This window comes from Thermoplasmatales archaeon, from assembly GCA_014361195.1.
Classification (GTDB): Archaea; Thermoplasmatota; E2; order UBA202; family JdFR-43; genus JACIWB01.
The window spans coordinates 1-55,903 of sequence record JACIWA010000006.1; the positions used below are offsets into that span (position 1 = coordinate 1).

Below are 55,903 nucleotides of genomic sequence, written 5' to 3' on the forward strand. Positions count from 1 at the left end.
GAGTCCATCTCCGGGCTCCCTCTCTCAAGGCCCGTACCCGTCGTAGGCTAGTGAGGCAGTTACCCTCACTACTACCTGATAGGCCGCAGACTCATCCTCGGGCTCCTTTCGGAATTTCAACCATGAAGCCTTCCAGCATCCATGGTCTATGGGGGTTTATTCCCAGTTTCCCGGGGTTATCCCCCTCCCGAGGGCAGATTGTCCACGTGTTACTGAGCAGTCCGCCAGTGCCGAAGCACTTGGACTCGCATGGCTTAGTCGGACTCCGATAGCAGTGACCTCCGGCAGGATCAACCGGTGTTAGCAAGGCTTTTTTTCATCGAGCTTTTCTTTGGCTAATGCTTCCTTGTGTCGGATTTGAGATAACCTACCCTACTACGGGTAGTTTTCTCAAATCCTCATCAATTTAGACCCGAATGGAATAAACCCCTTCATTAATCAGGGGCTTGGCCGGTTATTCGGGTCTCTAACATATAATAGCGAAGGTATTTATAAAAATTTTGGTCAAGATTGGCAAGAGAATGCAATATAAAGAGGATAAGGTATTTAATCTTTGTTAAGGTTATGAGGAAGAAGGTTGGTGGAATGAGAGCGAATGAAAAGGAAATAGTAGTATAAACGATAGAAACAAATTCACCCTCAATTTTTGTATCCAAAGCGCCATTAATACTCATTATCTTTAGTATTTCTTTCCTGGCATTCTTCATTTCAACTTCAGAGTATTATCTTTATCAGGGAAGACAAAGAATAGAATATCATAGTCTTGCAAACGAAAATCTATTTCAAACTTGATTCTTTTGCATCAGAAAAAAATAAATTCCTGAGAATATTTCATATCATGAAGCTAAAGGTTTTTCTGATTTTTGCTGTAATTCTTTCTCCATTGCTTATTCCTCCTGCATTTCCTGGGAATGGATGCGATGGGTTAGGCGGATATGAGGAGATAAATGAGGAGATGGTTGCATACTATCTTACGAAAATTTGTGAGTTTGGGCCACGCTATACAGGGAGGGATGCATGCGCGGATGCTGAGGAATGGGTTTATAACGAATTTCTATCTATGGGGCTAAAAGTGGAGAAATTTAAATGGAAGATGGGTGGATTTGAGGATAGCAATATAGTTGCCACTCTTACAGGAGATGAATATTCAGTAATTATAGGGGCTCATATCGATACCACTGAAACTTCTCCAGGGGCGAATGATGATGCTTCTGGCGTTGCTTCTGTTCTTGCAATTGCAAAGGTGATGAGCAAGTATAAGCCAATTCATACAACTCATTTTGTGGTTTATACTGGGGAAGAGGTTGGGGCTTATGGAAGCTATTTGCATGCAAGGCATTTATATGAAAACGGGGAAAAGATAATAGCAATAATTAATGTTGATATGGTAGGATATGCAAATACAAGCAAGGGAGGAAATTATATAAGATGCTTTACTCCAGAAAGAGCAATTTGGATTGCCCAACTGGCAAATGAGGTTGCGGAAAAATATTATGGAAAGATAAAGATAGGAGTAGAGATGGTCCCAAATTATCCAGGAGCGGACCATCAAGCATATGTTGATTATGGTTATGATGGCCTTTTCTTTGCCCATTACGATAGCTACCCTTACGGGCACTCTCCTAATGATAGCATAGATAAAATAAATTTCACATACCTTGCAAAAGCAACAAAATTTCTTTATTGCTTATTAGAAGAGATTGCAAATAAAAAAATTAGCAATTATGTTTTCATAAGAGAGCCAAGAGAAGGCTATTTTTATTTTTTTGGTAGGGCTTTATTTCCGATAGTAGCTAAAAACTGGTTTTCAAGGGCGAGAGGAATAACAATTGCAATAGGAAGAGTTGATGTTGTTGCGGAAGTTGATGGAAATGTTGAAAAAGTAATATTTGCGGTTGATGGAAGGATGTGGTATTGGGATTATTCTCCACCTTATGAATGGAAATTAAATGTTTTGCTATTTGGAAAGCATGAAATAGAAGTATATGCTTATGGAGAAGAAATTGCAAGAGATGAAATGGATATAATAATATTTTCTCCCTATATTAGGAGATAAAAAATTTTTTATAAAATACAGGAAGATTTCGCTTTGTATTTGATAATTTGCATTCCTATTGAAGAACCAGAAAATATGATCAAATGGTTTTATCCAAAAAAATCAATAAACTCATCTCATCTTTCTAATTTTGCATGCTCTGGAACATTTATCTTTCCTCTTTCCAAAAAATTTTTATTCTATAAATCACTTATCAGCAATGGATAATCTCAGAAAAATCCTTGATTATATGCCCTGTTCAATATGCGAAAAAGAAACAACTGAGGAGGAGCGAAAATATTTATGCACGGTTTGCGCTCGCTTGAAAAGAGTTGTGGCGGTTGAGAGGCTATCACCCGCATGGAAAGTGGAGAAAAATAAAATTATTCCATTATATGGTGGATCGAAGGAGTTGAGACCAAAAATAAGGATAATTCAGAAAGAAGTTGTTCCAGATGAGGAATATGAAGTTCTTGAAATAGAGGAGCCTTACAGACATGGGGAATATACTCTATACACGAAGGTAGTGAAGCTGAGAGGAGGAGAAAGGCAAATATATTTCTTTAGCAAGAAAAAAGAAGAGGATGCAAAACCATCTCCTCTACCAGAAGGTTATAGAGTAAAAATAAATAAAAGAGGGTTGCCATTCATAGAAAAGCAATAATGTCATTCTATTATAATTTACCAAAGGAAAGGATAGCACAATTTCCAAAATTGCCAAGAGATGAATGCAAGCTTTTAGTGGTTAAAAAAGATAAGATAGAGCATAGGATTTTCAAAGATATAGTGAATTATGTGGAAAAAGGAGATGTAATTGTTTTGAATAATTCAAAGGTTATAAAAGCAAAATTGCATGGGAAAAAGGATAGCGGTGGAAAAGTTGAGGTGCTTATAATAAAAAAAGTTCAGGATGGCTATGAATGCCTGATAAAAGGAAAAATTTCAGAAGGCAAAAGAATTTACATAAATGAGAAGGAATGCAGGATAATCAGAAAAAATGGTAGCAAATGTGTAATTGATTTGGAAATGGACACGGAAGAAATAAACAGGATAGGAAAAATCCCGCTCCCTCCATATATAAAGAGTGAGGTTGACGAAAACCTTTACCAAACAGTTTTTGCAACTGAATATGGCTCGATTGCGGCGCCTACTGCGTCCCTCCATTTTACCGAGGGTTTGCTTAAAAAATTGGAAGAGAAAGGAGTGAAAATATGCTATATAACTCTTCATTCCAGCATTTCAACTTTTATGAATGTGCTTGAAGAAGAGTATTATTCTATTAGCCCACATTCTGCGGAGCTTATAAATAATGCGACAAGGGTTTTTGCGGTTGGGACAACAACAATGAAAGCTCTTGAAAGCTCTTCAAAAAATGGAAAAGTTTTTCCTTCCTCTGGCTGGAGCAATTTGATAATAGATGAGGGCTATAATTTTTGTTCACCCGTGCGCTATTTAATAACAAATTTTCATATGCCAGATTCACCACCTCTTAAATTAACCACTGCTTTTTGCGGAAAGGAAAGATTGATGAGAGCATATGAGGAAGCTTTAGCAAATGGCTATCGCTTTTTGAGTTTTGGAGATGCGATGTTAATATGTTCAGAATAGTTGAAGAAAATGGAATGGCAAGAATAGGCCTGATAAAAGTTGGAAGCAATACTTTAGAAACTCCCGCTTTTCTTCCTGTTGCTACAAAAGGAGCAATAAAAACTTTAACCCCTGAAGAAGCTAAAGAAGCAGGTTGCAAGGCAATAATTGTAAACTCCCTCCATATTTATAGAAGGGCTTTTGAAATTGTCTGCGAGAAAGGTATTCATTCTTTCATGAAATGGGATGGTATAATATTTACTGATAGCGGTGGTTTCCAATCAATCAAAAAATTTCCATCTCGCACAATAGATGAGGGAATAATATTCAGCATGCCAGATGGTTCAAAAGAAATTTTTACTCCTGAAAAGTGCATAGAAATTCAAAAGAAGATGGGAAGCGATTTTATTTTTATGCTGGATGATTGTCCCTCGTATCCATATAGCAAGAAGAGAGTTGAAAAATCCGTAGAGAGAACAATTTCATGGGCTAAAAGAAGTTATGGAGAAAATGTTTTTTCAATTGTTCAAGGAGGGATACATGAAGATTTGAGGGAGAGATGTGCAAAGGAGCTCGCTAAAATGGATTTTTATGGGTATGCTATTGGAGGACTTTGCATAGGGGAAGAAAAGAAAGATATGATAAGAACAGTTGAATTCACAACTCGCTATCTTCCTTATGAAAAAGCACGCCATCTAATGGGAGTTGGAGCACCCGAAGATATAGAAGCTTGTGTTAGATATGGAATAGATATATTTGATAGCGCATTTCCAACAAGAAATGCAAGACATGGAACAATTTTTACAAGCAAAGGAAAATTAACGCTTGGAAAGAAAAAAATAAGAGGTGATGAAATTGATGAAAATTGCAATTGCTACACATGCAGAAATTTCTCTCTCGATTATCTAAATTACTTATTTATGGAAAATGAAATGCTTGCTCAGAGGCTCGCAACAATCCATAATATATATCTTATGAACAAATTTATGGAGAATTTAAGAGAAAAAATAAAAGAGGGAAAAATTTGATTACAGCTTGTATACAATGTCTCCTTCTCTAACTCTGTCAATAACTTTTATACCTATATCATCTCCTGGCTTTGCTTCATTTATTTTTTGCCTGTTTATCTCCATTGATTCAACAATTTGCTCAAAATCTGTTGTTTGGCCTTTTATGCGTATTCTATCTCCCACTTTTAAATTCTCACTCTTTATTTTTATCGCTGCAACGCCTATCTTAGAAAAGAAGTGCTCAACAACTCCAATTTCTTCCATGAATTGAAATAAGTAAAGGTTAAAAAACTTTTTCAATTTCTAAGGAAAAGTCCTTGCTTTTCACAGAATGAGTTAGGCATCCGAGGGAAATTATGTCCGCAAATGAATAATTTACAATATTTTCAGGATTTATACCTCCAGATACCTCCACTTTTATTTCAGGGTTTATTTCTTTAATTTTTTTCATCGCGATTTTTCCTTTAACAGGAGGCATGTTATCAAGCATTATTATATCCGCTCCTTCTTCAGCAGCGATTACCGCATCCTCGACTCTGCTTACTTCTATTTCCACTTTCATTCCACTTCTCTTTGCCTTCCTCACCGCCTCTCTTATAGGTATGCAAGCAAGATGATTGTCCTTTATAAGGATGCCATCATAAAGCCCCATGCGATGCGGTTCGCCTCCTCCTATTTTTACCGCCTTCTTTTCATATTTCCTGAAGCCTGGTGTTGTTTTTCTTGTCGCAGCTATTACTATTTTCGGATTTTTTTTCCTGCATTTATCCACCAGCTCACGGGTAAGGGTTGCAATTCCACTCATCCTGCATATGAAATTTAAGGCAAGTCTTTCTCCCGCAAGAATATCTTTCATCTTTCCCTTTATTTCAATTATTTTTTCATTGCATCTTACAATTTCACCGTCTTTTTTTAAAGGAATCGCCTCGCATCTCAATCTCTTGAAAATCTCAATTGCCTCGTCGATGCCTGCAACAACGCATTTTTCATTTGCTTTTATATATGCTGTTGCCTCCTCATCTTTAAGCAAGAGGTCTGATGTTATATCTCCTTTCTCACCTAAATCTTCTTTCAGGAAAGCGTCTATATCATCCACGTCGCTAATAGAAAAGGTATTTATAAATTTCTTGGATTTGTATTTTTACAAATGATGTGCTCTTTTATTTCAGCTGGTTTAGAAATTTTATTCATTTTTTTCACACAATAGCTTTAAATATATTGTAGATTATTCCATCAATGGAAAGGGCGGAAAAAATTGTTGTTTCAATAGCAATTCTGCTTTTAGCAATTGGTATTTTATCAAATGCATTTTTTGTTGAAAAAAAATCGGATTATATAGGGGTTAACGGAAAAAGATTTACCATGGAAATTTTTGAAAAATGCGAGTTAAAAGAAATAGAGGCAAAAAATAAAAGTTATTATGGCCTGCCCTTTGTTTGTTTAATAGAAATAGCGGGCGTGGAAAATCCGGAAACGCATAACTATATAATAATAGGGGCGGACAGCTATCAAAAAACAGTTTCGTGGGAAGATATGGAGAAAGGTATATTAACGAGGGAAAGGAGGGCAATCTTTCCTCATTTATCAGGGGCTTTTTGGGTCCAGAATGTTATAAAGATTGAGGTGATATAAATGAAGAAAATTATTACCGCAACAATTTTGTTTGGCTCTATATGGGGACTAATTGAATGTTCTCTAGGCGACTGGCTACATGGCTACAACATGAGCTTCCTTACTGCAAGCATCGCAATCTTTATAATGGCGCTGACCCGCAACCGCTTCCATCAGCCCGGCATGCAGGCGGGCATGGCCTTAATCGCGGGCTTGCTGAGATATTTCAACCCTTTTGGGGCCTGTTTGCTCTGTGCATCGATTGCAATAATTGTTGAAGGAATTGTTTTTGAAGGGATATGGGTGCTTCCCTGGAAGAAATACGAAAGCTTGACGATGAGGATCGGAATGGGAATAATTTCATTCTATACAATTTATTTCTCTGGCTATTTTGCAACTCAAATTCTTACACCCCTTATTGCGGGAAAATTTTACCTGCATGATATTATTCCAGTTATTCCAAAAATATTATCAACTTCTACTTTTGCTGGGCTAATTGGTTCGTTTGCACTGCCTCTTGCTTACTTGCCAGTTAAAATTGAAATGGGAGAGAAGGTGTATTATGCGAGTGCATACTCACTTATAGTAGTTTGTTGGCTTGCGGTAATTTTTGGTATATGAAAATATTGATGGTGGGGGCTAAAAATAGCGGAAAAAGCAATCTGGCGTATAATATTTTCAGGCAATCAGATTGTGGTGGAATTGTCTGCTTACCTGTTTTTAAAGATGGAAGAAAAATTGGAAGTGATGCGATAAGGATGGATAATAAAGAAAGGATTAAATTTTCAAGAATCAAAGATTATGCGGATTTTGATGGAATGAAGGTGGGAAAATATGTTATAAGCAAGGAAGGAATAGATTTCTGCATTAATGCAATAGATGAGGGAATAAAAAGAGGAAAGATGGTTGTTATTGATGAATTTGGAATCTTAGAAAAAAATAAAAAAGGGTTATATGGAGCAATTAAAAGAGCGATTGAAAGCGAAAATGATATATTTTTGATTTTGAGGAAAAGCTTGGAAAAATATTTTTTGAAGATTTTTCCATATGATTTTGAGATAATATATAAGGAATAAGGAGGAAGAAAAAAATAGAAAAAAATCATTTGAAATGCTCATAACCGATATTTTCAATTTCTTTTCTTTTCTTGCCAGAAGCCAAGTATATTTTATTTTCCTCTATAACATTTCCGATCTTTTTTATATCTATTTTCCTTTCAAAAGTTTTTCCATAAGGAGGAGGGATTGTAAACAACAATTCATAGTCTCCTCCAAGATATAGTGCTTTATTTACATCATTTCCAGCAATTTCTGCGATTGGTAATTTTTCCTCATATATTTCAAACCCAACATTATTTATTTTCATTAGCTGGTAAAGAGAGCTTGCGAGTCCATCTGATATATCCATACAGCATGAAACTTTTTTTGATTTTGCAAGAAATCTTCCCTCCTTTATCCTTGGCTTTACTTTCAAAATTTTCTCTTTCTCTTCGCTTAATATAAATGCCCCTTTTCCTAACTCACCTGTTACATAAACATCATCCCCTACTTTTGCTCCTTTCCTTAACATAGCTTCCTCTTTTTTTACTTTTCCAATCGCGGTAACTGATATTAAAATTCTATCCGCCTCCTTAGTATCTCCTCCTAAAATTTTTCCTCCAAAATTAAGAATACAATCTTCCATTCCTTCAATAATTTCATCAAAAAATTTTGAGTCCGTTTCTTTTGGCATTGCAAGCCCGACAAGCATTCCTATTGGCTCCGCCCCCTTGGACGCGATATCACTTAAATTAACCGCAATACTAAACCATCCAATATCATAAGGTTTTGAATTTTCTGGGAAATGTGTCTTTTCATATACTATATCTGTTGTCAGCACTAAGTAATGATCATTTATTTCTATAAAAGCGCAGTCATCAAAAGGAATTGAAAATCTCTTGAGCAAGCTATCAACAATTTTTCTCTCACCAATTTCAGACAATTTCATGAAAATATATCAAGAAGATATATAAATTTGTGAGGCGTTGATATCATTTTTGGTGGAAACATTTAGATAATTATAACTTCTCCGCGTCTTAATGAGTTTTTCAAAATTATATCTTTTAATATACCATATTACCACTCTTTCATCCAAAATCTTTATTATTGTTATTTTTTTGTAGAATGGTGTTTGAATTAAATGCGGAAGAAATAAAGCAAATTGTTGAGAGATATTTTAGAGTATATGATGTAAAGCAGGAAGAGGATTTTTTTGCATTTTATGTTGAAATATTTGAAGAAAATTTCAAGGAAAAATTTGAAATGCTTTTAAATGAATTGAAGAATAGAAATTTGATACCGTTTATAAGAGAAGAAAGAGGAGAACATATAATTTTCATAACCCAAAAACCTCCTGTAAAGAAAAAATCAAATTTAATAAATCTCGCTCTTTTCATAGCCACTGTTATTACAACTACTTTCATGGGTTCGCTTCTTTATGCTTCTTTTGAAAATTTGAAATTTTCTTTTGGTTTCTATGAAATAGTAAATGGCTTTTTATTCTTCTCAATTCCCCTCCTCCTAATAATCGGAATCCATGAATCCGCACACTATATCGCATCTAAAAGGCATGGTATTGAAGCAACCCTTCCTTACTTCATCCCGATGCCTTTCCCTCCTCTTGGCACATTAGGGGCGGTTATATCAATAAAAGAACCAATTCCAGATAGGAATGCATTGCTTGATATAGGAATTGCTGGCCCCCTCGCGGGCTTTATAGTTGCAATCCCGATTCTTTTCCTCGGTTTAACCTATTCAAAATTCTCTCCAATTGAAGAAATGAAGGATGCAATTTTCCTAGGTGAGCCTCTTCTATTCAAAATCCTCTCCATAGCAATCAATGTTCCGGAGGGTTCTGTAATAAATATGCATCCGACTGCATTTGCTGGCTGGGTCGGCCTGCTTGTCACCGCCATAAATCTTTTGCCCGCTGGCCAGCTCGATGGCGGGCACATAGCGAGGGCGGTTTTGAAAAGGAGGCACAGATATGCAAGCATTATAACTGTTTTTGTCCTTCTTGCTCTTACAATGTTTGGCTTGGGCAACTGGCTTCTTATGATTCTTCTCCTTGTTTTTTTGATAGGAACAGAGCATCCTCCCCCTCTTAATGAAATAACACCTCTTGATAGAAAAAGGAAAATTCTAGCAATTGTTGCCTTAATAATATTCATTCTGAGCTTTTCTCCAATGCCAATGAGATAAAAACAATGACGAGATAAAAAAATAACAAATATATATGCTCTTTTGATTAAAGGTTGAAATGAAAAGTATAATTGCATTGGTAGTCATGGCTATCCTACTAATTCCTTCAAATTATTCAAGCAATATTAAACCAGGCAATGAGTTGCCATCCGCTGAAGATATATTTTCTTTTTTCTACTTATTTAGAAACAAATTGAGGGAAGAAAATTTTTTTACTGATATAGATGAGATACCAGAAATAATAGTTGAAAAAAATGATATTCAGCTTCTGGAGAATAGTTCCCTTTGCTTAGTTGAGGCAATAAAAGAATTTTATGAAACTATTGGAGTAGAATATGAGGAAAGCAAAATAGAGGAATTTGCAAATAGTTTGCATTTTAAAGATATAGAAAATTTTGCAATCTCTTCAATATTGTATTCATATACAAAAACAATAAAATCAAAAAATAATGAAGAAAGAAATCAAAATATTTTTTCAACAATAGAGGAAGTTAGAAAATACTCCTTCCTGCTTATGAACACAAATTTTCAGGAAACAAAATTTGATTGCTATGGAAAAATAGCTTTTGGTGGGGTCAAAGATGATTACTACAAAAATTATATCTTTATAATTGACTTTGGAGGAAATGACTTTTATGATGAAGGAAATTCTTCTTTTATTCTTGATTTAAAAGGGAGTGATCACTATAAAAAAAGAGATTCAGAAAACAGCTATACCTTTATATTTGATATGGAAGGAGATGATTATCATAATAATGCTTGCTACTCCAGCAAAAGTTTTTCATTTTTATTTGACTTAAAGGGAAACGATTCTTACTATGATCAAACGTGCGTAGCATATGAAAATGGAACATCTCTCCTTATTGATTTCTCGGGAAATGATTTATACGAAGGAAAAAATTTTACCCAGGCATTTTCTTCAAATGGTGTGGCTGTTCTAATTGATATTTTTGGGGATGATACATATATCTCTTCTTCTCATTCTCAGTCTTCCTCAATATATGGCTTTTCTTCTCTCATTGATTTATATGGAAACGATGTTTTCTATTCATCTGATGCTTCTCAATCCTATTCAGATGGCATAACCTCCTTTTCTTTCTTATTAAATCTTTTTGGAGATGATTTTTATAAATCAGGAAATTACTCTCAAGGGTATGCAAATGGTGGCTATGCAATTTTCTTTGATTTTAGTGGAGAGGATGGATATGAAGTAAACCATTATAGTCAAAGTTGCTCAATTTTTGGCTTATCAATTTTTGCGGATACGGGAGGAAAAAATAGCTTTTCTCACGGGCTGTTTTGTCAGGGGAAAAAATTGGGAGGAATTGCCCTATTTTTAGATAAATTTGAAATAAATGATGATCTAATCAATATAATTCAGAATTTAAAGAGCAATGTCTGGAAATTCCTTTCTTATTTTCTCTAATGTAATTTCAACCAATCTCTCCGCATGTCCATAATATTCTCCTATTTCATCAATTATTTCCGCTATTTCCTTGCTGACAACTTCCCTGAGGGCAACATTTCTGTTTTTTGCTTCCATTGAATATTTTCTCATCAGCTCATGCGCCTCTTGCCTGCCTATGCCCCTCTTTACCAGCTTAAGCATCACCGCCTCGCTTAGTATTGCTCCCTTGCTTATTTCCATATTTTCCTTCATTTTTGATGTATTTACCCTGAGTTTGGAAAAAACCTCTCTCATTTTATATACTATCCAGTCGGTTAGAATAAGGGAATGGGGAATTATGAATCTTTCAGATGAGGAATTGCATAAGTCTCTTTCATGCCATTGAATAGCATTTTCCCAAGCGGGTAGGAGATTACTCTTTATCACTCTTGCCAGCCCGCATATTTGCTCACAAGTTACTGGATTTCTTTTATGTGGCATTGTTGATGAGCCAACCTGTTTTTCTTCAAAAAATTCTTCTACTTCCGCTATCTCACTTCTCTGCAAATTTCTTATTTCTGTTGCAAACTTCTCTATTGATGTGGATAAATTTGCAAGGAATGATATTAGCTCAATATATCTATCTCTTCCAACAATTTGGGTAGATGGAATCTCAGCCTTTAAACCCAGTTCTTTCATAACAAATTCCTGTATCTCAAAAAATTTTTCTCCAAATGATGCCCCTGTTCCAACCGCTCCCGACATCTTCCCGTAAGAAATTTCTTCTCTCACCCTTCTCAATCTTTTTATGTGGCGAAATATTTCGTCCGCATAAATCGCCATCTTTAAGCCAAATGTTATTGGCAGTGCATGCTGGCCATGTGTTCGACCGATCATAACCGCTTTCTTATATTTAAATGCCATTTCTGAAAGAACCTCAAGCAATTTTATCATTTCCTTTTCAATTATATCCAGTGCATCCCTTATCTGCAATGCATTCGCGGTATCAACTATATCATAGGAGGTGGCGCCGAGATGTACATATTTTTCATATCTACATTTTTCAGCTAAAGCCTTTACCATTGCCATGACATCATGCCCTATTTCCTTCTCTATTTCCTTAACCCTTTCAACTTTGACATATTTGGTACTTGCCTTCTTCTCTATTTCTTCTCCTGCTTCTTTTGGTATATTTCCTACAAAAGCATGGGCTTTTGCAAGCTTTCCTTCAACTTTTAGCCAATATGAAAGTCTGTTTTCCTCGCTAAAAATATTTTTGATTTCTTCTCTTCCATACCTGAATTCAATCGGGCAAATCATAGCATTATATCAACAAATATTATTTTATTTTTTACTTTTAAAAAATAGACAAGATTTTAAACCCAATTTTTATACAGAAATAAATTGAATATGGCAATAAGAAAAGACCATTTAGAAATGCTTGATAAGCTCGATGAAATTTTTATCTTACTGGATAGAGACGCAAAAATATTATTTGCAAACAGAGCTATCGAAAAAATATCAAAAGGAAAAATAAGGAAGAAAGAAATAATAGGAAAAAATTTTTTTAATTTATTTCCTTCATTGGAAGAAAAGTTAAAGGGGGAGAAAATAAAAATTAGAGAATTTATTTTGCTGAATGGAAAGGAGATATTTGCGGAAATAAATAAAATTCCTATTAAAGAAAAGCGGGATATTAAGCAATTTTTGGTAATAATAAAAGATATCAGCGATTTTAAAAATAACGAGGAAAAATTGAAAGAAACACTTGAAAAATATTCGAGGATTGTTGAAATTGCGAGAGAAGGAATATGTATAGATGATGAGAATGAAAAAATGATATTTGTGAATAAGGCCTTTGCAGATATTTTGGGATATAAAAAGAATGAGTTAATCGGGAAAGATATTTCAGATTTTGTTGATGAGGAAGGAAAGAAAATTTTGGAGAAGCAAACAAGGCTTAGGAGAAGAGGAAAGTCGAGCAGATATGAATTGAAAATTTATAGGAAAGATGGTGAGCCAAGATATCTTTTAATATCCGCTTCTCCCTTAATCATAAATGGAAAATATAAAGGAAGCATAAGTGTGAATTTGGATATAACAGAAAGAAAAAATATGGAGGAGAAGTTAAGAGCGGAAAGAGAACAGCTTTTCTCACTATTGGGGGGAATTGATGAGCCAATTTACATATCCGATCCAAATACATATGAAATACTTTTTGTTAATAAAGTTATAAAAGATTTGTTTGGTAAGGATATTATCGGTAAAAAATGCTATGAAGTATTTCAAAATTTAGAAAAGCCTTGTGATTTTTGTACAAATGAAAAAATTTTTGGGGAAAATTTTGGAAATACATATGTTTGGGAATGGAAAAATTTGATTAACAGCAGATGGTATAAGTGCATTGATAAAGGAATAAAATGGATTGATGGGAGAGAAGCAAGATTGGAAATCGCGATAGATATAACAGAAAGAAAACTTGCGGAAGAGGTTTTAAGAGAAGCTCTTGAGAAAGAAAGGGAATTTAAGTTAAAAACTGCACACTATTTCTTCAATCCGACAACAATAGCAAAAGGATACATAAGCCTGGTAATTGAAGAAATTGAAAATGAAAAGAAGGAAAAACTTGAAAAAGCTCTATATGCTATTGATAGAATAGAAAAAGTTATCAAGAATATAATAACTACTGGAGAAGTAAAGGAATAAAAATTATTTTTCCTCTTTTCTTTTTTCTTCATTTGCCTTTACATGTGCTAAATGAACTAAATTTAAATTTTTCTCAATAAGTTTTTCAAAAATTTCTTTACTACTTTCGATATCTATTTTATTTCCAGGAGATACAAAAAATTTTTTAATCTTTATCCCAACTTTCCTCTCATCGATGAATATGTATCCATTTCTTTCCTCCCCAACAAGCAATTTTTTTGCAATTCCTATAGTTGGAATCTTATTTATAACTCCAAAATGGCATGCTATACCAAAGAATCTTGTATGAAGCAATCCATTTCCATCTATCAACACTACATCCGGTTTTTCGTTTTTTATCAATTCTTGCAGAACAGGCAATTCTCGATATGTAAGATACGTGGGTATATATGGGAAATCTATCTTTTTTCTTACGACTTTAATCTTTTTAATTTTATAATTTTCGCATTCAACATATGCTCCATATGCATATTTTCCATATGCAACATCCATCCCCGCTATCTTCGCTGGTTCATCAACTTCCTCAAAAATAATTTTATTCCTCAATTTTTCCTGCTCCTCCCTCAATTTTTTTAAAGGATAATCTGTTTCAAAATCATCAAATAAATATTTCTCAAGCTCTATTTTTCCATCTTTAATTTCAATTCCATCTCTCCTTAGCATTTCAATTTTTTTCTCAATTCCATGAGCATATCCACCAATGCTTCCATCGCTTTGAATTACTCTGTAGCAAGGAACATTTTTGTAAGGATTTTCATTGAGCATTTTTCCAACCGCTCTACAGGCAATTATGTCCCCGAGAGCAATTGCTACTTTTCCATATGTAGAAACCTTTCCCCTTGGAATTTGCTTTACAATCTCATATGTTTTTTTATATAGATTCATAAATTTTTTTGGCCTCCTCTTTCCCTCTCCTAAATGCTTCTAAATTTTTTTCTAAATGCTTCTCTGAAAAAGTCTCCTTTATTGTTTCGACTATACTTTCTTCTTTTAATGGAAATATGTGAAGGGCATAAAAGGAGCCGAGCATTACAATATTTTTTGTAAGTAGGCTTCCAACACTATTTGCAATTCTATTTGCATCTATTTTAATTAATCTACAATGTGAAGATATTTTTTCAAATATCTCATCAACTTCTGGATACTTTCCAATTCCAAGTGAAGTTAAAGGTGGAACAATCGGATTTATATCTGTTATTACGATTCCATTCTTCCCAACTTTCTTTAGATTCCTCAAAGCTTCGAGTGGTTCAAATGAAAGAATTGCATCTGCTGAAAAACCTTTTAGAATAGGAGAAAAAACATTTCCTATCCTTACCACGCATTCAACATTTCCTCCTCTCTGTGCCATCCCATGCAATTCAGACATTACAACATTATAGCCTTCCTTAAGAGCGGATTTTGCAATTATTTTTGCGGTTGTTATTATTCCTTGCCCACCAACTCCACATATAACTATACTTTTTTTCATTTTCTCACTATCGCTCCAAATGGACATATTTGTGTGCAAACTCCACATGAAGTGCAGATTTCCTCATTTATTTTTATTTTATCTCCTTCAAAATAGAATGCGGGGCATGCAAATTTTGTTATGCATATCTTACATTTTTTGCATTTTTCCTCATCTATTAAATATTTTCCTTCCCTTCTTTTTTCAATCAATATGCAAGGTGAACGAGAAATTATTACAGAAAGCTCATCTCTTTCCAAAGCTCTTTTTATAGCGTTCTTTGTATCTTCAATATTTTTTGGATTTACTACTTCAACATTTTTAATACCCATTCCCTTTACAAGCCTTTCAATATCTATTCTCAATGCATCTTCTCCCATCCCATTTTTTTCACTGCCTGGGTGGGGCTGGTGCCCTGTCATTGCGGTTGTAAAGTTATCCAGAATTATCAAGATAAAGTTATGCTTGTGGTGGATGGCATTTATCAGGGCGGGCAAGCCAGCGTGATAAAATGTTGAATCCCCAATGAAAGCTATAACCTTTTGCTCTGTTGCCTTTGAAAACCCGCACGCGGAGCCGACGCTCGAGCCCATGCACAGCAGAAAATCAGCGGTCTTGTAAGGAGGTAAAATGCCGAGTGTGTAGCAACCTATATCAGTTGGATAGATTGCATCTTTTGGAGCAACTTGCTTAACCGCATAATATGTCGCCCTGTGAGGGCAACCAGGGCATAGAATAGGTGGACGGGGTACAACTTCTATATCGAGGCTTTCCTCCTCATATGGTATTTTGTAAAAATCGCATAATGCCTTATAAACTATATCAGGAGTATATTCATAATATCTTTTAAGCGAGCTGAAACCTTTTCCATATATCTCTGTTTTTATTTCATTCTCTTTTGCAATTGCTTTTATTTGCTCCTCCATAAATGGCTCGAGCTCTTCAATAACAAACACTCTTTTACATTCGTTCAAAAAATCAATTATTTTTTTTCTTGGTAAAGGATTGCTCATTCCTATTTTCAAAATTTTGCATTTTATATCTAAGTCATCAATTGCCTCCCTTACATAATTATAGCTTGCTCCACTTGTTATTATTCCATCCTCACCTCCACAATATTCGATTACATTAAATTTGCTCTCATTTGAAATATTTTCCGCTTCTTCCATTTTTTTAATCAATATTGGATGGAGCTTTCTTGCAACTTCTGGAACAGTTACCATCATATCTTCCTTAACAAAGGCTCCATATTTCTTTTTGTAAGAAAATTCATTGCATTCCACTACTCCTCGCATATGGCTGATTCTTGTTGTTGTCCTCAAAAACACCGGAATTGATAGCTTTTCTGAAATATCGAATGCTTCGATTGTCATATCTTTTGCTTCCTGCGGGCTACTTGGCTCAAACATTGGCAAACAAGCAAATCTGGCAAAAATTCTGTTATCTTGCTCATTCTGGCTTGAATGGCAACTTGGGTCATCCGCACTTACAATTACATGTCCTCCTTTGCAACCAACATATGCATATGTCATTATTGCATCACTGGCTACATTAATCCCAACATGCTTCATACAGGTTAAGCTCCTCAGCCCGCTTACAGAACATGCGGAGGCAAATTCAATCGCAACTTTCTCATTCACAGAATACTGAAAATAGAAAGGTGCCTCCATTCCATTTTTTTTCATGTATATTACAATTTCAGAAAAGGCATCCGCAATTTCCGAAGAAGGTGTTCCAGGGTATGTTGTTACAACATCCACGCCCGCTTCCAGCCCGCCCCTCGCGATCGCCTCATTGCCCAGCAATATTTTTTTTCCTGGAGTAAGCAATTCCATATTTATTCCTCCATAATAATTTTTGCATCTATAACCTTTACGCCCTCTTCATACAGAAATATTGGATTTAAATCCATCTGATTTATTTTCATTTTTTCTCCTATCTTTGATATTTTTAATAATATATCAACAAAAGCTTCCTTATCAACTTTCTTTCTATAGCCCTCAAAAATTTTATAGCATTTTAAATCCTTCAGCATATCATAAATATCCTCCTTTTTTACTGGCAACATGCGAAATGAAACATCATTGTATATCTCAGTATATATGCCTCCGAAGCCAACCATTATGCATTTTTTAAAAAGTTTATCATTGTAAATTCCAGCTATCATCTCTACACCTTGAGGAGCCATTTCCTCCACTATAAAAATTTCTTCTTTGAATTTTTTCCTCATTTCATCATACTTTTCAATAAGCTCTTCCTCATTTTTTATATTAAGTTCAATAGCTCCCACATCTGTTTTATGCAATATTTTCGGAGAAGAAACTTTCAGAGCAAGAGGATATTTTAACCCCAGACTTTTTATATCATCTCCTCTTCTTATTATTCTAAAATTTGTTGTAGGGATGCCATTCTTCTTAAGCAATTCTTTTACTTCATGCTCTGGCAATATTTTCACAGAAGGATAAGCAATATCTATTTTTAATTTTTATCCAAAAAAATAAAAGATGGTTTTATTTACAATCATGGAAAAGATAGGTATAATTTCTGATACTCATGACAATATATATGCGATAAAGGAAGCGATAAAAATTTTTAATGAAGAAGAAGTGAGTTTTGTTATACATGCAGGAGATATAGTTTCTCCTTTTACCGCGGAATTTTTTAAGAATTTAAATTGCAGAATATTTTTGATATATGGAAACAATGATGGAGATAAATTATTTCTAAAAGAGAAATTCTCAGGTATCGGAGTAATTAGTAACGACCCTTATGAAATTAATTTAAAGGATAAGAAAATAATAGTTACGCATAAGCCAGAAATAGTTGATGCTCTTTCGCTGGTATATGATATAGTTATATACGGACATACACATAGGATAGATAAAAGAATAGGAAATGCTTTGATATTGAATCCAGGGGAATGCTGTGGTTATTTAACTGGCAAGAAAAGTATTGCAATTCTCTATCCAGAGAAAATGGATGCAAATATCATTGAGTTTTGAATTTAATTAATAAGAATATAGCAAATATCGCAAAAATCAGCAGAAGAATATCAAAACCTGGCAATCTTTTTTCAGAAGAGATACTTTCACCAATATAAATTTTTATTTCATCATTTTTTTCGAAGAAAAATATTTTTTCATTTTCTCCTTCTTTTATAAAAATTTCATTTTCCCCGTCAGGATTTATTTTTATATTTAACGATTTTTTACCTTTTCCTGACAATGAAATTTCATAAAATTCGTTATTATTCACCAAAATCCCAACCTTCTTTTCATATTTCTTTTCATTTATAAAATATATTTCTTTTTCTGTTTCATTAATTTCTCCTCCCATGTTGCTCACTTTAATTATTCTTTTTGCCTCGCTCCACTGAAAATCATAGTCAACTAGTTTAAGAATTACAGTATAATAGCCATTTTTTTCATATTTATAGTTGCTTAATTTTGAATAGCTACTCCATATGCCTCTTTCATCAAAATTTCCATCTCCATCAAAATCCCACATATAACTCTTTATATATCCATCCTCGTCGTAGCTATTGCTTGTATTGAATACAAAAAATTCATCGCTTTTTTCAATTGTAAAAAATGCATTTGGTGGAATCAATTTTTCAACAACTATAACAGTTTTTGTTATTGTATCTCCATCTCCTATAACTGATGCAACAGCGGTAAGAGTAACATTATATATTCCCGCTTTTTCATATTTATAAGGAATAATCGGGCGTGAAACTTTCTTATCATAATTTCCATCTCCATCTAAATCCCACCAATATCCATCTATTGGATATGCAGAATTTGAGGAGCTAGCATCAAAAAATATTTGCTGTCCGACCAAAACATTTCCAAATAGAGTTTCCTTATCAGGTGTAATCATATAAATCTGTCTACCATTTTCATCTTTTATTATAAATCTTGCATCAACTCTTGCTTTTACAACAGGAAGAATTGCAATTAAAGATATTATGAGCAAAACAATTTTTTTCATAATTAAATAATCTCAATTAATATTTATTGTTTCTCATTTAAATTTGTTTTCTCATTTAAAAGCTCGCAAGCAACATGATATATATCGCTAATTGAATATTCTGGATGTTTTTTAATTACCTTTCTTACAATTTCTTTAACATATCTTTCCTCTGTTTCATCAACAATTTTTTTAACAATTTTCCTCAATGCCCTCTTTTTTCTTATTTCGCCAAAATGCTGATGAATTTCTTCAATAACCACAATTATTTCAATAGATGAAAGAATAAGTACAAATATAGAAAAAATGAATATATATCTTTCTCTATTAACCAGTGAATAATAAAAAATTTCTATATCCCATAGAAGAACAATAAATGGTATAATAATAGCTATCTTTTCAAGTATAGTTGCGGAGAATATTTCTTTGAGCCTTTCTCTTAAAAATCTGTGCCTCATTTTAAATATTTTTTTCCCTTCCTTCAACAAGTGAGAGAAAGTGCTCCACTCCTTCTCTTGCCCCTCTTGCAAAAAGGATATCTCCTTCCTTTATAACGGTATCCTTGTTAACATTGTATATCCACTCCCCATTTCTTTTTATTGCTATGATCCACATTCCTGTATTGGATGCAAGGTCAACATCTCCAAGTTTTTTATCGCACAAAACAGAGGATGAAACCTTCGCTTTTACAAGCACTTCTTCTGATTCAAAAATACTTTCCTTTATTATAGGATGAAGCTCTATGTCACGAAGCTCTACGTCCGCTATCTCGCGGGCTGCGTCCGCTATGGCCTCCGCACAGTAGGCAAGCTGAATTATTGCAAGAGCTTCATTTTCTTCGAGTTCGCCCGCTATTGCATCTCTTATAACGAGTTTTTGTAGCCTGTCATTTAGTTCATCAACCATATCTTCAAGTTCATAAACCTCTTCAGCAAGCTCAATATTATCATATATTACTGATGAATAGGCAAGATCTACCATTAACTCCGCTTTATTTTTCATTTCCAGCAATATGGTTTGCGCCTCCTTTTCACCCATTAAAGCACCTCTATCTCTCCCTTCAGCAATTTGCTTAAATTTTTTAATCCTTCATCTGGCCCAATACATATAAGCATATCTCCCTCGCATAGCTTCTCTTCTCCCTTTGGACCATAAATCCAGGAATTTCCTCTTCTTATGGCTATAATTCTTACCCCAGTTTCTGAAGATATTTTTAATTCCTTTATACTTTTTCCTTTAGCGGATGAATTTTCACTCACTTTTATTACCCTTACCATCTCCGCGGATTCTTTCACAAGTGTTGGAAGAATTGGATGAGTAATCTTGTAAGACAAAATCTTCACCATGTCACCCGCGGCATTTGCTATGCTCTCCGCAGCTTCCGCAATCTGCAATATGCCAGCCATTTTTTCCGCATCTTCTTTTGTTCGGGATGCCATCATTGCCATGATTCTTATCTGATAATTCAGTTTATCCATTTTTACCTCTAAATAGCGAACTTCATCCGCTATTTCTCTGTTATCAAAAAGAATTGCTGAGTATGCCAAATCAACTATCAGCTCGCAGATATTTTTCATTTCCTTTAGAATTTCTTTTATGCTTTTTGTCTCATATTCTATTTCTTCAAATTCCGCTTTTTTCCACCGAGGAATATGTTTCATCTCAAATCATATATATTGATGAGTATTTAAAAGTATTTCCCAGTGTTTTTTATTTAGTATCTTGGAAATTGAAAAAGTTATGAAATAGAGTTGTTTTACTTCAAACTAAAGATAATCAAAAAATCTTAAATTATGAGGATGAAGGGGAAAATAGCAATATATTTGCTGATTTTTGCTGGCTTATTAGCAATTATAGGAATAGCTAATGCTAATGCTTATACCCTCATAATCCAATCCATATAAACGGAAATAACAAATTTACTCCAGGAAATGTAGCTATCTCTTTTTCATTGGCTAGTGAAATTTGGACTGAAAATACAAATGCATATTTCATTATAAGGAATTGCTGTATCCCTGGAGCAGAGAGTTGAAAATGTAATTCTAGAAAATAATCTGAATGGCATTCATTCAGGGTTTTCAATCGATATCTTGATATCAAACAATGCAATAAGAAATAATGAGTATGGTGTGGCTGGATTATTCAGGTGGGAACGAGATAAAAAGCAACAAAATAACTAATAACTATTGGGCGTCTTCATTAGTTGCTCTGTGGTAATATCGCAAATAATAAAATAACCAACAATAGCTACTGCATTTCTCTCGGGAATTCATTACAATAATATCTATGGTAATTCTGAATGCGGAATCTATCAATTTATTTTTTTCTGCCAACCGCAGATGCTCGCTATAATTGGTGGCGCTATATTTGGGCAATTTATGGGGATAAGGTGAGTTTAGGCGTACTCTTTGTTCCATGGCTATTTTTTCCAGTTGGAGAAGAGCATCTACCAGCAAAGTTATCTTATCCAACACTTCCTATTTTCAAGATTTTCACTCATAAAAAATCGTTAATTTTATGAATTGCGGTTGGGATAAAATTAGTGCATAAAATAAGGTATGGATTGGCAAAAAATGGTTTTGAATTGTAAGAATGAGTACGGGATATTATTTCACCTTTTAACTGATATTCTTTTAGGTTATTCAATATCATCCACGCATCGAAAGATTTAATAAGCATAGGTATATATCGGGTAAATGCTGAACGATCCACTTGCAGATGCATTAACTACAATAAAAAATGCAGAAAGAATTGGTAAGAGAGAGTGTATAGTAAAACCTGCATCAAAAATGATTGGAAGAGTTCTAAAAGTATTGCAGGAAAATGATTATATTGAATCTTTTGAATGGATTAATGATGGGAAAGGAGGGATGTTTAGAGTAAAAACAAAGGGGAACATAAATGATTGCAATGTTATAAAACCAAGATATAACATTAGTAAAGATGAATTTGACAAATGGGAAGCAAGGTATTTGCCCGCGGAAGGCTTTGGAGTGCTTGTTGTAAGTACAAGTGAAGGATTGATGTCTCAATATGAAGCAAAAAAGAGAGGTATAGGAGGAAGATTAATTGCTTATGTTTATTAGGCGATAACATGATGCAGAGCATTAAAAGAGAAATTGAAATTCCAGAGGGCGTGAAGGTTGATGTAAAAGATGGAAAGGTAATTGTAGAGGGTGCAAAAGGCAAAATCGAAAAAATGTTTTTTCATCCAAAAATCTCCATAGAAAAGGAAGATAATAAGATATCTCTAAAATGTGATTATCCGAAAGCGAAAGAGAAAGCAATAATTGGAAGCTATGAAGCACATATAAGAAATATGATTAAAGGAGTTACTGAAGGTTTTATTTATAAAATGAAAATTGTTTATTCTCATTTCCCAATAAAAGTTAGCGTTAAGGGTAATGAAGTAATAATAGAAAATTTCCTTGGAGAGAAGTTTCCAAGAAAAACAAAAATATTTGGAAATGTTAAGGTTAGTGTTAAAGGAGATGAAATAACACTTGAAGGAATAAACATTGAAGAAGTTGGCCAGACCGCAGCAAACATTGAATCCACAACAAGGATAAAAGATAAAGATATAAGAGTTTTCCAAGATGGAATCTACATAATAAAGAAGGGATAATATGGAAGAGACAAAAATAGTTAAAAAACCGAGGAAGAAAAAAGCATCAATTGATGCGGAAACAAAATTGCTAATGGAAAAAAGGAAAAGCAAGCCCCGTTTTATCCGCCAGCAGCTATGGCAAGTTAAAAGGCTGGATGATGTGTGGCGCAGGCCCAGGGGCATTCATTCAAAGCAGAGGGAGCATTATCATTATCGCTCTCCTTTGCCAAAAATTGGCTATTCTTCGCCAAAGAAAGTTAAGGGGTTGCATCCATCTGGTTTTAAGGAAAAGCTTGTTTATAATTTGAAGGATTTGGAAGGAATAGATGCGGAAAAAGAAGCAATAAAAATAGCTCACTCTGTCGGGAAAAAGAAGAGACAAGAAATAATTGCGAAAGCGGATGAGTTAGGAATAAGAGTTCTTAATAGGGTGCTAAGATGAATTTGAAATATCAGCGACGAATAGCTGCGGATTTACTCAAATGTGGTGAAAATAGAGTATGGATGGACCCAGAAAAAACTGACGAGATAAAAAAAGCGGTAACAAGAAGGGACATAGAAAATCTTATTAATATGGGGTTAATAAAAGAGAAGAAAGAAAAAGGCATATCAAGAGGCAGAACCAGAAAAAGAATTTTACAGAGGAAGAAAGGCAGAAGAAAGGGACATGGCTCAAGGAAAGGGAAGGCGGGCGCCCGCCTGCCAAAAAAAGAAAAATGGATAAAAACGATAAGGCCTATAAGGGCTTATTTAAGAGAGCTGAGGGATAAAGGTATAATAAGTGAAAAAACATATCGCCTTTATTATAGAAGGGCGAAAGGAGGGCAATTTAAAAATAAAGCTCATCTAAAAATGCATCTACAGATGGAAGGGATAAAGGTGGAATGAAATGAGAGGTATATTCAGAAGGAAAAGGGAAGGAAAAACAAATTACAGGAAAAGATTTGCTCTACTTAGATCTGGAAAGCCGAGAGTAACAGTGAGAAAATCAAATAAAAACATAAGAATACAGTTTGCATTATATGATGAGAGAGGGGATAGAATAGTTGTTTCTGCAATGGGAAGTGAGCTTAAAAAATATGGATGGGGCTATAGTTTTTCAAATGCACCCGCAGCATATCTAACAGGTATTATAGCGGGCAGGAGAGCAATAAAAAAGGGTATAAATGAAGGTGTTCTTGATATTGGCCTACAACACATTTCGAGGGGAGGAAATATTTCCTCCGCATTAAAAGGACTTTTGGATGCGGGTGTTGAGATTCCTCATGCAGAGGATATATTGCCCAGCGAAGATAGAATTTATGGAAAACATATAGATGAAAAAATGACTGAAATGGTAAAAGAAATAAAGAAAAAAATAGAGGAAGAATATGCCTAATGGATGGACTCCAAAAACAAAGTTGGGTAAGCTTGTTGCAAACGGAGAAATAACCTCAATGAGCAAGGTATTGAAAAGTGGATTGCCTTTGAGAGAGGTAGAGATAGTTGACCTCTTATTGCCTGAGATAGAGGACGAAGTAATTGATGTGAACATGGTGCAAAGAATGACTGATTCTGGCAGAAGGACAAAATTCAGAGTTACTGTTGCTATTGGAAATAAAGATGGATTTGTTGGCATAGGACAGGCAAAGGATAGAGAAGTCGGAATGGCGATTAGAAAGGCGGTTGATAATGCAAAACTGAATATAATAGAGATAAGTAGGGGATGCGGTTCTTGGGAATGTGGTTGTGGCATGCCTCATACCCTGCCATTTACTGTGGAAGGAAAATCTGGCTCTGTAAGGGTTTTACTCAAGCCTGCGCCCCGTGGCGTGGGGCTGGCGGTTGGGAATGTTGCGAAGGTTGTTTTAAGGTTAGCAGGTATACAGGATGCATGGGGGATTGCGAAGGGGCACACGAAGACAACAATAAATTATGGAAAAGCGGTTTTTGATGCCTTGCGTAACACAACTCTCTATAAGATACCTGAGGATAAGAAAAAGAAACTCAATATTGTATCAGGGATGGTGGGTTCAAAATGATTGCGGTTGTTAGAATAAAGAGCACGATAGGAGCAAGCAGGGAAGTGAGAGATACGCTTAAGATGCTTAACTTGCATCATATAAACAACTGCACAATAATAGAGGATAATCCAAGCTATAGAGGAATGCTCCAAAAAGTTAAGGACTATGTAACCTGGGGAGAGATTGATGAAGAAACGCTTAAATTGCTTCTCGAAAAGAGATGCAATTTAGACGCTAATCTTGCAATAGAAAAGTTAAAAAAAGGAGAGAAATTAAAAAATATAACTAATCCTTGCATAAAGTTGCATCCGCCAAGAAAAGGTTATGAAAACATTAAAAAAAGCTACTCTATAGGTGGTTCATCTGGATATAGGGGAAAGGCAATAAATGAATTAATAAGGAGGATGCTATGAGGAAAGTAACCAAGAAAATGCGTGGATCCCATACACATGGATATGGGGGAAAAAAGAAGCATAGAGGAAAAGGCTCAAGAGGAGGAGTAGGAAGAGCGGGAAAGCATAAGGGAGTTAAATTAGGGTGGGGAAGGAGAGGTTTTGTAAGACATGCGTTAAGAAGAGAGATAAATACAATAAATGTTGGTGAGCTTAATAAAATAGATAAGGAAGAAATAAATCTCAAGGAGATGGGTATTCATAAATTGCTTGGTGCGGGTTATATAAATAGACCAGTTAAAGTAATAGTTGAGAAAGCGAGCGAGAATGCTGTTAGAAAAATAGAAGAAGCTGGAGGAAAAGTTATAGTGGGATAAAATGGCGGAGAAAAGCAGATTATATGTATTCAAGCCGATCGTTGACAGATGGCCTGCAATTAAGAAACCAAAAGGTCATGTGCCATTTAGAACAAAATTGCTATGGACATTGCTATGCTTGATTTTGTACTATATACTCTCCCAAACAATGATATACGGTCTCGCTCCAGAAAGTATTGATCTGTTCGCTGGTTTTAGATTTGTAATAGCGGGTGAAAGCGGAAGCATTGTTCACCTTGGAATAGGTCCGATTGTTACCGCATCTATCATACTTCAGCTTTTTGTCGGTGCAAAAATAATAAATTTGAATCTTGAAGATGAGGATGATAGGGCATTTTATCAAGGTTTTCAGAAGGTTTTAATTGTAATAATGATATTTGTTGAGGCAATTCCACAGGTATTTGGTTATTTAAGTCCAAGTTCTTCTTTAATCAGCAAAGTCGGGACTTTTGGCGCGAGAAGTATAATAGTAATGCAGTTGTTTGTTGGTGCGATGCTCGTTTTTTGGATGGATGAGCTTATTTCAAAATGGGGGATTGGCTCTGGTGTATCACTTTTCATAGCTGCTGGTGTATCTACTGCAATAGTTACTGGCTTGTTCAGCTGGCTCCCCACAAATGCGAGCGAGGCTCTAAGCATTGATAATCCTCCCGCTGGTACAATTCCAAAAACAATTTACCTTACAAGCAAAATGTCTTTGGGCGAGCTGGTGGGTGGGGGATTTGAGCAGATATTCATAGCTCCTCCGAATCCAGTAATAGCGCTTATTGGCACTTCCATAATATTTGTTTTTGTTGTATATGCGGAATTATCAAGCGTAGAATTGCCTTTAGCCCATGAAAGCGTCAGGGGGGCAAGGGGAAGATATCCTCTCCGCCTCATGTATGCATCAAATATTCCAGTAATACTTATGGCAGCTTTGCTTGCAAACATAAACATGTTTGGTATGCTTTTATGGAGGAGTAAAATACCATTTATAGGAGGCGCATGGTGGATAGGACAATATGAAGCGGGCTCAACTCATCCAACTGCTGGCGGGATATGGTATTTAACCGCTCCAAATGGCCTGCATTCATGGTTTTTGCCCTTAATAGATAGAAGATATACTGCTTACCTCCAAGATCATGCTCCCTGGCAAATGATATTGCGCCTCATAGTATTTTCAGTAGTATTCCTTTTGGGATGCGTCTTTTTCGGAAAATTCTGGATAGAAACAACAAATATGGGGCCGGAAGCGGTAGCCAGGCAGATAGAAAACTCGGGAATGCAGATTCCTGGTTTTAGGCGCGACCCAAGGGTTTTGAAAAAGGTTCTTGAAAGGTATATACCCGCTCTTACAGTTTTAAGCTCCTTGCTTGTTGGATTGCTTGCGATATTTGCGGATATGATTGGAACTGTAGGTAATACATCTGGAACGGGGGTATTGCTTACTGTTGGTATTGTTATAAGATTATATGAAGATATAGCAAGAGAGCAGGCAATGGAAATGCATCCTGTATTGAGAAAATTCTTAGGAGTGGAGGAATGAAAGTAATTGTTGCGGGTATTCCTGGGGCAGGTAAAACGACGGTGCTGAATGAAGTTAAAGGAATAGAAATAGTGAATTACGGAGATGTAATGTTTAGCATTGCAAAAGAGAAAAATCTTGTGAAGAATAGAGACGAGATAAGGAAATTGCCAGTTGAAAAGCAGAGGAAATTGCAGAAGGAGGCGGCCAGAAAAATTGCTAAAAAGAAAGATGTTATAATTGATACTCATTGCACAATTAAAACAAAGGATGGGTATATGCCTGGCTTACCATATGAAATACTTTCTATAATAAAGCCAGATTTTATAGTTTTGGTTGAAGCAGATCCAAAAGAAATTGAGAAAAGAAGAAATAAAGATAAGGATATAAGAGGGAGAGATGTAGAAAGTTTGGAAGAAATTGAATTGCATCAGAATATAAACAGGATGGCTGCTATTGCATATGCAGCACTTATAAATGCAAATGTAAAGATAGTTAAGAATGAAGAAGGGAAAGTAAAGGAATGTGCAGAAGAAATAATGAAGGTGTTTTAAATGGAAAGAAGGCAATCATCTTTTCTATTTTTCTTTCTCTTGATGCTTGCTTTTTTGATAATTTTTGATCCTGTAATAAGAGGCGCTATTGGAAGAGCGGTAAACTATATTTTATATCCAATTATTGGATTTAATGGAAATTACCCGCTGCTAACAGTTTTCATAGCGGGCTCGCTTGTTATAATAATTTCTGCGCTGATAAGACATTTTACAACAAATTGGGTTGAGATGGCTAAAATGCAGGAAAAAGTAAGCGAGTTTCAAAAAAAATATAGAGAAGCTTTGAAGAGCCAGAATAAATACATGATAAAAAAACTTCAAAATATGCAGAAGGATATAATGTTGGAGCAAAGCAATATAACATCAAAACAATTCAAGATTATGCCAATAACAATAATACTTTTTGTCCCTATCTTTACCTGGATATGGGAATTTCTTTATTCAACAAATCACTATTATTTTGATACCCCATGGCAAATTCATGCAAGTCTTTTCAAATCATCGTTTATTTTCCCTAACTGGATTCTCCTTTACATGCTCTTTTCCATCCCATTTACCCAATTCATTCAATATATACTGAGATTAAAATGGCTGAGAAAGGCATAACCATTGGCGGGCTCCCTGGGGCGGGCACAACCACAGTGGCGAGAATGCTTGCGGAAAAAACTGGCATGGCTTATATAAATGCAGGTGAAATATATAGAGACATTGCAGATAGAAAAGATATGTCTCTCCTTGATTTTGAAAAGTATAGCGAGGCACATCCGGAAATTGATGTTGAGATAGATAAAAGACAGGAGGAGATATTAAGGAAGGGGAATGTTGTTGTTGAGGGTCGCCTTTCCGGGTGGATTGCACATCTTAAAAAAATACCCGCCATAAAGATATGGCTTGAATGCGATGAAAATGAGAGAATAAGGAGAATTGTTGAAAGAGAGGGCGGGGAGTTTGCTGAAAAAAGAAAGGAAACAAAGGAAAGAGAAGAGAGCGAAAGCAGAAGATACAAAAAATTTTATGGAATAGATTTGAATGACAAATCAATATATGATATAGTAATTGATACTTCTTCTATTCCTCCTGAAGAAGTTCTCAAGAAAATTATTGAGAAGATATCATAAAAATTTAAAGATATTTTCTATTACTTTCCTCCATTCTTTTTCATCTTTGACAAGAAATGGCGTATCCACAACTTCAAGCATGGACAAATCATTAATGCTACTTCCAAGAGCAACGGTCTTTATTTCTCCAAATTTGGTTTTATAAAGCTCTATTAGAATTTCAACCGCCTTTCCTTTATTATTATTGCCTATTAGATGATAGTATCTATCTCCTTTTGTATAGTTTAAACCACATTTTTTTATCGCTTCTATGACATTTTCTTCCTTTCCATCCAATATTTTGAATGGTTCATCATACTCTCTTTTCTTTGCTAATTTTGCTATTTTTAAGCTCAATCCACAATCTATGGCTAATTCTTCTGTGCTCATGTCTCCGAAACCAATAATCTTGCATTTACTCATTTCTGTTATTTCCTTAAGTTTTCTTCTGATTATTGAATATTTAGTTCCTAACTCAATAACTTTATATTTTCCAACAACTTTTGAATATTGGTAAGGGAAACCAAAGTAAGAATGCGGAATAAAAATAGCTGCTCCATTTTCTACTATAAAAGGGTCTTTTATGCCAATTTCTTTCCTTAAAAATTCGATTTCTGCTCTTGTTTTACTGCTACAAATTACAATTGGTATGTTTGAATTTATAATAAAGTCTATAGCGGATTTTGCATGTTTATAGGAATAATTTTTATCCAATAAACAGCCATCTAGGTCTGTAAAAATTACAATCATTTTTGATTTATCTCCTTTACAGCAGAATCTTTCAATTTTTCTCTTAAGTCAGGCATTGCTGAAATAGCTCTTATCCAGTCAGGCATTTGAGATGCAACTGGATTTTTTAAATATTTTTTTCCTCCATCCATTATTATCTGTGAGAATTGTTCCACCGTCGCCTCCTCCAAATGTATATTATATTTTAGATTGTTACAGATAGCATCCGCCTGATATTGCCTTATTTTGTTTTGTGCAAATTTTCTATACATAACCTGTAGGCTCAGCAAAAAATCTTTGGAAACCTCTATTCCATCAGTTTCAGTAAGAGTTCTTAAAAGAGTTATTATACAATCTTCCGCTGTTTTTAATAAACCATTTTTTATCATTTCTTTATGTTTATGCTCATAAAATCCGAGATCCACCTGACAGATTCTTCTATATGTAACGTTTCTAAAAATCTCTGCAAGAGTTCCTATTTCAAGCCCCCAATCACAAGGCATCCTTAAGTTTAAGGCTAAATCAGTAGTTATAGCGATTTCACCTGAAAGGAGATATCTGAATGATTCAAGATATCTTAAGAATTCAGAGCCATGAGAAAGTTTTTCTTGCAATGCTTCTATTAAAGGCACGATAAGAAGGCGATAAACCCTTCCATGCATTGTTCTATCTTCCATGTTTAATCTTGCATAATATCCTTTAGAGAAAAAGAAATCGAGTTTCGATTCAACAACAGGGTAAAGAAGTTTTGTGGGCAACGTTTCTTCATAAGTTATTATATCCGCATCATGAATTGCTATGGCATACATATCGAGAGAAGCAATTCCTGTTGCTATCCATAAATCCTTTCCTTTTCCCTTTAAATAAGTGATATCTAACCCTTTTTTCTTTAATTCTTCTAAAACCTTATTCATCTCTTTCTTATTACACCAAATTATCTCGCAAGGCAATTCAAGATTTTTAAAGATTCTCAAAGATTTTTCATATTCTTCATTTGTTGCAGAAATAGCAATAAATATCTTTTTTAGGTAATCGCATTTATTTAATTCTTCAATTATTTTTTTCAATGAATTGTCATTTAAATCTTTGCCAGCGATCGGAATTACTACACCAATTGGATATTTTTCACCAAGAATTTTGAGCCGTTCTTTTATTTTATATGGGTCGATATTAAAGTCATGTATGGTTGTTATTTTCCCCTGACAAAAATCCATAATAAAATTTTATTATTATTTAAAAAGTTTGTGCATTTAAAAAAGTTTATGAATTTAAAATATATTCTCTTCCATGATAGAGAAAACACTTGGTCAAGTTTTAGATGAAACCGTGCAAAAATACCCGAATACAGATGCACTTGTTTATCTAGACGGCATAAGATATAATTATAAAGAATTCAAGGATATTGTGGATAGAGTTGCTCGTGGCTTAATTGCTTTAGGAGTTAAAAATCAGGACCATGTGGCGGTTTGGGCTACAAATGTGCCAGAGTGGGTGATTTTGCAGTTTGCGACCGCTAAGGTTGGGGCGGTACTTGTTACAGTGAATGTTTATTATAAAGCGAGGGAGTTGGATTATTTGCTCCGCCAGTCCGACACCAAATATCTTTTCCTGATTGATAAATTTAAGGATGTAAGTTATGTTGATACTCTCTATACAATAATGCCGGAAATTAAAAAGGGAGAAAAATCAAGCAATTTTCCTCTTTTTGAAAAGGCTATATTTATGGGTAAGGAGAGATATGACGGTTTGCTGAATTTTGAAGATATCTTAAGTATGAGCAAGGAAGTTAGTGAGGAGGAGTTAAAGCAAATAGAAAAGATGGTTAATCCGCATGATGTTGTAAATATGCAATATACATCTGGCACAACGGGCTTTCCAAAAGGAGTTATGCTTACCCATTACAATATAATTAACAATGCTTATTGGGTTGGCAAAAATCTTGATTTGAGTAATAAAGATAGGTTATGCATACCAGTGCCATTCTTTCACTGTTTTGGTTGTGTTATCTCTACTCTCAATTGTGTTGTTCATGGGGCGACAATGGTTCCGTTAGAATTTTTTGACGCAGAAAAAGTTTTAAAATCCATAGATAAGGAAAAATGCACTGCTCTTCAAGGTGTGCCAACAATGTTCGTAAGAGAGTTAAATCACCCAGATTTTGAAAAATATGATACTTCATCTCTTAGAACGGGCATCATGGCAGGCGCCCCATGCCCTTCAGAGCTCATGAAAAGAGTGATGGAAGAAATGCATGCAAAAGAAATTACAATATGCTATGGATTAACTGAAACCTCTCCTGTTCTCACTCAAACGAAAAGAGACGACCCTTTTGAAAAGAGAGTTGGAAGTGTTGGAAAACCTCTGCCATATGTTGAGGTGAAAGTTGTTGAACCAAATACAGAAAGGGAACTGCCACCAAATACTCCTGGAGAACTTGTAGCAAGGGGATATGGGGTAATGAAAGGTTATTATAAGATGCCCGAAGCAACCGCAAAAACAATAAGAAATGGATGGCTTTATACTAAGGATTTAGCAATGATTGATAATGAGGGATATGTATATATACTTGGGAGAGTTGATGATATGATTATTAGAGGAGGAGAGAATGTTTATCCGCGCGAGATAGAAGAATTTCTCTATAAGCATGAAAAGATAAAGGAAGTTGCGGTTGTTGGTGTACCTCACAGTGAGTATGGCGAAGAGGTTGCTGCATTTATCCAGCTTAAAGATGGCATGACCGCAACTGAGGAAGAGATAAAAGAATTTTGCAGAAAAAATATTGCGAGATATAAAGTTCCGAAATATATTTTCTTTATAAATGAGTGGCCGATGACCGCAAGCGGTAAGATACAAAAATTCAAATTGAAGGAAATAGCAAAAGAAAAACTTGGTTTAAAATGAAAATAGCACATATCTCTGACATTCATTTTGGAATGAGCTGGATGTTTATAGAAAAAATGGCAAGAAAAGGGATTGAAAGAATAAATAAGGAAAATCCAGATATTGTTGTTATAACGGGTGATTTAACTGATTATGGATTGAAAAAAGAATACAAAGGAGTTAAAAAATTACTTGATAGCATAAAATGCGATTATCTTGCGATACCGGGCAATCATGATGCACGCCATCAGGGGGCGAGCATATTTGAGGAATATATTGGTGATAGATTTTTTGTCAAGAAGATAGGAAGATATAAATTTGTTGGGCTTGATAGCAGTCAGCCAGATTTAGATGAAGGACATGTCGGAAGAGAGCAGATGGAGAAAATGAAAAGGTATATAGGAAAGAATTCAATAATAATTCTGCATCACCATCTCCTTCCTATCCCTGAAACTGGAAGAGAGAGAAATGTCCTTGTCGATGCGGGGGATGTGCTAAAATTGCTAAGTGATTATAAAGTTAAAATTGTTTTAAATGGGCATAAGCATGTTCCATGGGTATGGGAGATAAATAATATAGTTATCTCCACCGCAGGCACAATTTCATGCGAGCGCACCCCATATACCCAATCTTTAAATATTGTTGAAATAGAGAAAGATAAAAAAATAAAGATAAGGAAAATAAATGTTTCGGATGGAAAGGAAAAAGTGATAGTTTTTGAGGTAAAATAAAATGATTAAAGTTTATGGAATAGGAGGATATGAAGAAGTCGGAAAGAATATGACTTGTATTGAAGTAGATGATGAAATAATTATTTTGGATATGGGTCTTTACATGGATAGATTTATTGCATTTAAAGAGAAAGGTTTAAAAATGGAGGCACAAGCATTAATTGATGAAGGAGCTATACCAGATGATAAAAAAATAAGGGATTTAAAGGAGAAAGTAAAGGCGATAGTAATATCTCATGCTCATCTTGACCACGTGGGTGCCGTAAGATGGCTTGCGCCGAATTATGATTGCAAAATAGTTACCACCCCTTATACAAGCGAAATTATATTAAGGCATTCAAGAAGCTTAGGAAACAGAATTGTAAGAACAAATGTAAATTCAACATATAGGATTTCAAAAAATATTGAAGTAGAGTTCATAAATGTCACTCATTCCATTCCTCAATCAACAATACTCCATTTGAAAACAAGATATGGAAGTATAATATATGCGCTTGATTACAAAAATGATAACCATCCTGTAATTGGAAGTAAGACAAATATAAAGAGGCTTAAGGAAATTAAAGATGTTTTACTTTTGATTGCTGATTCAACAAATGTTGATGAGGAGAGAAAAACATTTTCAGAATCAATTGCAAGAGAAATGCTTAAGGATATAATTCTTGGGATGGAAACAGAAGGGCATGGGATTTTTTTAACAACGTTCTCTTCTCATATTGCAAGGCTGAAAAGCATGCTTGAAATAGCAAAAACTCTCAAAAGAAAAGCGGTTTTTATAGGTAAATCTCTTTATGATTATATTGAATCCGCTGAAAAACTAAAACTGGTAGATTTTTCAAAATATTCGGATATAATAGAGAATGCTGAAAGAGCAGAGAGAAAGCTTGCGGGAACGAACGAAAAAAAGGAAGATTATGTTTTTATTGTAACAGGCGGTTTAGGTGAAAAAGATGCAGTGCTAACAAAAATTGTTAATGATGAATTGCCCCTAAAAATTTCTGAAAATGATTTTGTGATATTTTCATGTGAGGTGATACCAACACCTACAATTCAAGCAAATAGACAAATCCTTGAGGATAAAATAAGGAGAAGAAAGGCTAGGATATTTAAAGATATTCATGTATCAGGACATGCTTCAAGGGAAGATTTGAGAGATTTGATAAAAATTGTTTCTCCTTTGAATATTTTGCCGGCACATGGAGATATAGGAAAATGCTCTTCATTTGCAACACTTGCAAATGAAATGGGATACGAGCTTGGAAAAAATGTTTATATAATTCAGAATGGGCAGAGCATTTCTTTAAACCCTATCTAAAATATATGATATGCCATTTTTTGTTATCCTAAAATGATTTCCCTCTTTAATTTCGATAAATCCATTTTCTTCGAGAAAAGATAGAGCATCATCAATATCCTCTCCTACTTTTATTCCTAAATAATCTTTACCGACCCACCCCTCCTTATTTTCTACATTATGAACAAGTAGCACAAGCAATATATCTTCTGCAACTTCTTCAATCACATTTTTAAAGCATTTCAACTATTTATTATTTCTTCAATTTTTACACACCTATTCTCGTGCGAAGGGCAAAAAATCCTTCCGCTTCAATCGCTTTTGCAACTTTTTCCTGCGTTTCGCCAGGCGTGAGTGCAACCATATATCCACCAAGCCCGCTTCCTGTCATTTTTGCGCCTATTGCCCCATTTTTTCTTGCAATTTCTACAAGCATATCAAGCTCTTCGCATGAAACTTCTATCTGGCGAAGCAATTCGTGATTTCTATTCATCAGCATTCCTACTTTCCTCCAGTCTTCTTGAATTAATGCCTTTTTTGCCTCATATGCAATTTTTTTCGCTTCTTCAAATATTTCATCATATTTTTTTCTATAAACCTCTTTTCTTTGCTTTACTCCTTCAACCGCTTTCTTTGTATCTGTTGTTATTCCAGTATCCCCCATAACAATTTCAACTGGCCTAACTTTTATTTTTTCAATTTCCTTCCCCTTAACAAACCATATTAATCCTCCAAAAGTTGAGCAGGCATTGTCTATTCCAGAAGGATTTCCATGATAAGCTTTTTCTCCTTCATAAGCAATTTCATTTATTTCATCGTCACTCAGCTTCATTTTCAATTCATCCGCTATTGCTCTTGCTATCGCAACACAACTTGCTGCACTTGCGCCCACGCCACTTGTTGCTTTTAGGTCGCCGTGCAGCCTTATTTCAAAAAAGTCTTTGACTCCCATTTTTTCTTTTATTCTCTTTATTGACTCAATTTGCTGATGAAGTTTTTCTTCCTTGTAGCCAGGTGTTGCATCTCTGTCATCATGTATTATATCCCTTCCTTCTGTTTTCTTCACCTCCGCAATTGTTTTTTTGTCTATCGCAGAGGCAATTGCGGGCACATCATAAACAACAAAGTGCTCATTGAAAAGAATAACTTTCCCATATCCATATCCCTTTCCCATGATTTTCAATATTTTTTAATATTTAAGATTTTTTGATTCAAGTGAAGATATTCCTAAAAATCTGAGCTATTTTCGGGAGCATGTATATAAACAAGAAGATTATAAGCAATACAAGCAATATTTTTATTGCAAATTTCAATATTTTCCAAAGTGCTATTAGAATTACAAAGAAGGCAATTATTAGCAGGAGTAGCAGAGTATGGCTCATAAAGAAAAAGCAATCAAGAATATTTATATTTTAAGATTTATATGAAATAAAGAGTAGGAGAACAAATAAAAACCAGGTTAAGGAGAGAGTATATAACCATACGTTTTTTATCTCCAAAATTATGCCCGAGATAATCAATACTATCGGCAAAACAAAACCTAGCAATAAATAAATTATACTTTTTGTATTCATTGAGGGGTATATACATTTTTAGAATAAAAATTTTTATCCTTTTTACTTCCTCAATATAACAAAATAATTATCTTTAAGCCATTTACTCGCTTTCTTTACACTCCATGCCTTCTCTATTTTAAATCCGCTTCTCTTCACTTCTCTTTTTAGCTCTCCCATGCTATAAAGATGATAAAATCTCGTAATTTCTTTACCATTTTTTTTCCAAGGAATAAAAATGTCTCCATGCTCTTTCCATGGCTTAAAAAATTTTTTTATAAAATGAAAAATAAATTTATCCTGCCATTTTGCCCAAACAGAAATCAATACCCTTCCATCTTTTTTCAAAACCCTTCTTAACTCCATTAAAGCTTTTTTCCTTCTCTCCCTTCCATCTATATTATGAAGGGTTGCAATAAACAATGCATTATCAAAGATCTCATCTGGAAATGGCAATTGGCAAGCATCACAGCATACAAGAAATGCGTTTCTCGCTTTTTCCTTCGCTATTTCAAGCATCTGAAAGGATATATCTGCACCAACCGCAAGGCATTTACTTTGCATCGCCAGCAGGTGGCGCCCCCCGTCGCAACCTAAATCCAAGCATGTGCCTTGAATAGTGTTTATGAAGTCGATGCATTCTTTCCATGGGATTTTGCGCTTCGCATCGAAATCTTTTGCTATCTCATCCCAAACATTCATTTTCTGATAATTCCAGTTATTAACTTATCTGTGTTGAAAATTTTTATTGCAATTGTCATGAAAATTGCTGAAAATATCGCAATGTAGATTAGCCCCCCTATAACCATAAAATAATTTTTGAAAAGAAGAAAGCGAGGAGCCATCATTGGATGGGAGAATGGTATGAGGAATAAAAGTGTTTTTAGCAGAGATGGCATTGTTTCAAAGTCCTTGAACATTGTTAAAAACATTGGGATTAAGGCAAGCATTGATAATGGAAGTGTGAGTGTTTGAGCACTTTTATAATTTTTTGCAAAAACACCGAGCACAATACAAATTGCAAGAGCGGATGTCAATGCAAGAAAAACAGATAAGGCAATGAGAATATAATCGTAGCCACCCAGAGATAAACCATAGTTAGCAAGATTTATTTGTGAAGATCTCTGAAATGAATTGATGTAATAGCTAAAACCAATCATATAAATTGTTGCCATTATCAATCCAACTATTGCGCTACCTGTTATCTTTCCTAAAACTATTTCACTTCTTCTAATTGGCAAGGTTAAAAGAGTTTCAAGCGTCTTATTTTCCTTTTCTAATCCCATTGAGGATATAACCATGCCTCCACCCATCATAACAATAATCATCATTATTATTGGAATTGTTATTGATTGGGAATAAAGCAAATTTGAAAGCATTTGAGGAGAAATTCCTTCCATCTCTTTTTCTTTAATTATTGTAATATCATTCTTTGTTAAAGGTGATAAAATCGTTGAATTCAACCCACTTTCCTCAATGATTTCAGATGATATCCTACTCCTTATATTTATGAATATGTTATCCAAAAAAGCGGAGGATACAATATCACTAACTCCTATTCCTTTAACAAGCCAATACACTTTTATTTCCGCCTGTTGAAAAGTGTTTATTTTCTCGCTAAAGTTATTTGGAATAAAAATCAGGCATATTATTTCATCTTTAAGTTCGTCTAGCAATTTATTAACATCTCCTTCATTTTTTCCCTCACCTTTAACATTTGCAAATTTTTTTATCTCCTCAATGGCAATTTTTGAAAAGAGACCATTATCGCAATTTACTATAGCGACATCTTGCTTTTTCTCCGCTTCAGTTGCTATATTCCCAAAAGCATTTCCAAGCACCGCAAAAAGAAGAACAGTTGCAACCATAGGCAAAATTGTTGAAGGAGTTAGCAACTCTTTAATTTCTTTCTTAACTAAAGATGAGAAGCTCATCCAACCACCTTAACAAAAACTTCTTCAATATTTCTTGCATTATATTTCTCTTTTAGCTGAGAAGGCTTACCTTCTTCAACTACTCTGCCATTATTAATAAGAGCTATTTTATCACATAAAAATTCTACTTCAAGCATGTTATGGGAAGAAAGCAAAAAGGTTATTCCCTCTTTTAAACTTGCCTTTATTATATTCCTTATTTCTTGGGCATTTATTACATCCAGCCCCGCGGTTGACTCATCAAGAATTGCCAGCTTTGGTTTATTCATCAAAGCCCTTGCAACAAGCAATCTTCGCACCATCCCTTTGCTATATGTCTCTATCTTATCATCTATCCTGCTTCCTAAATTCGCCATCTCAATTCCTCTCTCAACCACATCCTCTCCATCAAAAAATGAAGAAATAAATTTCAGATATTCCCTCCCTGTTAAATTTTTGTATGCGCCCGCCTCCTCAGGGAGGTAGCTTATCAATTTTCTTATTTCTTTTGCCTCCTTGTTTATATCATATCCAAATACATTCACGTTTCCATCCGTGATTTTAAGCAACGTTGATATTATCCTCAATATTGTTGTTTTTCCCGCCCCGTTTGGGCCAATTAAACCAAATATCTCTCCTTGCTCGACATTAAATGTTACACCCTTAACCGCCTCTATTTTTCCATATCTTTTAACAAGATTTTTTACCTCAACCGCATGCATCATGCTTAAAACTTTTCAATTTAAATATTTTTGTATTTGGTAAAAAAGATATATTTGGAAGGATATTAACGTAATGAGAGCGTTTATTGCAATAGATGTTAGGCCAAATGATGAAATTAAAAAAATTTTTGAAATGTTAAAAGAGAGCAAAGCAAAACTTAAACTTGTTGAATTAGATAACATACATCTTACAATAAAATTCCTTGGAGAAATAGATGAATCGCTAAAAGAAAATGTAAAGAAAGTGATGGAAGAAGCAACTAAAGGTTTAAAACCTTTTAAAGGAAGAATAGAGGGTTTGGGATGTTTTCCAAATCTTAGAAACATAAGGGTTATATGGATGGGATTCCATGATAATGGAGAAACTCTAAAAATAGCGAATTATATCGATGAAAAACTCGTTGAATATGGAATAAGAAGAGAGGAATCTTATAAACCCCATATAACCATAGCAAGAATGAAAAGCGCGGAGAATAAAGAAAAAGTTTTAAAGGTCATTGAGGAAAATAAGAATAAATATTTCGGGGAAATAGATTGCAATTCCATAAAGCTCAAGCAGAGCATATTAAGACCGGAAGGGCCGATATATAAAGATTTGGAAGAGATATTATTATGAAAATATTGGAAGAGGTGCTGAAGAGAATTTCACCAAGCGAAGAGGAGAAAAAAGAAATCGAGGAAATATTAAAGGAAATAAAAAATTCAATAGATAAAATAAAGCCACCGCACACGGAAGCAATGCTAGTTGGCTCTGTTGCAAAAGATACATATCTCAAAAATTCTCTTGATATAGATTTTTTTATTCTTTTTCCAACAGATTACAGTAAGGAGGAAATGCAAAAAATAGCTATTTCTATCGGTAAAAAAATTCTTAAGGAATGGAAAATTCAGTATGCGGAACATCCGTATATAAGAGGATTCTATAAAGGATATTTAGTTGATATAGTGCCATGCTATAAGATAAAAAGCCCTGATAAGAAGATGAGTGCGGTTGATAGAACTCCTTTTCATACAGAGTATATAAAAAAGAATTTAAAGGAAGAAATGAAAAATGAGGTTAGATTGCTAAAGCAATTTCTGAAGGGAATAGGTTGTTATGGCGCGGAGGCGAAAATAGAGGGCTTTTCTGGTTATCTCGTAGAATTGCTAATCCTTAAATATGGCAGTTTCTTAGAAGTTTTAAAAAATGCCAAAGAAATTAAACCATATTTTATTGATCCAGTTGATGATTCAAGAAATGTGGCTGCCGCTCTTTCAAAAGAAAAATTGGATCTTTTTGTTGAAGCATCTGAAGAATTTTTAAAAGAACCAAAAATTGAATTTTTCTTTCCTAGACAAGTAAAGTTAATGGATAGAAAAGAGATAGAGGAAAAAATAAAAAATTTTGTTGGAATATGTTTTAAAAAGCCCGAGATTGTTGATGACATTCTGTATCCTCAGCTTAAAAAAGCGGCAAAGAGTATGGAGAATTTAATGAAGAAATACGATTTTGAAGTTATTGACAAGGTTTGGTTTACCAATGAAGAGGTTTTTATTGCATTAAAATTGAAAGAAATTTTTATAGAAGAGGTAAAATTGCATGTTGGTCCTCCACTAAAAGAGAAAGAGCATGTAAAAACATTTATTGAAAAATGGAAAAATAGCGAGCTTTTAGTTGGAGAACCCTTCGAGAAAAGGGGAAGAATTCATGTAAAGATAAAGAGAGAGTATAAGAATGCAATCTCCCTTCTTAAAGATTTTTTATATGAGATAAATCTCGGGAAAAATATAAATGAGATAAAAGAGGAAATCAAAATATGCGATTACAAAGATTTATCAAAATTTGTAAATTTCTGGAGCGAGTATCTCTGTGAAAAAAAACCATGGCAAAGGTAATTATATTAGTCCCACTCTTTGCAAAAGTAGTAAATCTTCTGTCGATAACTTCTCTCCTTTCTTAAATTTATCATACAGTTCTTCCGCCTTCTTAATTAATACATCTTTTTCCTTCTCTATTTTCTTTCCTTTCTCCTTTTCCTCTTTACCTTCTATCATCTTTTCTATCCCTTTTATGGAGTTGAGATAATTGAGAAATTCATTGTGCGCCTTATCCGCATTTATCTTTGTTATTATATATTCCTCCTCAATTTTTTTTATTTCATTCAATATTTCTCTTGCCTCACTCAAGCATTGGAGCATTTTTTCGTGCTCCGCCTGAGCTCTCCCTGCCAGCTCTCTTACTCTTTCATGCTCCTTATCGCTTTCCTCTTTTAGCTCCTTTTCCATTTCTAAATATTTTTTAAATTCCTGATTATTTCTTAGAGCGTTCTCTCTTTCCATTATTTCCTTATTTATAGACGCCAGCTTTTCGATGAGCTCTTCCTCCTCTTTCCTTTTCAGAGCCCTTGTCATTTGTTTGAACTCCAGAGCATCTCTTTTTTTATACAATACATCTAACGAAACTCCGTCAGAGAAAAATTTTTTTTGTAGCTCTCCTAATTTATCCCTTATTTCTCCATATTGCTTGTTCAATTCTTCTCTTCTTTTTTTAGCCATTGCAACTTCCTTATTTATCTCATCTCTCATCTTTTTATGGAGCGATGCTTCTTTCTTTTTTCTTTTTAACTCATCTTTTAATTCATTATTTTTCTTTCTTAACTCGCTTAGTTTCTTATTTAAAATATCCCTCAAGTTTTTTGCTTCCTCCATCTTTTTTTTCAATTCCTTTTTTCTATCTTCTAATTCAGCGATTTTTAATTCTTCCACTCTAACCTAAACAGGTTTTTTATTAAAAATTTTTTTATTTTATTCGTATATCTTTCCTTCCATAACAATATGTTTTACAACATTTTCAACTCTTATGATTGCTTCTTTTGTTATTTCAAGTTTTCTTCTCAAAGATTCTTCAGCACATGGAATAGAGAGATCAAGATAACCTTTTGCAATACAAAGCGGATTAAAGAAATAATGAGAAATTTCCTCTAAAAATCTCTTTTCTTTCTCCAGGGTTTTCCTCATTTTTTCGTTTGATTCTCTTAATTTCATTTCCATTTCTTTCTTCTTTGTTATATCTATTGCATTCAGGAGATGTGCATTTCCTCTATACTCTATCTCGCAACCGCACATTTCAAACCATCTTATCCTATTATTTTTATCAAAAAATCTTATAACACTTACTCCATCCTCTATAATTTTCCAGAATTTTTTTATATCATCTTCGTGAATTAACTCGAAGAAATTTTTTTCTATTTTTTTCCTTTCATATCCTATAATTTCCGAAAATCTCTTGTTGATATAAACAGGTTTCTTATTTTTCAGTATTATAATTCCTATTAACGAATTTTCACATATTGTTCTAAAAGTTTTTTCAGAATTTTTTAGAGCATTCTCCGCAATTATCTTTTCTGTTACATCTTCAACAAGTAATATTTTGCCATTTTTCTCATTGATCTTTTTTACTGAATAATATCTTTTACCTAATTTACATATTTTGTCTTCATTTTTTACAAATTTTGGAATTTCTTTTTCATCCATTGCTGAGAAAAATTTATTTTTATATATAATACTCCCATCTCCGCCGACATAAATTATGCCTGCTGGAAGGTCCTCAATTATTTCGTCTATTTCTTTAATGATCCCAGTCCCCGTTTAGAAAAAAAATTCTATATTTAATCTTTTCTAAATTTCGAGGAATAAAATTTGCAAAAATGAAAAAGCGTGGTTAAATTCTTATATAATTAAATATTTCATTTAACATGAATAAAAAAGTGTTTGCGGTATGCGCGCTTCTTTTATTGCCATCAATAGCTGGAAAAGAAAAAACAGAGGATAGTGTTATTGTTACTGTTGATAAAAAATTTTTTTCTCCATCGGTTACTGAAAATATTAATGAAAATGCAATTGTCGTATTTATAAAAAGAGTTAGAAGCTTGAATATGGAAAAAAACAAGATATACTTCAAAATATATATAGATGGAGAAAACTCGGTTTTTTGGGAGGAATATTATGAAGGCATGGATATATATTTTGAATGGCCAATGGCATGGAAATTTGTGAATAAAACAGGTAAGATTAGTATACAAATACAGCTGTGGAAAAAGGGAATTGTGGATAAGCCATGTGATATATCAAGGAAGGAAGGAGATTATCTGTATGGAAAATCTTTAGAGTTGTTATTTGATATTGAAAGTGGTGAGTGGAAAGGAGATGATTTCCTGAATGATACAAATGGATATGGTCATTCATCTGGTTATGAAGATAGAAATTATGGAGAAGATGATTATGAGATATGGTTTGATATATTTTTATATGACGAAACAGACGATAGAATGACAAAGTATGAGAAAAGAAAATATGGTCTAGATGAGAACAAAAGCTATGGAAATATTGATTTGGATGGAGATGGCATACCCTGCGATTGGGAAGATAAATACAGATATAACCCTTTAGTTTGGGATGATCACAAAAATCTTGATGTGGATAAAGATGGACTCACAAATTATGAAGAATATTTAACAAGCCAGTGGCTTTCTGATCCTTTTGCAAAAGATATTTTTGTAGAAGTTGACGGAATGAAAGCGAAATACCCATGGCAAAGAGACTACGTATTACCAAAGGAAAGCATGCAGATGATATGCAATGCCTTTGCAAAGCATAACATAACTATACATTTTGACGATGGCATAATGGGTGGTGGAGGAGATTTAATTCCATTTGATGAAAAAATGTACGGCGATGAACTGCAATCTGCTCGCCTAAAATACTTTTTAAATGGCAATCCAAACAATTGGCGAAGAGGTGTGTTTCATTACAGCATAATAATCTGTCAGATGGGGTGGCAGGGGCGCCCGGCGGGCGGGAGGATGTTTTATATCGATAGCCACTGTGTTGGGGGGCAATATGTTAGAAATTGGATGTGGAGTATAAGGTTGCAGGGAAGCGATTATATAACCGCTATGGCAAGTGTTTATATGCATGAGCTTGGGCATACCCTCGGGCTTGCATATTTTGAGGGATGTGATAATGAAAATACTCGCTTCCCATGGAAGAAAGAATACTGGGAATATGGAAATTATAAAAGCTGCATGAATTATAGATATGTGTTTAAGCTTGTTGATTATTCCGATGGAACCCATGGAAAAAATGATTATGATGACTGGGGAAATTTGGATTTGGAGAGATTTAACGGGGAATGGTGGTAATGAAAAAATGGGTTTTTATTCCCGCCATATTGCTTTTAATCCTTTTTGGATGCCTGGGTGAGAAAAATCCGCCTGTAGTTGAAATAAAAATTGATGGAAAGCAAGGTGAAGCGGGCTGGTTTATTAGCGATGTAAGGTTATCAATAAATGCGTATGATAATGAAAGCGGGATAAAAGAAATAAAATATAGAATAAATGGCGAGCAATGGCGGGAATATGTAGGAATTCCTTACAGTATTAATCAAGATGGCTATTATCTTGTTGAATATATTGCTGTTGATGGAAAAAATAATGAAGCAAGAGGAAATTTAACAATAAAAATAGATAGGACAAAGCCGAGCATTAATTTTGAAAATTTTGAAAAAGGATACATATATTTCAGGGGTAAAAAAATACTGACGCCTAGGATACCCCATGATACAATGATAATAGGTGGATATAATATAATAGCCAGCTCGAATGATAGTACTTCTGGGGTTAAAAAAGTTGAATTTTATATGGGAGAAAATTTAGCATTGGAAAAATACGAGCCTCCATATGAGTGGGAAATAAATAGAGGTATAGGAGTTTATAATATAACCGCAATAGCATATGATAATGCGGGAAATAAAAATGAAATTATGGTAGAAGAAGTGCAATTGATAAATATATTCGGGAGATAAATCTATGTAACTATATCTTCCAGCTTATCATTTTCAATTGCCATTTTAATTTCAAGAGCAATTCTCCTTCCAGTTGACATATTGCTTCTCCATAACGAATTTCCATAAGGATGACCAATTGCCATATGTATATTTGTTCCTCCTCCAATGCGAGGTGCTACATCATATATATAAAAATTCAAATCTTTGTCAACACATGTCTGCAAGCAGAAGGGGCCGATTATTCCATCATAATATTTTTTGCAAGCTTCCACAAATTTCTCACCGAGCATAAAAGCTTTTTCAAGCAACGACTCTCGCAGGGTTGCGCTGTTATGCCCGCATACAGTATATTCAGGTATTCTTTGCTTTTCTGACAGGCTTAGCTGTTGCTCCGCGGGCAAGCGAACATGCCCGTCTAAACTTGTTTCGAAACGCCAATCTATGCCAAGCAATTCAATTTGCTCCAGCAAGGGAGAATAGAAGAAATCAAGATTAAATACTGGCCCTATTATATATCTCTCTATTCTTGCTTTTTCTAAATCCTCTCTATTTATCACTCCTTGATTTATAAGCGCTTCAGATTTTTCTTTATATTCTTTATAGGAAGAGCAAGTGAAAAAACCTCTCTCAAGTTTTTTAACTCCGTGATGAAGCTTTACTATGCATAGCTCATCTATATCTCTTGCATCTTCTATCTTCTCCGGAAAGGACAATCCACATTTTTCAAGAAGCCAGTAATAATTCTTTTCCTCCTCTCTTTCCTCTATTCTTAAAAGTTTTCTTGAGCCAAAAAGAGGAATGAAGAAATTATTCTCAATTTCATCAATTTTGCAATAGGAAGTGAATGACCTATTTGGAACAAAAACCGCATTCCTTTCTTTTAACTTTTTTTGATTTTCCTCATTTATTATATAGCTGAATTTTTCCAGATTAATTACTTCATCCACTATACCAATTTCTCTTTTACCGATTTTCCTGCTCTTAAAATAGATACTATATGTTTTATCTCTTCCTTTCTGGCAGATGGCTATTGTTTTAAAATTCTCTTCTTTTGCGCCATCAAAAACGTCCAAAGCGGAGTGAGATGCTATAGCGGATATACTTATATTTTCAAGATCATATTCTTTTAAAATTTCAATTATTTGGCTTTTCTCAATCATGAAGTTAAACACATTACATATTTTAATTTAATCGCTTGTAAAAAGCAAAAATTATATTTTTGAATATTGTATAATAACTAATGCCTTTTAGCAAATCAAAGCAGATGGAATTTCCTCGCGAGGTTGTTGTGGGACACGATGTAATGGAAGAGATAAATGATTTATGCAGTAGAGTAAGGGTTAAAGAAAAAGGTCTAATTGTAACAGGAAATATAACGAAAAAAATTGCGGGAGATAAAATCTATTCCTTACTAAATAAGAATTATGAAATAAGTACAATTTCTGTTGAAAAATCTACAATGAGTGAGGTGAGAAAAGTACAGAGATTTTCAAAAAAAAATGAAATTGAATTTATGGTGGCGGTTGGCGGGGGGAGTGTTATAGATGTTACAAAACTTGCTTCCTATAAATGTGATCTGCCTTTTATAAGTGTTCCAACCGCAGCATCTCATGATGGAATTGCATCTCCTATGGCATCAATAAAGGAAAATGGAATATCTTTATCGAAAGAGGCATCGTCCCCAATCGCTGTACTTGCGGATACTTCAATAATCTCTAAAGCACCCTACCGAATGCTTGCCTCAGGGTGTGCGGATGTTTTATCCAATTTAACCGCAATACTCGACTGGAAGTTAGCGGAGAGGGTTAAAGGGGAGTATTATAGCTCTTTTGCATCCGCCTTGGCTGAGACAGCAGCAAAATCAATAATTCACAATGCAAATATTATAAAGCCAGGTATAGAGGAAGGAGTATGGGTAGCGGTGAAATCAATGATTGTTTCTGGAGTTGCAATGAGTGTTGCAAACTCATCTCGTCCCGCAAGCGGAGCGGAGCACATGTTCTCTCATGCGCTGGATAAAATTTCGTCTGGCAAGGGTTTGCATGGTGAAAAATGTGGAATTGGAGCAATAATGATGATGTACCTTCATGGAGGAGATTGGGAGAGAATAAGAGATACATTGAAGGAAATAGGCGCACCAACAACCGCCAAAGAAATAGGACTTCATAGAAAGGATGTTATAAAAGCTCTTACAATTGCTCATAAAATAAGACCGAATAGATATACTATTCTTGGAACAGATGGAATTACAAAAGATGCTGCTGAAAAAATTGTTAGAATAACGGGGGTGGTATGATGGTTGTAACACTTGTTGGGGTAAAGATGGCAAAGGAAGGAAATGAGTTTATATATTATGGAACAACAAATACTTGCAAGAATTGCAAACTAAAAACGGTTTGCTCAAATCTTGAAGAAGGAAGGATTTATAAAATACTGAGGATAAGAGAAAAAAAGCATGATTGCCCATTGCATGAAGGAGGCGTTATTGCGGTCGAAGTTGAAAAAATACCTTATGAAGTGAATGTGAAGGATCAAGAAGCGGAAGCTACATCTATAAGCTTCAAACCAACAAGATGCAATGAATTTTCTTGCAATGAATATCAGATCTGCAACTCAAAGATAAAAGAAAAAGAATACAGGATATTAAGAGTTTTAGGAGAAGTTGAATGCGCAAAGGGATATAAACTAAAAAAAGTAGTTATTGATTGATGGGCTCGGAGGGGTTCGAACCCTCGACCTCCTGCTCGTGAAGCAGGCATCATAACCTCTAGACCACGAGCCCATGCGGGCGTGGCGGGATTTGAACCCGCGACCACTGGCTTAGAAGGCCAGTGCCCTATCCTGGCTGGGCCACACGCCCTAAAATGAAAAGCTTTTTGTTTTTAAAATATTTCTTACGATTTATTCATATTGAGCTGCTTCATCAATGTATTCCTTCACTTCTCCATCTTTTATAAAAACAGGGTGGGAGATTATTGTTCTCCTACAGCAATACCTCTTTATATTTAGTTCATCCAAAACTTTTTTTGGGTCCTCACCATTGAGATAGACCCTTTTTTTGTATTCCTCAAATGCGGAGGCAATTACTTTTCCACAGGTAAAGCATCTTACAGGAATAATCATTTTTTCACCTATATGATTTCTGCCTCTTCTTCCTTGCTCCTCTTCCGAGCTGTTTCTTGGGCTCCTTTCTCCTTACATCACTCACCAGAAGTGTTCTGTCATACTGCATGTAAAGGTTTCTCAATTCCTCATCATTAACAAAATCGCAAATTGCTTTTGCTATGGCGGTTCGCACCGCCTCCGCCTGGCTTATTGGGCCTCCCCCACTTACGGTTACATCTATGTTTATTTTATCTTTGTATTTTTCAGCGAGCTGAATTGGCTCTCCTGCAATTTGCTGGAAATATTTTGGATATGCATCCAGAAGGATTTTATTTATTCTTATCACTCCTTTTCCTTTTTCTATGTATGCTCTTGCTATTGCACTTTTTCTTTTCCCGTAAGATATCACTTCGGCCATTTTACACCCAAGTAGCTAGATAATTCTTTTAGGGTTATATAATTTGTTGATTTTTTGAAATTTGTTTTTTCTATTTGTTTATCCGCCAGCTCAGGAGGTAAGCCAATAAATACTTTTAATCTTTTATAAGCTTTTCTACCCTTTGGTTGTTGGTATTTAAGCATTCCTCTTATAGCCCTTTTAACTATCATATGAGGTAATCTCGGGAAATATGGCCCTTTTCTTTTCATTCCCCCTATTTTCCTTTTTTCCATATACCTTCTTATTATCTCTTTTTTATTTCCATTTATTATTGCTTTCTCCGCATTTACAATAAATACTTCCTCTCCCTGCAAAAGCATTTTTGCAACAACAGATGAAAGCCTTCCAAGAGGAGCATCAGTAGCATCTATAACTCGCATTTAACCACCTAAAATTCTTACATTACTTCCTTCTGGATTTTTTTCCGCAATCTCAACTAAGCTATAGCATTTTCCTCCCGCTTCTTCTATCTTCTTTTTTGCTGATTTTGAGAATTTGAGAGCAGCAACCTCAATTTTTCCTGCATCTCCCAACCCAAGAACTTTTCCAGGAACAATTGCTACTTCTCCTTCCCTTAAATTTTTCACAATTTTTCCAACATTTACCTCCGCAAAATTTTTTGATGGCTTCTCTAGCTTCCTTGCTATCACTTCCCATATTCGAGAATTATTTCTTCTAGCAACTTCTCTAAGCATATTTATTGTTTTTATTAGTTGGGGGTTAGTTTTCTTTCTTTTCATTTAGGCAAGTATAATGAACTATTTTATAAGATTTATGCTTTCCCTTAATTGATTGAGTTTATCAAAGCACTGCTAAAAGAATTTATATATAAAACCTTTATAGGAGTATGGAATTGGAGAAGCTTAGATTTGGGACTGAGCTGATAAAGAGAGGATTTGCAAAAATGCAGAAAGGAGGAGTAATCATGGATGTAACTAATGCTGAGCAGGCGATGATTGCTGAAGAGGCAGGGGCGGTTGCGGTGATGGCGCTGCATAAGGTGCCAGCGGATATAAGAGCAAGTGGTGGGGTTGCGAGGATGGCGGATCCCGAGAAAATAGAGGAGATAATGGATGCGGTGACAATTCCAGTGATGGCAAAGTGCAGAATAGGGCATGTAATGGAGGCAAGAGCTCTTGAAGCATTAGGAGTGGATATGATAGATGAAAGTGAGGTTTTAACTCCCGCTGATAATTTTTTCCATATAGATAAGAGAAAATTTGTTGTTCCTTTTGTTTGTGGTGCGAGAAGCTTGGGTGAAGCATGCAGAAGGATATGGGAAGGGGCGGCAATGATAAGGACAAAAGGTGAGGCGGGCACAGGCAATGTTGTTGAAGCAGTGAAGCATATGAGGATAATAAATTTTTCAATAAATAAAGTAGCAAGAATGAGTGAGGAAGAAATTTTATCTCTCGCGGAAAAATACTCAAAAGCTTATCTAAAGCTTGGAGAAGAAGTCTCTAAGGATGGTATAAGTTATGAAGGGATTGAGATATATGAAAATTATACGCTGGAGCAAATTAGCGAGGGAATTTATGAGATATTAATTGAAATAAAGAAACTTAAAAGGCTACCAGTTGTAAATTTTGCTGCGGGTGGGATAGCAACTCCAGCAGATGCAGCTATGATGATGTACCTTGGTGCAGATGGTGTTTTTGTTGGCTCTGGAATTTTTAAATCATCTAATCCAAAGGCCTATGCAATGGCTATAGTTGAAGCGACGAATAATTGGAAAGATGCGAAAGTTGTTGCGGATGTCTCGAAAGGATTAGGAGAAGCAATGAAAGGAGAAGAAATAGATAAACTCGTTGAAAAATTTGAGATAAGAGGGTTATGAAAGTTGCAGTTCTTGCATTTCAAGGGGATGTTGAGGAGCATGTTGAAATAGCAAATAAGTCAATTGAAAAAATAGGCAAGGGACATGCTTTCGCAACTATAAATAAGGAAGAGATAAGAGAAGCGGATGCATTGATTATTCCTGGGGGAGAGAGTACCACAATAACAAAATTAATGCATAAAAGTGGGGTTGCGGATGAAATTAAAAAATTTGCAAGCAAAGGCAAGCCAATCATGGGCACATGTGCGGGATGCATAGTCATTGGAAAAAATGAACGAGTCAATTCTTTAGGTCTTATAGATATATGGGTGAGAAGGAATGCTTTTGGAAGGCAGAAGGAAAGTTTTGAAGTAAAATTAAATATAAAGGATATAGGGGATTTTAATTGCATTTTTATAAGGGCTCCTTTGATAGAGAGAGCGGGGGAAAAAGTAGAGGTGCTTGCAAAATTTGATGATAAAATAGTTATGGCAAGAGAAAAAAATATTCTCGCCCTATCTTTCCATCCAGAGCTTACAGAAGACACAAGAATTCATGAATATTTTTTAAAAATGGCTGATATATAACCATGGCAAAAATATTCATTACAAGGCGATTGCCTGAAGAAGGATTGAATTTGTTAAAAGGGCACGAGCTTGAGATATATGAAGGAGATGCCCCTCCAAGTAAGGAAGAGATTATAGAAGGAGTTAAAGGAAAGGATGCTTTGATATGCTTGCTAACAGATAGGATAGATGCAGAGGTTATTGAGAAAGGAAAAAATCTTAAAATAATAGCGAACTATGCGGTTGGAGTAGATAACATAGCTATTGAGGAAGCGACAAAAAGAGGAATATTTATAACAAACACCCCAGGTGTTCTTACTGAAACAGTTGCGGATCTGGCCTGGGCCTTAATGATGGCGATTGCTAGAAGAATTGTTGAAGGGGATGAATTTGTGAGGCAAAGAAAATTTAAGGGATGGGCTCCTATGCTTTTGTTGGGAAGAGATATATATGGAAAAACTCTGGGAGTAATAGGAGCGGGTAGAATAGGGAAAGCTTTTGCGAAGCGTGCAACAGGCTTTTCGATGAAAATCTTGTATTATGGTAAGCGTAGAGATGAAGAATTTGAAAATGAGACAAATGCAAGATTTGTTGGCTTGCATGAATTGCTAAGAGAATCTGATTTTGTTTCTCTTCATCTCCCTTTAACCAAAGATACATATCACATAATAGGAGAAAATGAGCTAAGGATGATGAAAAAAACCGCCTACCTTATAAACACTTCCCGTGGTAAATGTGTGGATGAAAAAGCGCTTGTAAAGGCTCTCAAAGAAGGATGGATAGCAGGTGCAGCGCTGGATGTTTATGAAAATGAGCCAGAGGTAAGTGAGGAACTCCTTTCTTTAAAAAATGTTGTGCTTGCTCCTCATACTGGCTCAGCATCTTATGAAACTAGAACAAAGATGGCAATAATGGTTGCTGAAAATGTAATATCTGCATTAAATGGAAAAATACCCCCGCAATGTTTAAATCCGGAAGCAATAAATTATAGATGAAAAATAAATATATATTTTCCCAATATTATACAATGCATCATGAATTGCAGAAATTGCTTCAGCTAAAGTTCTTTGAGCGAGAGGGGTTTAAAAGGAGAAAGTGTAATATCTGTGGATCTTTCTTTTGGATTAAAGGGGATGAAGAGCGATGTGGTGATGCTCCTTGCGTTAGCTATTCTTTTATAGGTAACCCTATAGGGAAAAAAAGCGATTTGCACAGTATGAGGCAAAAATTCCTATCATTTTTTGAAAGAAACGGGCATAAAATAATAGATCGCTATCCTGTTGTAGCAAGATGGAGGGATGATATCTATCTTACAATTGCATCAATAGCAAACTTTCAACCCCATGTGACAAGTGGTATGGTTAAACCACCCGCAAACCCCCTTGTAATTTCCCAGCCAAGCATAAGATTAAATGATTTGGAAGAAGTAGGAAAAAGCGGTCGCCATCTCACCCTTTTCGAAATGATGGGTCATCATGCCTTCAACAATCACGAAAAGATTTACTGGACGGAGGAAACGGTAGAATATTGCAACAGATTCATGGAAGAAATTGGAATAGAGAATGTAATTTACAAGGAGGCGGAATGGGCGGGCGGGGGCAATGCGGGCGCATGCCTCGAAGTTCTTTGCAGGGGGCTTGAGATTGCTACTCTTGTTTTTATGAATTTGAGGGAGGAGAAGGATGGGGAGTTTTTGATTAAGGGAGAAAGATATGCTAAAATGCCTATTCAAGTTGTTGATACTGGTTATGGCTTGGAGAGGCTTGTATGGCTAACTAACGGAAGCAAGACAGTGTATGATGCAATCTTTAAGTATGCGGTTGATGAAATTTTGGAGAAAGCAAAAGTTCCTAGAATGGAAGAGATATATGCAATTGCTGATCACGCTCGATGCATTACCTTTATGCTATCTGATGGAATAATTCCATCCAATTCTGGAGCGGGTTATCTTGCAAGACTTGTTATAAGAAGGGCCCTTCGCTTCATGAAAAAAATTTCATATGAAGGGAGTTTATTTGATGTTGTATCTTTGCATATAAACGAGATGGGGAAAGATTTTCCTGAATTAAAAAACTCAAAAAGCAGAATAAAAGAAATACTTGAAATTGAGGAAGAAAAATTTGATTCAATAGTACAGAGGGGAAAGGCTATTTTATCAAGATACAAAAAGATTGGAATAGAAGAACTTATTGAGCTTTATGATTCTCATGGAATCCATCCAGAAATTGTTAAGGAAATAACGCATGTTGAAATTCCAGAAAAATTTGAATCAATGGTCGCGGAGAGACATTTAAAAAGTAGAGAAGAAAAGGAGGAGGAGAAATTTTATCCATATAAAACATTGAAAATTTATTATGAAATGCCATATGAGAAAGAATTTGATGCAAGAGTTATTTTTAAAGGAGAAAATTTTGTTATTCTAGATAAAACTCTATTTTATCCAGAAGGAGGAGGGGAGAAAAGTGACACTGGCTATTTAATTCAAAATGATAAAAAGGCAAGGGTTATAAAAGTGGAAAAGGCGGGAGATGCTATCCTGCATTATATAGAAGGGGATATAGAAGAGGGTGAAGTTAAAGGAATTATTGATTGGGAGAGAAGATACTCAATGATGATTCATCATACCGCAACCCATATCATAAATTATTCCGCTCGCTCAATTCTTGGCGAACATGTGTGGCAGGCTGGGAGTGAGCTAGATGAGAATGAGGCAAGACTTGATATAACTCATTATAAGAGGATAAGTGAAGAAGAAGCAAAAAGAATAGAAAAAGTGGCAAATGAGGTTGTAAGGAAAGGAATAGAGGTTAGAAAGGGTTTCTATGAAAGGAATGAAGCGGAGAAGAAATATGGAATGAGAATATATCAGGGAGGCGCACCAAAAAGTGGTGTGGTAAGGATAGTTGAAATTCAGGGTGTGGAGGCGGAGGCTTGCGGGGGGATGCATATCAATAATACCTGTGAGGCGGGGTTGATAAAGATAATAGGGATTGAGAGAGTTCAGGATGGGGTGGAAAGAATAAGGTTTTGTGCGGGTGAAAGGGCTATAGAGTATGTGCAAAACCAGGAGTATGTTATAAAAAAATTGGTTGAAATTTTAGATGCACAGCGAGATAAGATTGTTGAATCTGTTGTTAAAATGGAAAAAGAAAACAAGGATTTGAGGAAAGAATTGAAAAGGCTGCAGGAGAAGTTTGGAAAGGAAAAAGCGGAGGAATGGGGAGGAATAAAGATAATAGTTGAAGAGAATCTTCAGCCATCTTCAATAAAGGAATTGACGAAGGAAAAGGCGGTTGTCGTGTCAGCTAGCTTGAGGGAAGAAAATGCAATAATTACAGTTGCCTGCTCATCTGATGTTGCTTTAGATTGCTCAAAAATTGCGAAGGAAATAATAGAGAAATTTAATGGAAGAGGAGGGGGTAAAAAGACAATAGCTCAAGTTGGCATAGATGCAAATAGAGTTGATGAAGTGAAGGAAAAAATAGTTGAAATGGTAAAAAGGGAAATTGAAAAATGAAGAAAGTTTTTATTGTAATAATTTTAATCTCCAATCTCCTTGTTCCTTATGGAAAAATTAATTATGACTGGACTTTAAGTGCTAGAATATCTACTCCATATATTTATTCAGATATTTCATGGGAAGAAGCAATTGATAGATTGGTAAAAAATGGTGTGAATGTTATTCTTGACTGGGCGGGCTTTAGCGATACCTATCAGGGAAGAATAATGGGCTTTAATGAATCTTTTAATGAATTCCAGGAAAGAGCGAGATACATTCGAGAGAATTACCCAGATGTGAAATATATGGTATATATAGCTCCTCTGGAATTGCAAACAATTGATTCGGACTTAAATAAGGATAGGAGAGATGATGATGGGAAATGGAGCACATACACAGATCACCCTGATTGGTTACAGATTGGAAGAGATGGGAGAAAAGCGGTTTTTTATGGTTCGATGCCTGGTATGCCATTTTGGGTTGATGAAACAAGCGAGGATGTATGGCTTAGCCCAAGCAATAAGGAATATAAAAATATTATAATAAATCGGCTCAAGGAAATATCTCCACTGGTAGATGCGATATGGATAGATGTTCCTCATCTCTGCTTTGAATTCGGGGAAGGATGGTGTGAACAGTGGAGCAGTTTTGATGAAGAAAGCAGGAAAGATTTTTACAATGATACGGGCATGATCATGCCTTCTCCACCCGTTGAGCTGGATTGGGATAATGAAACATGGCTAAAATTTGTTGAATGGCGATATAAGCAAATTCTTGATTTCATCAGAGATTTAAAAAATTCTATAAGCGGAGATTGCAAGCTTGTTGTAGAAACATCTTCACATAGCGTTTTTATAACTCAAAATGGGTGCGATATCTCAAAATTACCCTGTTTTTGTGATGTGATAGCGCATGAATATTATGGTCCATTTTATAGGGTACAATACTATTCATGGCTTGAGATGCTTGCTAACTTAAAATTATGGTATGATTTTGATAGAAATGCGGGAAGAAATACTTCATGGCTTCTCTCATATGTTAAGAAAGGGGATGTGGAACTTGCAAAATTCCATTCCGCCATAGTTTCTTCAATGGGTTTCAATTACTATACATCAGGCGAAGAGCACATGTGTGGAATGGTTGATGAAAAATTTATGCATGATTTTTTCGGTTGGATTGAAAATAACTATCAATATTTTTATGGATGGGATAGTGAAGCGGATGTTGCGGTTTTATTCTCTCGCAATACATTAGATTATCTTGATAAAGGGAAATGGGGAGGTTATGCATATCATGATGAATTTATTGGAACTTTAATGATGCTAATTGAATCAAACATACCATTCAAAGTAATTTCCTTCGAGAATATTTCTGAATACAATTTGGTTATATTACCAGATTTCGCCTGCATGAATGAAAGCCAATCGGATAAAATAAGAGAATATGTGGTGGGTGGGGGGAAGATTATAGCGATAAATGAAACATCATTTTATGATGAATATGGAAGGCGAAGAAGTGATTTCCTGCTAAAAGATGTTTTTGGTGTTGAAATTAATGAAGCTTTAATGGGGGAAATTTACGAAAATGAATATGGAAAAGGAAAATCAGTTTTTTCATTAACTCCTTTTGGTAGATATTATTTATGGTCCGCACAACCATGGGAAAATTATGGAAATAGAGAGGAGGCTGAGAGAATAAGAAAAGAGTTTGTTAAATTAATAGGTAAAGTGGATTATAAACCCTATTATGAAATAGATGGTGCTATAGGAATTCCATATAAAAGGGGAAATGAAAGAATGATAAGAATTATTAATTTTAATGGAGTGGGATATGGAAAAGCATCTCCAGAAGCTAAGGATTTAGTTGTAAAAATAAGAAAGGATTTAAAAAATGTTAAATTGCTTGACTTTATGGGGGAACTTAAAGATGTGGAGTTTGAAAAAGAAAATGGTTACAGGATAATCTCTTTTAGAATAAATGAGCAAGCCAATCTTATATTCTCTGAAACTAACGAAACATTATATATATCACTCAAAAAACCAAAAGCTGGAAAGATTTATGTGATGGATAGAGAGATATTTCCAATTCCCTCTAAAAGCGCTTTTGTGATTGGCAAAATAACAGTAGAAGCGGAGACAAATGGAAAAAAAGTGGAGTTTTATGTTGATAATTCTCTTGAATGCACTGCTACAATTGAGCCATATTCATGGACATGGAATGAATTTGCGATTGGAAAGTATGAAATAAAAGTTGTCGCATATAACTCTGAAATAAAAGAAGATAAAGTAGATGTTTTTATAA

63 protein-coding genes, 2 tRNA genes and 1 rRNA gene (1 of these 66 cut by a window edge) are annotated in these 55,903 nt (G+C 34.8%); 37 read left to right on the forward strand and 29 right to left on the reverse strand.

The genetic code is table 11. The features are described from left to right. A 16S ribosomal RNA gene (locus tag H5T44_04400) occupies positions 1 to 303 on the reverse strand; the annotation flags it as partial. Positions 304 to 838: 535 nt separating this feature from the next. On the opposite strand from H5T44_04400, the gene H5T44_04405 reads away from it, so the two are divergent. From H5T44_04405 to tgt, 4 genes are all read left to right on the forward strand, one after another. After that, positions 839 to 2,056, forward strand: a complete 1,218-nt coding sequence (locus H5T44_04405; GenBank protein ID MBC7081463.1) for a M28 family peptidase — start codon at positions 839 to 841, stop codon at positions 2,054 to 2,056. Between the two features lie 199 nt (positions 2,057 to 2,255). Beyond that, complete coding sequence (locus H5T44_04410) at positions 2,256 to 2,699, forward strand: hypothetical protein (protein MBC7081464.1); 444 nt, start codon at positions 2,256 to 2,258, stop codon at positions 2,697 to 2,699. Next, positions 2,699 to 3,643, forward strand: coding sequence for a tRNA preQ1(34) S-adenosylmethionine ribosyltransferase-isomerase QueA (gene queA / locus H5T44_04415; GenBank protein ID MBC7081465.1), 945 nt, complete (start codon positions 2,699 to 2,701; stop codon positions 3,641 to 3,643). Before H5T44_04410 ends, queA begins: the two co-directional genes overlap by 1 nt. After that, positions 3,631 to 4,650, forward strand: a complete 1,020-nt coding sequence (gene tgt, locus H5T44_04420) for a tRNA guanosine(34) transglycosylase Tgt (GenBank protein MBC7081466.1) — start codon at positions 3,631 to 3,633, stop codon at positions 4,648 to 4,650. The genes queA and tgt overlap by 13 nt, the downstream gene beginning before the upstream one ends. Here the strand turns inward: tgt and H5T44_04425 are convergent, their stop codons facing one another. Both H5T44_04425 and nadC read right to left on the reverse strand, forming a co-directional pair. After that, on the reverse strand, positions 4,651 to 4,896 hold the full coding sequence (locus tag H5T44_04425) for a translation elongation factor-like protein (GenBank protein ID MBC7081467.1): 246 nt from the start codon (positions 4,894 to 4,896) through the stop codon (positions 4,651 to 4,653). Positions 4,897 to 4,915: 19 nt separating this feature from the next. Next, positions 4,916 to 5,737, reverse strand: a complete 822-nt coding sequence (nadC, locus tag H5T44_04430) for a carboxylating nicotinate-nucleotide diphosphorylase (GenBank protein ID MBC7081468.1) — start codon at positions 5,735 to 5,737, stop codon at positions 4,916 to 4,918. Positions 5,738 to 5,868: 131 nt separating this feature from the next. On the opposite strand from nadC, the gene H5T44_04435 reads away from it, so the two are divergent. From H5T44_04435 to H5T44_04445, 3 genes are read left to right on the forward strand one after another with little or no spacing between them, the layout of a single operon-like run. After that, a complete protein-coding gene (locus H5T44_04435; protein MBC7081469.1) occupies positions 5,869 to 6,264 on the forward strand; it encodes a hypothetical protein in 396 nt (131 codons plus the stop codon). Continuing rightward, positions 6,265 to 6,864 carry a hypothetical protein gene (locus H5T44_04440; GenBank protein MBC7081470.1) on the forward strand — a complete coding sequence of 200 codons (600 nt, stop codon included), beginning with the start codon at positions 6,265 to 6,267 and terminating at the stop codon, positions 6,862 to 6,864. It abuts the gene before it with no gap. After that, positions 6,861 to 7,319 carry a hypothetical protein gene (locus H5T44_04445; GenBank protein ID MBC7081471.1) on the forward strand — a complete coding sequence of 153 codons (459 nt, stop codon included), beginning with the start codon at positions 6,861 to 6,863 and terminating at the stop codon, positions 7,317 to 7,319. Before H5T44_04440 ends, H5T44_04445 begins: the two co-directional genes overlap by 4 nt. 25 nt (positions 7,320 to 7,344) lie before the next feature. Here the strand turns inward: H5T44_04445 and thiL are convergent, their stop codons facing one another. Beyond that, the gene (thiL, locus tag H5T44_04450) at positions 7,345 to 8,229 is read right to left on the reverse strand and encodes a thiamine-phosphate kinase (protein ID MBC7081472.1); all 885 of its coding nucleotides are present in this window, start codon (positions 8,227 to 8,229) and stop codon (positions 7,345 to 7,347) included. A gap of 176 nt (positions 8,230 to 8,405) precedes the next feature. Between thiL and H5T44_04455 the strand changes: the two genes are divergently transcribed. Then, positions 8,406 to 9,482 (forward strand): site-2 protease family protein, encoded by a 1,077-nt coding sequence (locus tag H5T44_04455; GenBank protein MBC7081473.1) that lies wholly within the window; start codon positions 8,406 to 8,408, stop codon positions 9,480 to 9,482. Positions 9,483 to 9,540: 58 nt separating this feature from the next. Continuing rightward, entirely contained in the window at positions 9,541 to 10,908 is a 1,368-nt protein-coding gene (locus H5T44_04460) for a hypothetical protein (GenBank protein ID MBC7081474.1), read from the forward strand. Here the strand turns inward: H5T44_04460 and H5T44_04465 are convergent. Then, positions 10,867 to 12,189 (reverse strand): adenylosuccinate lyase, encoded by a 1,323-nt coding sequence (locus tag H5T44_04465; protein MBC7081475.1) that lies wholly within the window; start codon positions 12,187 to 12,189, stop codon positions 10,867 to 10,869. The two genes, H5T44_04460 and H5T44_04465, sit on opposite strands and share 42 nt — an antisense overlap. Before the next feature lie 90 nt (positions 12,190 to 12,279). Here H5T44_04465 and H5T44_04470 point away from each other — a divergent pair, with 90 nt between their 5' ends. Further along, positions 12,280 to 13,575 carry a PAS domain S-box protein gene (locus H5T44_04470; protein ID MBC7081476.1) on the forward strand — a complete coding sequence of 432 codons (1,296 nt, stop codon included), beginning with the start codon at positions 12,280 to 12,282 and terminating at the stop codon, positions 13,573 to 13,575. 3 nt (positions 13,576 to 13,578) lie between these two features. Here H5T44_04470 and H5T44_04475 read toward each other — a convergent pair whose 3' ends face one another. From H5T44_04475 to H5T44_04490, 4 genes are read right to left on the reverse strand one after another with little or no spacing between them, the layout of a single operon-like run. Beyond that, the gene (locus tag H5T44_04475) at positions 13,579 to 14,460 is read right to left on the reverse strand and encodes an endonuclease V (GenBank protein ID MBC7081477.1); all 882 of its coding nucleotides are present in this window, start codon (positions 14,458 to 14,460) and stop codon (positions 13,579 to 13,581) included. Further along, complete coding sequence (locus H5T44_04480; GenBank protein MBC7081478.1) at positions 14,447 to 15,046, reverse strand: indolepyruvate oxidoreductase subunit beta; 600 nt, start codon at positions 15,044 to 15,046, stop codon at positions 14,447 to 14,449. The genes H5T44_04475 and H5T44_04480 overlap by 14 nt, the downstream gene beginning before the upstream one ends. Next, positions 15,043 to 16,860: an indolepyruvate ferredoxin oxidoreductase subunit alpha gene (gene iorA / locus H5T44_04485; GenBank protein ID MBC7081479.1), complete on the reverse strand. Its 1,818-nt coding sequence runs from the start codon at positions 16,858 to 16,860 to the stop codon at positions 15,043 to 15,045. The genes H5T44_04480 and iorA overlap by 4 nt, the downstream gene beginning before the upstream one ends. A gap of 2 nt (positions 16,861 to 16,862) precedes the next feature. Next, the gene (locus tag H5T44_04490; GenBank protein MBC7081480.1) at positions 16,863 to 17,480 is read right to left on the reverse strand and encodes an acetate--CoA ligase family protein; all 618 of its coding nucleotides are present in this window, start codon (positions 17,478 to 17,480) and stop codon (positions 16,863 to 16,865) included. A gap of 67 nt (positions 17,481 to 17,547) precedes the next feature. Between H5T44_04490 and H5T44_04495 the strand changes: the two genes are divergently transcribed. Next, on the forward strand, positions 17,548 to 18,027 hold the full coding sequence (locus tag H5T44_04495; GenBank protein ID MBC7081481.1) for a metallophosphoesterase: 480 nt from the start codon (positions 17,548 to 17,550) through the stop codon (positions 18,025 to 18,027). Here the strand turns inward: H5T44_04495 and H5T44_04500 are convergent. The 4 genes from H5T44_04500 to H5T44_04515 are packed head-to-tail and all read right to left on the reverse strand — an operon-like array spanning position 18,014 to position 20,655. Continuing rightward, a complete protein-coding gene (locus tag H5T44_04500; GenBank protein MBC7081482.1) occupies positions 18,014 to 19,015 on the reverse strand; it encodes a hypothetical protein in 1,002 nt (333 codons plus the stop codon). The genes H5T44_04495 and H5T44_04500 overlap by 14 nt on opposite strands. Before the next feature lie 23 nt (positions 19,016 to 19,038). Further along, positions 19,039 to 19,452, reverse strand: a complete 414-nt coding sequence (locus H5T44_04505; GenBank protein ID MBC7081483.1) for a hypothetical protein — start codon at positions 19,450 to 19,452, stop codon at positions 19,039 to 19,041. 1 nt (position 19,453) lies between these two features. Beyond that, the gene (locus tag H5T44_04510; GenBank protein ID MBC7081484.1) at positions 19,454 to 20,008 is read right to left on the reverse strand and encodes a PhoU family transcriptional regulator; all 555 of its coding nucleotides are present in this window, start codon (positions 20,006 to 20,008) and stop codon (positions 19,454 to 19,456) included. Positions 20,009 to 20,031: 23 nt separating this feature from the next. Further along, positions 20,032 to 20,655, reverse strand: coding sequence for a potassium transporter TrkA (locus H5T44_04515; protein MBC7081485.1), 624 nt, complete (start codon positions 20,653 to 20,655; stop codon positions 20,032 to 20,034). A 1,035-nt stretch (positions 20,656 to 21,690) separates the two neighbouring features. Between H5T44_04515 and H5T44_04520 the strand changes: the two genes are divergently transcribed. The 12 genes from H5T44_04520 to H5T44_04575 all read left to right on the forward strand — a co-directional run bounded on the left by H5T44_04520 (position 21,691) and on the right by H5T44_04575 (position 28,552). Then, positions 21,691 to 22,080: a 30S ribosomal protein S8 gene (locus tag H5T44_04520; protein ID MBC7081486.1), complete on the forward strand. Its 390-nt coding sequence runs from the start codon at positions 21,691 to 21,693 to the stop codon at positions 22,078 to 22,080. Between the two features lie 8 nt (positions 22,081 to 22,088). Next, the gene (locus tag H5T44_04525; protein MBC7081487.1) at positions 22,089 to 22,619 is read left to right on the forward strand and encodes a 50S ribosomal protein L6; all 531 of its coding nucleotides are present in this window, start codon (positions 22,089 to 22,091) and stop codon (positions 22,617 to 22,619) included. A gap of 73 nt (positions 22,620 to 22,692) precedes the next feature. Then, entirely contained in the window at positions 22,693 to 23,043 is a 351-nt protein-coding gene (locus H5T44_04530) for a 50S ribosomal protein L32e (GenBank protein ID MBC7081488.1), read from the forward strand. After that, positions 23,040 to 23,489: a 50S ribosomal protein L19e gene (locus H5T44_04535; protein MBC7081489.1), complete on the forward strand. Its 450-nt coding sequence runs from the start codon at positions 23,040 to 23,042 to the stop codon at positions 23,487 to 23,489. The genes H5T44_04530 and H5T44_04535 overlap by 4 nt, the downstream gene beginning before the upstream one ends. Position 23,490: 1 nt before the next feature. Beyond that, on the forward strand, positions 23,491 to 23,979 hold the full coding sequence (locus H5T44_04540; GenBank protein MBC7081490.1) for a 50S ribosomal protein L18: 489 nt from the start codon (positions 23,491 to 23,493) through the stop codon (positions 23,977 to 23,979). Next, on the forward strand, positions 23,972 to 24,622 hold the full coding sequence (locus tag H5T44_04545; protein MBC7081491.1) for a 30S ribosomal protein S5: 651 nt from the start codon (positions 23,972 to 23,974) through the stop codon (positions 24,620 to 24,622). The genes H5T44_04540 and H5T44_04545 overlap by 8 nt, the downstream gene beginning before the upstream one ends. Next, positions 24,619 to 25,017: an uL30 family ribosomal protein gene (locus H5T44_04550; protein MBC7081492.1), complete on the forward strand. Its 399-nt coding sequence runs from the start codon at positions 24,619 to 24,621 to the stop codon at positions 25,015 to 25,017. Before H5T44_04545 ends, H5T44_04550 begins: the two co-directional genes overlap by 4 nt. After that, complete coding sequence (locus tag H5T44_04555; GenBank protein ID MBC7081493.1) at positions 25,014 to 25,373, forward strand: uL15 family ribosomal protein; 360 nt, start codon at positions 25,014 to 25,016, stop codon at positions 25,371 to 25,373. Before H5T44_04550 ends, H5T44_04555 begins: the two co-directional genes overlap by 4 nt. 1 nt (position 25,374) lies before the next feature. Beyond that, complete coding sequence (gene secY, locus H5T44_04560) at positions 25,375 to 26,901, forward strand: preprotein translocase subunit SecY (GenBank protein ID MBC7081494.1); 1,527 nt, start codon at positions 25,375 to 25,377, stop codon at positions 26,899 to 26,901. After that, entirely contained in the window at positions 26,898 to 27,434 is a 537-nt protein-coding gene (locus H5T44_04565; protein ID MBC7081495.1) for an adenylate kinase, read from the forward strand. The genes secY and H5T44_04565 overlap by 4 nt, the downstream gene beginning before the upstream one ends. Then, positions 27,435 to 28,040 (forward strand): DUF106 domain-containing protein, encoded by a 606-nt coding sequence (locus H5T44_04570; protein MBC7081496.1) that lies wholly within the window; start codon positions 27,435 to 27,437, stop codon positions 28,038 to 28,040. Continuing rightward, entirely contained in the window at positions 28,022 to 28,552 is a 531-nt protein-coding gene (locus H5T44_04575) for an AAA family ATPase (protein MBC7081497.1), read from the forward strand. Before H5T44_04570 ends, H5T44_04575 begins: the two co-directional genes overlap by 19 nt. Here the strand turns inward: H5T44_04575 and mpgP are convergent. Further along, complete coding sequence (mpgP, locus tag H5T44_04580; protein ID MBC7081498.1) at positions 28,547 to 29,281, reverse strand: mannosyl-3-phosphoglycerate phosphatase; 735 nt, start codon at positions 29,279 to 29,281, stop codon at positions 28,547 to 28,549. The genes H5T44_04575 and mpgP overlap by 6 nt on opposite strands. Beyond that, positions 29,278 to 30,474, reverse strand: coding sequence for a glucosyl-3-phosphoglycerate synthase (locus H5T44_04585; protein ID MBC7081499.1), 1,197 nt, complete (start codon positions 30,472 to 30,474; stop codon positions 29,278 to 29,280). The genes mpgP and H5T44_04585 overlap by 4 nt, the downstream gene beginning before the upstream one ends. A gap of 73 nt (positions 30,475 to 30,547) precedes the next feature. On the opposite strand from H5T44_04585, the gene H5T44_04590 reads away from it, so the two are divergent. The 3 genes from H5T44_04590 to H5T44_04600 are packed head-to-tail and all read left to right on the forward strand — an operon-like array spanning position 30,548 to position 34,186. After that, positions 30,548 to 32,161 carry an AMP-binding protein gene (locus H5T44_04590; GenBank protein MBC7081500.1) on the forward strand — a complete coding sequence of 538 codons (1,614 nt, stop codon included), beginning with the start codon at positions 30,548 to 30,550 and terminating at the stop codon, positions 32,159 to 32,161. Beyond that, complete coding sequence (locus H5T44_04595) at positions 32,158 to 32,871, forward strand: metallophosphoesterase (GenBank protein ID MBC7081501.1); 714 nt, start codon at positions 32,158 to 32,160, stop codon at positions 32,869 to 32,871. Before H5T44_04590 ends, H5T44_04595 begins: the two co-directional genes overlap by 4 nt. Position 32,872: 1 nt before the next feature. Further along, positions 32,873 to 34,186 carry an MBL fold metallo-hydrolase gene (locus H5T44_04600; GenBank protein ID MBC7081502.1) on the forward strand — a complete coding sequence of 438 codons (1,314 nt, stop codon included), beginning with the start codon at positions 32,873 to 32,875 and terminating at the stop codon, positions 34,184 to 34,186. Here the strand turns inward: H5T44_04600 and H5T44_04605 are convergent. The 5 genes from H5T44_04605 to H5T44_04625 all read right to left on the reverse strand — a co-directional run bounded on the left by H5T44_04605 (position 34,172) and on the right by H5T44_04625 (position 38,353). Then, positions 34,172 to 34,393 (reverse strand): hypothetical protein, encoded by a 222-nt coding sequence (locus H5T44_04605; GenBank protein ID MBC7081503.1) that lies wholly within the window; start codon positions 34,391 to 34,393, stop codon positions 34,172 to 34,174. The genes H5T44_04600 and H5T44_04605 overlap by 15 nt on opposite strands. A 40-nt stretch (positions 34,394 to 34,433) precedes the next feature. Further along, on the reverse strand, positions 34,434 to 35,339 hold the full coding sequence (gene mvk, locus H5T44_04610) for a mevalonate kinase (protein MBC7081504.1): 906 nt from the start codon (positions 35,337 to 35,339) through the stop codon (positions 34,434 to 34,436). Between the two features lie 442 nt (positions 35,340 to 35,781). Further along, positions 35,782 to 36,420, reverse strand: coding sequence for a class I SAM-dependent methyltransferase (locus H5T44_04615; GenBank protein MBC7081505.1), 639 nt, complete (start codon positions 36,418 to 36,420; stop codon positions 35,782 to 35,784). Further along, the gene (locus H5T44_04620) at positions 36,417 to 37,652 is read right to left on the reverse strand and encodes an ABC transporter permease (protein ID MBC7081506.1); all 1,236 of its coding nucleotides are present in this window, start codon (positions 37,650 to 37,652) and stop codon (positions 36,417 to 36,419) included. Before H5T44_04620 ends, H5T44_04615 begins: the two co-directional genes overlap by 4 nt. Beyond that, positions 37,649 to 38,353 (reverse strand): ABC transporter ATP-binding protein, encoded by a 705-nt coding sequence (locus H5T44_04625; GenBank protein MBC7081507.1) that lies wholly within the window; start codon positions 38,351 to 38,353, stop codon positions 37,649 to 37,651. The genes H5T44_04620 and H5T44_04625 overlap by 4 nt, the downstream gene beginning before the upstream one ends. A gap of 73 nt (positions 38,354 to 38,426) precedes the next feature. Between H5T44_04625 and thpR the strand changes: the two genes are divergently transcribed. Continuing rightward, positions 38,427 to 38,969 carry an RNA 2',3'-cyclic phosphodiesterase gene (gene thpR / locus H5T44_04630; GenBank protein MBC7081508.1) on the forward strand — a complete coding sequence of 181 codons (543 nt, stop codon included), beginning with the start codon at positions 38,427 to 38,429 and terminating at the stop codon, positions 38,967 to 38,969. Then, positions 38,966 to 40,228 (forward strand): CCA tRNA nucleotidyltransferase, encoded by a 1,263-nt coding sequence (gene cca, locus H5T44_04635; GenBank protein MBC7081509.1) that lies wholly within the window; start codon positions 38,966 to 38,968, stop codon positions 40,226 to 40,228. Before thpR ends, cca begins: the two co-directional genes overlap by 4 nt. Here cca and H5T44_04640 read toward each other — a convergent pair whose 3' ends face one another. Both H5T44_04640 and H5T44_04645 read right to left on the reverse strand, forming a co-directional pair. Beyond that, positions 40,229 to 41,098 carry a hypothetical protein gene (locus tag H5T44_04640; protein MBC7081510.1) on the reverse strand — a complete coding sequence of 290 codons (870 nt, stop codon included), beginning with the start codon at positions 41,096 to 41,098 and terminating at the stop codon, positions 40,229 to 40,231. Between the two features lie 39 nt (positions 41,099 to 41,137). Continuing rightward, positions 41,138 to 41,866, reverse strand: coding sequence for a PAS domain S-box protein (locus H5T44_04645; protein MBC7081511.1), 729 nt, complete (start codon positions 41,864 to 41,866; stop codon positions 41,138 to 41,140). A 221-nt stretch (positions 41,867 to 42,087) separates the two neighbouring features. On the opposite strand from H5T44_04645, the gene H5T44_04650 reads away from it, so the two are divergent. After that, a complete protein-coding gene (locus H5T44_04650) occupies positions 42,088 to 43,533 on the forward strand; it encodes a hypothetical protein (protein ID MBC7081512.1) in 1,446 nt (481 codons plus the stop codon). Continuing rightward, a complete protein-coding gene (locus H5T44_04655) occupies positions 43,533 to 44,195 on the forward strand; it encodes an Ig-like domain-containing protein (protein MBC7081513.1) in 663 nt (220 codons plus the stop codon). The genes H5T44_04650 and H5T44_04655 overlap by 1 nt, the downstream gene beginning before the upstream one ends. 2 nt (positions 44,196 to 44,197) lie before the next feature. Here the strand turns inward: H5T44_04655 and H5T44_04660 are convergent, their stop codons facing one another. After that, on the reverse strand, positions 44,198 to 45,337 hold the full coding sequence (locus H5T44_04660; GenBank protein ID MBC7081514.1) for a formate--phosphoribosylaminoimidazolecarboxamide ligase family protein: 1,140 nt from the start codon (positions 45,335 to 45,337) through the stop codon (positions 44,198 to 44,200). A gap of 80 nt (positions 45,338 to 45,417) precedes the next feature. Between H5T44_04660 and H5T44_04665 the strand changes: the two genes are divergently transcribed. Continuing rightward, the gene (locus H5T44_04665) at positions 45,418 to 46,473 is read left to right on the forward strand and encodes an NAD(P)-dependent glycerol-1-phosphate dehydrogenase (GenBank protein ID MBC7081515.1); all 1,056 of its coding nucleotides are present in this window, start codon (positions 45,418 to 45,420) and stop codon (positions 46,471 to 46,473) included. Beyond that, complete coding sequence (locus H5T44_04670; protein ID MBC7081516.1) at positions 46,470 to 46,886, forward strand: UPF0179 family protein; 417 nt, start codon at positions 46,470 to 46,472, stop codon at positions 46,884 to 46,886. The genes H5T44_04665 and H5T44_04670 overlap by 4 nt, the downstream gene beginning before the upstream one ends. On the opposite strand, the gene H5T44_04675 is transcribed toward H5T44_04670, so the two are convergent. The 6 genes from H5T44_04675 to H5T44_04700 all read right to left on the reverse strand — a co-directional run bounded on the left by H5T44_04675 (position 46,887) and on the right by H5T44_04700 (position 48,461). Then, positions 46,887 to 46,959: transfer RNA gene (locus tag H5T44_04675), tRNA-Val, on the reverse strand. Positions 46,960 to 46,962: 3 nt separating this feature from the next. After that, a tRNA-Arg gene (locus H5T44_04680) sits at positions 46,963 to 47,037 on the reverse strand. Positions 47,038 to 47,078: 41 nt separating this feature from the next. After that, a complete protein-coding gene (locus H5T44_04685) occupies positions 47,079 to 47,300 on the reverse strand; it encodes a DNA-directed RNA polymerase subunit N (GenBank protein MBC7081517.1) in 222 nt (73 codons plus the stop codon). Between the two features lie 4 nt (positions 47,301 to 47,304). Continuing rightward, positions 47,305 to 47,700, reverse strand: coding sequence for a 30S ribosomal protein S9 (locus tag H5T44_04690; protein ID MBC7081518.1), 396 nt, complete (start codon positions 47,698 to 47,700; stop codon positions 47,305 to 47,307). Further along, positions 47,688 to 48,101 (reverse strand): 50S ribosomal protein L13, encoded by a 414-nt coding sequence (locus H5T44_04695; GenBank protein MBC7081519.1) that lies wholly within the window; start codon positions 48,099 to 48,101, stop codon positions 47,688 to 47,690. The genes H5T44_04690 and H5T44_04695 overlap by 13 nt, the downstream gene beginning before the upstream one ends. Continuing rightward, positions 48,102 to 48,461: a 50S ribosomal protein L18e gene (locus H5T44_04700; GenBank protein MBC7081520.1), complete on the reverse strand. Its 360-nt coding sequence runs from the start codon at positions 48,459 to 48,461 to the stop codon at positions 48,102 to 48,104. Between the two features lie 113 nt (positions 48,462 to 48,574). On the opposite strand from H5T44_04700, the gene pdxS reads away from it, so the two are divergent. The 5 genes in view from pdxS to H5T44_04725 are tightly spaced (at most 2 nt apart) and all read left to right on the forward strand, a layout consistent with a single transcriptional unit that may run on beyond the window. Beyond that, the gene (gene pdxS, locus H5T44_04705; GenBank protein ID MBC7081521.1) at positions 48,575 to 49,558 is read left to right on the forward strand and encodes a pyridoxal 5'-phosphate synthase lyase subunit PdxS; all 984 of its coding nucleotides are present in this window, start codon (positions 48,575 to 48,577) and stop codon (positions 49,556 to 49,558) included. Beyond that, entirely contained in the window at positions 49,555 to 50,124 is a 570-nt protein-coding gene (pdxT, locus tag H5T44_04710; GenBank protein ID MBC7081522.1) for a pyridoxal 5'-phosphate synthase glutaminase subunit PdxT, read from the forward strand. Before pdxS ends, pdxT begins: the two co-directional genes overlap by 4 nt. A gap of 2 nt (positions 50,125 to 50,126) precedes the next feature. Continuing rightward, the gene (locus tag H5T44_04715) at positions 50,127 to 51,098 is read left to right on the forward strand and encodes a D-glycerate dehydrogenase (protein MBC7081523.1); all 972 of its coding nucleotides are present in this window, start codon (positions 50,127 to 50,129) and stop codon (positions 51,096 to 51,098) included. After that, positions 51,095 to 53,620, forward strand: coding sequence for an alanine--tRNA ligase (gene alaS, locus H5T44_04720; GenBank protein ID MBC7081524.1), 2,526 nt, complete (start codon positions 51,095 to 51,097; stop codon positions 53,618 to 53,620). The genes H5T44_04715 and alaS overlap by 4 nt, the downstream gene beginning before the upstream one ends. After that, positions 53,617 to 55,903 carry the 5' portion of a beta-galactosidase trimerization domain-containing protein gene (locus tag H5T44_04725; protein MBC7081525.1) on the forward strand. The gene runs 26 nt beyond the window's last position, so 2,287 of the gene's 2,313 nt are visible here — the first part of the coding sequence; the start codon lies at positions 53,617 to 53,619; the stop codon falls past the right edge of the window. Before alaS ends, H5T44_04725 begins: the two co-directional genes overlap by 4 nt.

Excerpts from the sequence above, each read along its gene's own strand:
- H5T44_04405 (MBC7081463.1), top strand. The coding sequence starts at position 839 with ATGAAGCTAAAGGTTTTTCTGATTTTTGCTGTAATTCTTTCTCCATTG.
- H5T44_04410 (MBC7081464.1), top strand. The coding sequence starts at position 2,256 with ATGGATAATCTCAGAAAAATCCTTGATTATATGCCCTGTTCAATATGC.
- queA (MBC7081465.1), top strand. The coding sequence starts at position 2,699 with ATGTCATTCTATTATAATTTACCAAAGGAAAGGATAGCACAATTTCCA.
- tgt (MBC7081466.1), top strand. The coding sequence starts at position 3,631 with ATGTTCAGAATAGTTGAAGAAAATGGAATGGCAAGAATAGGCCTGATA.
- H5T44_04425 (MBC7081467.1), bottom strand. The coding sequence starts at position 4,896 with ATGGAAGAAATTGGAGTTGTTGAGCACTTCTTTTCTAAGATAGGCGTT.
- H5T44_04435 (MBC7081469.1), top strand. The coding sequence starts at position 5,869 with ATGGAAAGGGCGGAAAAAATTGTTGTTTCAATAGCAATTCTGCTTTTA.
- H5T44_04440 (MBC7081470.1), top strand. The coding sequence starts at position 6,265 with ATGAAGAAAATTATTACCGCAACAATTTTGTTTGGCTCTATATGGGGA.
- H5T44_04445 (MBC7081471.1), top strand. The coding sequence starts at position 6,861 with ATGAAAATATTGATGGTGGGGGCTAAAAATAGCGGAAAAAGCAATCTG.
- thiL (MBC7081472.1), bottom strand. The coding sequence starts at position 8,229 with ATGAAATTGTCTGAAATTGGTGAGAGAAAAATTGTTGATAGCTTGCTC.
- H5T44_04455 (MBC7081473.1), top strand. The coding sequence starts at position 8,406 with ATGGTGTTTGAATTAAATGCGGAAGAAATAAAGCAAATTGTTGAGAGA.
- H5T44_04460 (MBC7081474.1), top strand. The coding sequence starts at position 9,541 with ATGAAAAGTATAATTGCATTGGTAGTCATGGCTATCCTACTAATTCCT.
- H5T44_04465 (MBC7081475.1), bottom strand. The coding sequence starts at position 12,189 with ATGATTTGCCCGATTGAATTCAGGTATGGAAGAGAAGAAATCAAAAAT.
- H5T44_04470 (MBC7081476.1), top strand. The coding sequence starts at position 12,280 with ATGGCAATAAGAAAAGACCATTTAGAAATGCTTGATAAGCTCGATGAA.
- H5T44_04475 (MBC7081477.1), bottom strand. The coding sequence starts at position 14,460 with ATGAATCTATATAAAAAAACATATGAGATTGTAAAGCAAATTCCAAGG.
- H5T44_04480 (MBC7081478.1), bottom strand. The coding sequence starts at position 15,046 with ATGAAAAAAAGTATAGTTATATGTGGAGTTGGTGGGCAAGGAATAATA.
- iorA (MBC7081479.1), bottom strand. The coding sequence starts at position 16,860 with ATGGAATTGCTTACTCCAGGAAAAAAAATATTGCTGGGCAATGAGGCG.
- H5T44_04495 (MBC7081481.1), top strand. The coding sequence starts at position 17,548 with ATGGAAAAGATAGGTATAATTTCTGATACTCATGACAATATATATGCG.
- H5T44_04500 (MBC7081482.1), bottom strand. The coding sequence starts at position 19,015 with ATGAAAAAAATTGTTTTGCTCATAATATCTTTAATTGCAATTCTTCCT.
- H5T44_04505 (MBC7081483.1), bottom strand. The coding sequence starts at position 19,452 with ATGAGGCACAGATTTTTAAGAGAAAGGCTCAAAGAAATATTCTCCGCA.
- H5T44_04515 (MBC7081485.1), bottom strand. The coding sequence starts at position 20,655 with ATGAAACATATTCCTCGGTGGAAAAAAGCGGAATTTGAAGAAATAGAA.
- H5T44_04520 (MBC7081486.1), top strand. The coding sequence starts at position 21,691 with ATGCTGAACGATCCACTTGCAGATGCATTAACTACAATAAAAAATGCA.
- H5T44_04525 (MBC7081487.1), top strand. The coding sequence starts at position 22,089 with ATGATGCAGAGCATTAAAAGAGAAATTGAAATTCCAGAGGGCGTGAAG.
- H5T44_04530 (MBC7081488.1), top strand. The coding sequence starts at position 22,693 with ATGGAAAAAAGGAAAAGCAAGCCCCGTTTTATCCGCCAGCAGCTATGG.
- H5T44_04535 (MBC7081489.1), top strand. The coding sequence starts at position 23,040 with ATGAATTTGAAATATCAGCGACGAATAGCTGCGGATTTACTCAAATGT.
- H5T44_04540 (MBC7081490.1), top strand. The coding sequence starts at position 23,491 with ATGAGAGGTATATTCAGAAGGAAAAGGGAAGGAAAAACAAATTACAGG.
- H5T44_04545 (MBC7081491.1), top strand. The coding sequence starts at position 23,972 with ATGCCTAATGGATGGACTCCAAAAACAAAGTTGGGTAAGCTTGTTGCA.
- H5T44_04550 (MBC7081492.1), top strand. The coding sequence starts at position 24,619 with ATGATTGCGGTTGTTAGAATAAAGAGCACGATAGGAGCAAGCAGGGAA.
- H5T44_04555 (MBC7081493.1), top strand. The coding sequence starts at position 25,014 with ATGAGGAAAGTAACCAAGAAAATGCGTGGATCCCATACACATGGATAT.
- secY (MBC7081494.1), top strand. The coding sequence starts at position 25,375 with ATGGCGGAGAAAAGCAGATTATATGTATTCAAGCCGATCGTTGACAGA.
- H5T44_04565 (MBC7081495.1), top strand. The coding sequence starts at position 26,898 with ATGAAAGTAATTGTTGCGGGTATTCCTGGGGCAGGTAAAACGACGGTG.
- H5T44_04570 (MBC7081496.1), top strand. The coding sequence starts at position 27,435 with ATGGAAAGAAGGCAATCATCTTTTCTATTTTTCTTTCTCTTGATGCTT.
- H5T44_04575 (MBC7081497.1), top strand. The coding sequence starts at position 28,022 with ATGGCTGAGAAAGGCATAACCATTGGCGGGCTCCCTGGGGCGGGCACA.
- mpgP (MBC7081498.1), bottom strand. The coding sequence starts at position 29,281 with ATGATTGTAATTTTTACAGACCTAGATGGCTGTTTATTGGATAAAAAT.
- H5T44_04585 (MBC7081499.1), bottom strand. The coding sequence starts at position 30,474 with ATGGATTTTTGTCAGGGGAAAATAACAACCATACATGACTTTAATATC.
- H5T44_04590 (MBC7081500.1), top strand. The coding sequence starts at position 30,548 with ATGATAGAGAAAACACTTGGTCAAGTTTTAGATGAAACCGTGCAAAAA.
- H5T44_04595 (MBC7081501.1), top strand. The coding sequence starts at position 32,158 with ATGAAAATAGCACATATCTCTGACATTCATTTTGGAATGAGCTGGATG.
- H5T44_04600 (MBC7081502.1), top strand. The coding sequence starts at position 32,873 with ATGATTAAAGTTTATGGAATAGGAGGATATGAAGAAGTCGGAAAGAAT.
- mvk (MBC7081504.1), bottom strand. The coding sequence starts at position 35,339 with ATGGGAAAGGGATATGGATATGGGAAAGTTATTCTTTTCAATGAGCAC.
- H5T44_04615 (MBC7081505.1), bottom strand. The coding sequence starts at position 36,420 with ATGAATGTTTGGGATGAGATAGCAAAAGATTTCGATGCGAAGCGCAAA.
- H5T44_04620 (MBC7081506.1), bottom strand. The coding sequence starts at position 37,652 with ATGAGCTTCTCATCTTTAGTTAAGAAAGAAATTAAAGAGTTGCTAACT.
- H5T44_04625 (MBC7081507.1), bottom strand. The coding sequence starts at position 38,353 with ATGCATGCGGTTGAGGTAAAAAATCTTGTTAAAAGATATGGAAAAATA.
- thpR (MBC7081508.1), top strand. The coding sequence starts at position 38,427 with ATGAGAGCGTTTATTGCAATAGATGTTAGGCCAAATGATGAAATTAAA.
- cca (MBC7081509.1), top strand. The coding sequence starts at position 38,966 with ATGAAAATATTGGAAGAGGTGCTGAAGAGAATTTCACCAAGCGAAGAG.
- H5T44_04645 (MBC7081511.1), bottom strand. The coding sequence starts at position 41,866 with ATGGATGAAAAAGAAATTCCAAAATTTGTAAAAAATGAAGACAAAATA.
- H5T44_04650 (MBC7081512.1), top strand. The coding sequence starts at position 42,088 with ATGAATAAAAAAGTGTTTGCGGTATGCGCGCTTCTTTTATTGCCATCA.
- H5T44_04655 (MBC7081513.1), top strand. The coding sequence starts at position 43,533 with ATGAAAAAATGGGTTTTTATTCCCGCCATATTGCTTTTAATCCTTTTT.
- H5T44_04660 (MBC7081514.1), bottom strand. The coding sequence starts at position 45,337 with ATGATTGAGAAAAGCCAAATAATTGAAATTTTAAAAGAATATGATCTT.
- H5T44_04665 (MBC7081515.1), top strand. The coding sequence starts at position 45,418 with ATGCCTTTTAGCAAATCAAAGCAGATGGAATTTCCTCGCGAGGTTGTT.
- H5T44_04670 (MBC7081516.1), top strand. The coding sequence starts at position 46,470 with ATGATGGTTGTAACACTTGTTGGGGTAAAGATGGCAAAGGAAGGAAAT.
- H5T44_04685 (MBC7081517.1), bottom strand. The coding sequence starts at position 47,300 with ATGATTATTCCTGTAAGATGCTTTACCTGTGGAAAAGTAATTGCCTCC.
- H5T44_04690 (MBC7081518.1), bottom strand. The coding sequence starts at position 47,700 with ATGGCCGAAGTGATATCTTACGGGAAAAGAAAAAGTGCAATAGCAAGA.
- H5T44_04695 (MBC7081519.1), bottom strand. The coding sequence starts at position 48,101 with ATGCGAGTTATAGATGCTACTGATGCTCCTCTTGGAAGGCTTTCATCT.
- H5T44_04700 (MBC7081520.1), bottom strand. The coding sequence starts at position 48,461 with ATGAAAAGAAAGAAAACTAACCCCCAACTAATAAAAACAATAAATATG.
- pdxT (MBC7081522.1), top strand. The coding sequence starts at position 49,555 with ATGAAAGTTGCAGTTCTTGCATTTCAAGGGGATGTTGAGGAGCATGTT.
- H5T44_04715 (MBC7081523.1), top strand. The coding sequence starts at position 50,127 with ATGGCAAAAATATTCATTACAAGGCGATTGCCTGAAGAAGGATTGAAT.
- alaS (MBC7081524.1), top strand. The coding sequence starts at position 51,095 with ATGAAAAATAAATATATATTTTCCCAATATTATACAATGCATCATGAA.